Raw genomic sequence first — 56,821 nt, 5'->3', positions numbered from 1 at the left:
CACTGACAGTGCATACCAGAGACTGAAGAAGGGAAGTGCTAGGATTGAGTGCGCTCAAGGAACTCGATCAACTGACCATCCAGGAAATGTCAATGGTCGATCTTGTTTACCATCTCCTTAAAGAAGCCAAAGAGCCCAAACCTTTTGATACTTTGTTTAAAGAAGTGATGGACCTGAAGGGCATTGCAGATGAGCAAAGAAAAACCTTGATCGCCCGGCTGTATACGGAGATTAATGTAGATGGCCGCTTCATGCCCGTGGGGGACAACCTGTGGGGCTTGCGCAGCTGGTATCCCGTCGAACAGACGGATGAACCTGTGGTGGCCGAGTCTAAGAAGAAAAAGAAAAAGCATGATCCGGACGATGATTACTATGATGATGACCTGGCTGACGAATTAGAGGATGACGTACTGGACGACGAAGAACTTTACGATGAAGACCTGGAAGACGGTTTGGACACCGATCTGGATGAACCGCTGGATGATGAACTGGATGATGAGTTTCCCCCGTTTGATGACCTGGATGATGACAATATTAAATGAGATCTTCAATAAGATTCTCAAGGCCTGCCGGTAAGCATGCGGTAGAAGAAGCCTATTTCAAAACTTGACATCTTTGTGCTGAAGGAGTAACATATGTGCTGGGCCAAAACTTGAACAGACCATGTTCGCCTTCATGCTTAAGAGCATGAAGGAAGCCAATAGCTCAGAGCTTAAGGCGCCCCTACAAAGGGGTGCCTTTTTCTTATACACAAGAGGTTGAAGACAAGAGGTTTAAGACTCCCCACATCAGTTACACTAGGAAAGAGAAAAAGGAGGATCACGCATGACAAAATACATCTTTGTCACAGGCGGAGTTGTGTCATCGTTGGGGAAGGGGATTACGGCAGCCTCTTTGGGCCGCTTATTGAAAAACCGGGGGCTCAAAGTGACCATTCAAAAGTTTGATCCTTACATTAATGTCGACCCGGGGACGATGAGTCCTTACCAGCATGGGGAAGTGTTTGTCACCCAGGATGGGGCTGAAACGGATCTGGATTTAGGGCATTATGAGCGCTTTATTGATATTAATTTGAACGCTAACAGCAATGTGACGACGGGTAAAATTTATTCTTCGGTCATCACCAAAGAGCGCCGGGGAGATTATCTGGGTGCCACGGTGCAGGTGATTCCCCACATCACCAACGAAATCAAGGACCGGGTCTTTAAGGCCGGAAAAGTGGACAATCCTGATGTGGTCATTACGGAGATCGGGGGAACGGTGGGCGATATTGAAAGTTTGCCTTTCCTGGAGGCCATCCGGCAGATTAAGAACGATATCGGCCGCGAAAACGTGCTGTACATTCATTGCACGCTGATTCCTTACTTAAAAGCGTCTGGTGAGTTGAAAACCAAGCCCACCCAGCACAGCGTGAAAGAGTTGCGCAGCATAGGCATCCAGCCGGATATTATTGTGTGCCGCACGGAACATAAGCTGTCCGAAGAAATGAAAGAAAAACTGGCCCTGTTTTGTGACATCGAAAAAGAAGCCGTCATTGAAGCGCAGGATGTGGACACTTTATATGAGGTCCCCCTTTTATTGCAAGAGCAGCATTTTGACGATTACGTGCTTCAAAAATTAGGGCTTCATGCACCAGAAGCCGATATGACCGAATGGAAAGAAATGGTGGCCAAAATTAAGAACTTAAGCCGCGTTACCGAGATCGCCCTGGTCGGTAAATATGTGACCCTGCCTGATGCCTACCTGTCTGTGGCCGAGGCTTTAAATCATGCGGGGATTGCCAATGATACCGAAGTGAACATTCGCTGGGTCAATTCAGAGGAAGTGACGGCCGAAAACGTAGCAGAAATACTGCAAAGTGTGGATGGTATTCTGGTTCCCGGCGGGTTTGGGGACCGGGGCATTGACGGCAAAATTGCCGCCATCCGCTATGCCAGGGAAAAGCGCATCCCGTTTTTGGGCATCTGCTTAGGGATGCAGCTGGCCTGTGTGGAATTTGCCCGCCACGTGCTTGGATTAGAGGGGGCCCACAGCTCTGAAATCAATCCGGATACCCCCTATCCTGTCATTGATCTTCTGCCTGAGCAGAAAGAGATTCAGGATTTGGGCGGAACGATGCGCCTGGGGCTTTATCCGTGCAAGTTGCATAAAAACAGCAAAGCTTATCAAGCCTACCAGGAGGAGCTGGTTTACGAGCGTCATCGCCACCGTTACGAATTTAACAATGAATTCCGCTCCCTGTTTGAACAGCACGGATTTAAATTTTCTGGCACATCGCCGGACGGGCGTTTGGTGGAAGTGATTGAGCTGGTGGATCATCCTTGGTTTGTGGCCAGCCAATATCATCCCGAGTTTACTTCCCGTCCCAACCGGTCCCAGCCATTGTTCAGAGAATTTATCAAACACGCCCTGGAGCACCAGGCTTAAGCTGGCCAAAGGTCTTTCAACGGAATGCTGCCGGAGGGATTAAAGAACAGGCCTTAAGAACTGCTTTGATTAGGACTTTTGATCCACGATTAAGATCACCGCTCCCCCTTCCCCCTGCTTTTTCTCACAAATGGGCGAAAAAAAAAAGGATTATGACGGTTTAAACGAGAATGTTACAATAAACGAACAGTTGGGAAAAGGTGGGGATCCATATGGCGCAAGCCAAGATCTTAATCGTGGATGATCAATACGGCATTCGGATGTTATTATCTGAGGTGTTTCAAAGTGAAGGTTACCTGACATTTGAAGCGGCCAATGGCCAACAGGCCCTGGAGATTACCAGGAAAGAGCGGCCGAACCTTGTGCTTTTAGATATGAAAATCCCGGGGATGAACGGCTTGGATATTTTGAAACACCTTAAAGAATATGACAGCACGATTCAGGTCATTATGATGACCGCCTACGGCGAGCTGGACATGATCAAGGAAGCTATGCAATTAGGCGTCTTGACCCATTTTGCCAAGCCTTTTGATATTAACGAGTTGCGCAAAAAAGTGGGAGAGTACTTGCTGTCCTTGACCTCGTAAAGATTCATTTGCTGGGAACCAAACAGGCTAGTATAATTAAAAAGGAATAAGATCAGTTAAGGAGGATACATACACCATGCCTTTGGTATCAATGACAGAAATGTTAAACAAGGCGGTTGAGGGGAAATATGCGGTTGGACAGTTTAATCTGAATAATCTTGAATTTACCCAGGCTATTTTGCAAGCGGCTGAGGAAGAGCGCTCTCCCGTCATTTTAGGTGTCAGTGAAGGTGCTGCCCGTTACATGGGAGGATTTAAGCTGGTTGTTAACATGGTCAAGGCTTTAATGGAGGAGTATAACGTAACTGTTCCAGTGGCCATTCACCTCGATCACGGGTCTTCGTTTGAAAATTGTGTGAAAGCCATTCACGCCGGTTTTACTTCAGTGATGATTGACGGTTCACACCTGCCCTTGGAAGAGAATATCGCCTTGACGAAAAAAGTAGTGGATGTGGCTCATGTCTTAGGCGTCTCCGTTGAGGCAGAATTAGGACGCATCGGCGGTCAGGAAGATGATTTGGTCGTAGACGATGCTGAAGCGATGTATGCCGTTCCTGAAGAATGTGAACGACTGGTGCGCGAAACGAAGGTGGACTGTTTGGCACCCGCTCTTGGGTCCGTGCACGGTCCATACAAAGGGGAGCCCAAATTGGGTTTTGACCGCATGGAAGTGATCCAAAAGCTGACAGGCGTTCCCCTTGTGCTGCACGGTGGAACCGGCATTCCGCTGAAAGATATTCAAAAAGCGATTTCATTGGGAACGGCCAAAATTAATGTCAATACGGAAAATCAAATGGCATCAGCCAAGACCGTGCGCCGTGTGCTGGAGGAAAACCCGTCCTTGTATGATCCGCGCAAATACCTTGGCCCGGCCAGGGAAACGATTAAAGAAACGGTCAAAGGAAAGATGCGGGAATTCGGCTCCAGTCAAAAAGCAGAATAACAGGAGGGGCAAAGTGATGAAATTCTTTATTGACAGCGCCAACTTGGACGAAATAAAGGAAGCTCATGCCTTAGGGATTTTGGCCGGGGTGACCACCAACCCCACACTGGTGGCTAAGGAAGGGGTTGATTTTCACACCCGCTTAAAGGAAATATGTGCAGTGGTGAAAGGGTCAGTCAGTGCCGAAGTGGTTAGCGAGAAAGCGGAGGACATGATTGCCGAAGGGGAAGAACTGGCCCGGATTGCCCCCCAAATTACCATTAAGGTGCCCATGACGGCTGAAGGATTAAAAGCGGTGCACGCCTTTCAGGAAAAAGGGATTAAAACCAATGTGACGCTTATTTTCTCTGCCAACCAGGCCCTGTTAGCTGCCCGGGCCGGTGCCACCTATGTCTCCCCGTTTTTGGGCCGCTTAGATGACATTGGCCATGATGGAATGGAACTCATTAGCGATATTGCTGAGATTTTTAGTCTCCATGATATCCAGACTGAAATTATCGCTGCTTCGATCCGCCATCCCCAGCATGTGCGGGAGGCGGCCTTGCGTGGCGCCCACATTGCCACGATTCCCTATAAGGTGCTTAAGCAACTGATCCAACATCCTTTAACTGATATTGGCATTGAAAAGTTTTTAAGAGACTGGGAAAAAACCCAGCAGTGACCGGATCACCCTGTTAAACCGGGTTCATTTGGTAAATACTATAGTTATAGTCTCAGACAGTGCACAGGAAGGAGACCATTCTTCATGGAAAACATCGTGATAGAAGGGGGTACTCCCTTAAAAGGCAGAGTTCAAATCAGCGGAGCCAAAAACAGCGCGGTTGCACTGATTCCAGCCACTATCCTGGCCGAATCGGAAACAGTGATTGACAACGTGCCCAATATTCGAGATGTACACATGCTGATTAAGCTATTAAAAGAGATTGGCGGACAAGTCCGTTTACAAGACGGTGAATTAACTGTTGACACCAGCCGGATCAAAGCTGTTCCGTTAACCAACGGACGGGTTAAACAATTGCGCGCTTCCTATTATCTGATGGGTGCCATGCTGGGAAGGTTCAAGCGGGCCACAATCGGCCTGCCTGGGGGATGCAATCTGGGTCCCCGGCCTATTGACCAGCATATTAAGGGCTTTGAAGCTTTGGGGGCCAGGGTGCGCACTGAAAAAGGCGCCATTTATTTGGAAGCTGAACGTTTGCGCGGGGCCCGCATCTATTTGGATGTGGTCAGTGTAGGTGCTACCATCAACATCATGCTGGCAGCTGTCAAAGCGGAAGGACAAACGATTATAGAGAATGCGGCCAAGGAGCCGGAGATCGTTGATGTGGCCACCTTGCTGTCTTCTATGGGAGCTAAAATTAAAGGGGCCGGAACTGATGTGATCCGCATCGAAGGGGTCAAACGGCTGTATGGCTGCCGTCACAGCATTATTCCCGACCGGATTGAGACGGGCACGTTCATGATTGCAGCCGCTGCCAGCCGCGGGCAAGTGATGGTGGATCAGGTGATCCCCAAACATGTGGAAGCCCTCTCTTCAAAGTTGCGTGAAATGGGTGTCAAAGTGATTGAAGCAGACGAACACATTATCGTCGATGCCACCCAAAGCACGCTTAAGGCTGTAGATATTAAAACCTTGGTTCATCCTGGCTTCCCGACCGACCTGCAGCAGCCGATGACCACGTTGCTGACACAGGCAGAGGGAACGAGCATTGTCACGGACACCATTTATAGTTCCCGTTTCAAGCAAGTGGATGAACTCAGGCGCATGGGCGCCAATATCAAAGTGGAAGGCCGTTCAGCCATTATTAACGGCCCGACACCGTTGACTGGTGCCAAAGTCACCGCCACTGACCTCCGAGCTGGCGCTGCCTTGGTGATTGCCGGCATTATTGCTTCCGGATTGACCGAGATCAGCGGTGTGGAGCATATTGAACGGGGCTATGAGCAGTTGGAAGCCAAATTCAAAGGCTTGGGGGCACACATTTGGCGTCAGTCAAGAGAAGGACAGGTTCCCCTGTACCGTGTTAAATAACCCATTCCTCTTCATCCTTACACCTCTCATCAATTTTTCCCGGATGGTTTGTGAGTGAAGACTTTGACTTTGATTGACAACGAGTGCTTGACAGTCAGCGTGAATCATTGTGTTGGCCATGATCTCTTCACAGGGAGATCATGGGTGCTGTTGTAAAAGCCTTTTCATGGGCAGGTTCAGGCGACACAGGGAAAGGAGATAACCAAGGGGGGGAACGACATGGAGAGAAGCTTGACCATGGAACTGGTCCGCGTCACTGAAGCAGCTGCCTTGGCTTCAGCCCGCTGGATGGGGCGCGGACGCAAGGAGGAGGCAGATGATGCGGCCACCACAGCCATGCGTAAAGTGTTTGATACCATTCCCATGCGGGGCACAGTGGTGATTGGTGAGGGGGAAATGGATGAAGCGCCCATGCTCTATATTGGTGAAAAATTAGGGACAGGTCAGGGGCCCGAGGTCGATGTGGCTGTTGACCCTCTGGAAGGCACCAACATTGTGGCCAAAGGCACATGGAATGCCTTGTCCGTGATTGCCATTGCCGACAAGGGCAATTTGCTCCATGCTCCGGACATGTATATGGAGAAAATTGCCGTGGGGCCTGCTGCCGTCGGCCAGATTGACCTGAACGCGTCAGTGACAGATAATTTAAAAGCCGTGGCGAAAGCAACCAATAAAGATATTTCCGATTTGGTTGCAGTCATTTTGGACAGGGAAAGACACCAGAAAATTATAGAGGAGATACGCCAAGCGGGCGCCCGCATCAAGCTGATTTCTGATGGGGATGTGGCCGCAGCCATTAATACGGCTTTTGAAAACACGGGCGTGGATATCTTGTTCGGCATCGGCGGTGCGCCTGAAGGGGTGATCGCCGCTGTTGCCTTAAAGTGTCTGGGTGGCGAAATTCAGGGACGTCTTGTCCCTCAAACGGAGGAAGAGTGGGAACGGTGCAAACGGATGGGCATCACCAACCCCAATCAGGTCTTGCGTATGGATGACCTGGTCTCAGGGGACGATGCCATTTTCGCTGCCACCGGTGTCACTGATGGAGAGCTGTTAAGGGGTGTGCGTTTCCAGGGGAATACAGCGGAAACCACATCGGTGGTCATGAGGGCCAAATCGGGAACGGTGCGCTTTATTCACGCCAAGCACCGGCTGGAACGGAAACCTCACATGGTGATTGAAGAGGATCAAGATGACCGTTAACAAATAAATTCAGCTACAGACACAGCACCAAAAAGGGATTAAATCTATGAAAAGTGGTGGGAGAAGACGATGACAACACATTTAGAGTTAGCCAGTTTGGAAGAAAAGAAATTAAGCGAACTATATAAACTGGCTAGGGAGTATAAAATCTCCTATTACTCGCAACTGAAAAAGAAAGAGTTGATTTTTGCCATTCTTAAAGCTCAAGCTGAGAAAGACGGTTATTTGTTTATGGAAGGCGTTCTTGAGATTTTAAGCGAAGGTTACGGCTTTTTGCGCCCGATCAATTATTCGCCTTCCTCTGAAGATATTTATATTTCTGCCTCCCAGATCCGCCGTTTTGAACTGAGGAACGGAGACAAAGTATCGGGAAAAGTGAGACCGCCCAAGGAAAACGAACGTTATTTCGGCTTGTTGCATGTGGACGCGGTGAACGGCCAGGATCCCGAACTGGCTAAGGAACGGGTGCACTTTCCCGGACTCACCCCTGTCTACCCGGATAAAAAACTGGTCCTGGAGACCACCCCGGATAAGCTGGCTCCCCGCATCATTGACTTGATTGCCCCGGTCGGGTTGGGACAACGGGGATTGATTGTGGCCCCTCCCAAGGCGGGGAAAACCATGCTGCTGAAGGAAATCGCCAACAGCATTACCACCAATTATCCAGAAATTGAGCTGATTGTCCTTTTAATCGACGAGCGTCCCGAAGAAGTGACTGATATGCAACGCTCTGTGAAAGGTGAAGTGGTCAGTTCCACATTTGATGAGATGCCTGAAAATCACATCCGTGTGGCGGAATTGGTTTTGGAACGGGCCATGCGTTTGGTGGAACATAAAAAAGATGTGGTCATTCTATTAGACAGCATTACCCGCCTGGCACGGGCCTACAACCTCGTGATTCCCCCGAGCGGGCGCACCTTGTCCGGCGGGATAGATCCGGCTGCTTTTCACCGCCCCAAGCGTTTCTTTGGTGCAGCACGGAATATTGAAGAGGGGGGCAGTTTGACCATTTTGGCAACCGCCTTAATTGATACAGGATCACGCATGGATGATGTGATTTACGAAGAATTTAAGGGGACCGGCAATATGGAACTGCATCTGGACCGCCGTCTCGCTGAACGGCGGATTTATCCGGCTATTGACATCCGGCGCTCAGGCACGCGCCGGGAAGAACTGTTGCTGGATCCCGATGACCTGGAAAAATTGTGGGCGATTCGACAAAAGATGAGTGAAAACCCTGATTTTACCGAGCAATTTATCCGCAAATTAAAAGCCACCAAATCAAATGCGGAGTTTATGGCCTTATTCGAATCAACCAAATCTCCTTCGGCTTCATAGCATCACCCATTTGACTTTGCGGCTATGTCACCACCTGACCGCCTTCAAGAGAGTACAGGTGGTGATATTTTTTTGCCTGGAAGCATAGGATTGTAAATAATGCTGCCTGAAGGAGGGACGTTTTTTGGGCTCAGTGAAAAAAGTGGTGGCGACAACCCTGGTTTTAACGGGCGGTGCTGCCTGGCAGGCCATGGATGGAGAAGCCTCTGAGCTGCGGGAAGGCGGCTATCTGGACGAGGACTTAGAAGAGCTGGAAGCGGAGTTGCTTGAAAAAGCGCTGCGTCACTATACCAATCCTCTCAACCGGTTTCACTTGGAAGTGGAAGAAGAGGACAGGGAGGAGTACGTCACTTATATTGTCCAAGCGGGGGACACCTTGTCGGGCATTGCCCAAACGTTTGGCATCCCCGTGAAGGAAATTGTGGAGCAGAACGGGATAGCCAATAAAAATTTTATCCGGGAAGGGCAAGAATTGAAGATTCGGTTGAAAGAAATAGAATACGTGGTCCGGCATGGAGATACCTTAGAGACCATTGCCAAACGGCATGGTGTCAGTTTGGAGGAGTTATTCGCCCACAACGCCCAGTTACGTTTCAATAACAGGACGGTGTTTCCCGGCCAGATGATCAACATTCCGACTGTTCCCCCGGAGCCGGTTCACCAACCTGTGCTGACACCCCCGCAGCACAAAGCGCCTGTCACTGTCACCAGCCGCACGGCCAACCGCACAACAGAAGGCAATGAGCAGGAGAGAACAGTAAACTCAGCTTCTCCCGAGAGTTCAGCGGCCTCAACAGGTGCTGTTTCGGCAAGCGAAATCGGCCTTTTCTCCTGGCCGCTAAAAGGGCAGATCACCAGTCCCTTTGGCATGAGGTGGGGGCGCATGCACAATGGGCTGGACATTGCCAACCCTGAAAAAGAGGCAGCGGTGCGTGCCGCACGGGGCGGGGTGGTGAAGCAAGCCTATTACCATAGGGGAGGTTACGGCCACATGGTCATTATCGATCATGGCCAGGGTGTGGAAACCTACTATGCCCACCTCAGCCAAATCATGGTCAGCAAGGGGCAGTCCATTGCCGAAGGGGAGGTGCTGGGCTACCAAGGTATGACGGGAAATGCCACCGGTTACCATCTTCACTTTGAAGTGCGCCTGAACAATAAGCCCCTGAATCCCATTCACTATCTTCCCCAGTTTTGATCGTCCGTCGTTCTTACTCCTGTCAGCCCTGCCCCCTGATGTCTATTTTCCATCATCTTCTCTCCTGGTCCGGTTGCCAAAAAGAATTGAACCATGCTATAATATGATATGTTTTGAAGGAACTCTGTTTCGGTTGATTCAGGGCAAAAAGGAGTGAGAGAAGATGAAACAAGGCATTCACCCTAATTATCATATAACCAAAGTGGTTTGTCAGTGCGGACATGAGTTTGAAACGGGTTCCACCAAGGCCGAAGTCCTGCGCGTGGAGATCTGCTCCAATTGCCATCCGTTCTTTACCGGAAAGCAAAAATATGTTGATGCAGGCGGGCGTGTGGACCGTTTCAAAAGAAAATACAACCTGCAGTAAACAGCGGCACAACCGTGTGTTTGCGAGCAGCGGCACAACCGTGTGTTGGCGATGGAAAACAGGCAAGAATGCTTGCCTGTTTTTTACTACCCATGTGGCTTGTTCATGTTGATTATGAAGCTTGGGGGCGCTTTGATTGATGTATGTAAACAAGCGAGACGGATGGATTGAAGTGATTTGCGGCAGCATGTTTTCGGGCAAGAGCGAAGAATTAATCCGCAGGGTGCGTCTGGCCCGTTATGCTAAACAACCCACCCAAGTGTTTAAACCGGTCATTGATAACCGTTACAGCGAGGTGGCTGTGGTTTCCCATAATGGGGTCTCCATCCCCGCTACTTGCGTGGAACAGGCCAGCCACATTGCGGAACAGGTACGCAACGAGACGGCATGTGTGGCCATCGACGAGGTCCAGTTTTTTGATGAGACGGTGGTGGAGGTGGCCCAGTATTTGGCCGATCAAGGGAAACGGGTCATCTGTGCCGGTCTGGATCAGGATTTCCGTGGACAACCTTTCGGCCCCACCCCGCTTTTATTGGCTTGTGCCGAATATGTGACCAAATTGCAGGCCGTGTGTGCCTGTTGCGGGGCACCCGCCAGCCGGACCCAGCGGCTGATCAACGGAGAGCCGGCCCATGTGGACGATCCGGTTATTTTGGTGGGGGCCAAGGAAAGCTATGAACCGCGCTGCCGCCATTGCCATGAAGTGAAGGGAGTGAAGGCTTCATGTTTGACCGGTTACGAGCATTGGAAAATCGTTACGAAGAATTGAACCGCTTGCTGTCGGATCCGGCCGTGGCCAGTGATCCGAAGAAATTGCGCGACTACTCCAAGGAGCAGTCGGAACTGGAAGAAACGGTAACGTGTTACCGTGAGTATAAAGATGTGGTCCAGCAATTAACGGATGCCAAATCGATGCTGGAAGAGAAACTGGATGATGAACTGCGGGAGATGGTCAAAGAGGAAATTGCCGTCCTGAGTGAAAAAAAAGAAGCATTGGAAGAAAGGTTAAAAATTCTCCTGCTCCCCAAAGATCCCAATGATGAGAAAAACGTCATTGTGGAGATCCGCGGGGCAGCGGGCGGTGATGAAGCGTGCCTGTTTGCCGGGGATCTGTACAAAATGTATACCCGCTATGCGGAAGATAAGGGTTGGAAGATTGAAGTGATCGAAGCCCACCCCAATGATCTGGGCGGTTACAAAGAGATTATTTTTTCCATTAATGGTAAAGGCGCTTACAGCCGCTTAAAATATGAAAGTGGAGCCCACCGTGTCCAGCGCGTTCCTGTGACGGAGTCCGGCGGGCGCATCCATACCTCCACGGCCACTGTAGCGGTCCTGCCCGAGGCGGAGGAAATTGATGTGGAGATTGATGAGAAGGATATTCGCGTGGATGTATTCTGTTCCAGCGGTCCCGGCGGGCAAAGTGTCAACACCACTCAGTCGGCCGTACGCTTGACCCACATCCCGACCGGAATCGTTGTCTCTTGTCAAGATGAGAAATCCCAGCATAAAAATAAAGAGAAAGCGATGAAAATCTTGCGTGCCCGCGTTTATGACAAGTATCTGCAAGAGGCCCAGAACGAGTATGCCAGCATCCGCAAGTCTGCCGTAGGAACGGGGGACCGCAGTGAGCGCATCCGCACCTATAATTTCCCGCAAAGCCGTGTCACCGACCACCGCATCGGCCTTACGCTGCACAAACTGGACCAAGTGTTAAACGGCGAGCTGGATGAAATCATTGATGCGCTCATTGTGCACGAACAGACGGCCCTTCTGGAGCGTCAGGAAGCCTGATGGATCAACCGAAAACGATGCGCACTTGCCGAGAAGCCCTGGTCTGGGCTTCTTCTTTATTGCAGCAAGCGGGCCTCAACCCCAAAGTGGCAGAATGGGTTTTAACCCATGTGCTGGCTGCAGGGCGGGCCGAATTTTTGAACATGCTGGATCAACCGCTGCCTGAGGAGCAGAAAGAAACATTTGTCGCGTATCTGGAGCGTATCCTGCAGGGAGAACCTTATCAGTATGTGCTGGGGTCCGCCGAGTTTTACGGCCGTGAGTTTGTGGTGAACCGGAACGTGCTGATTCCCCGCCCGGAGACAGAGTTATTGGTTGAAGCGGTGTTAAAGCTGTGGCAGAGTAACTGGTGGGAGCGGAAGAACCGCGGAGAAAGAAGGATGGCCTCCCCTGGACAGCCCGTTAGAGCTGGCAGCCAGCCCCCTAAAGGACGGCCCCTTAAAGCGGTCGATGTGGGCACTGGCAGCGGGGCAATCGCTGTTACCCTTGCGCTGGAAACGGCTGGTGGCCGCCAGGGTGAGGGGAATGGAGGTCAGGGACAACCCGCTCAAGACGGACCAATGGCTTCTCCGCTGGAGATGCTGGCCGTAGATATTTCTCCTGCTGCCTTGAAGGTAGCTAAAATCAATGCCGAGCGCTGGCAGGCCAAAGTGGAATTGATGCACAGCAACTGGCTGCAAGCCTTAATTGAAACGGGGCACAAGGTAGACGTGATTGTCTCCAATCCTCCCTATGTCTCCCTTGAGGAACGGTATGTTTTGGACCGGACAGTGGTGGACTATGAGCCCCACCTGGCCCTTTTCGCTGGGGACGGCGGGCTCTTGGGTTACAAGCAGATTGTCCGCCAGTCTCCCGCCGTGTTAAACCGGCCGGGTGTTTTGGCCTTTGAGGTCGGCCGGGGGCAGGCGGAAGAGGTGATCGCCATCATACAGGCCGTGTATCCTGAAGCACAGTGTTCAGTCATCCCTGACTGGCAGGGCATCGGGCGGGTCGTGGTGGCTAAAATAGAAGCTTGACGAGATTTGTCGGACAAAACTTCCCTTCTCCAAGGTTTAAATTCCGGCGCTTTAGTCCAAGCTGAGACTAACGAGAGAACAGGTAAAGGACCATAGAGCAACAAAGCGCAAAGCATGGCCTTGGAGAGGGGAAACCAAGATGAACAAACGCTTTTACCAGCTGTATATGTATGTGCTGACCGGACTGGTGATTGTGGTGATGAGCTGGGAATACCAGCGGGCGACAGCTGCTTCGCTGGTGGTAGAGACAGAGATTCCAGAAGAGTCGCTCCGCTTGCGTATCTTGGCCAACAGTGACAGCCCCAGGGATCAGTGGCTGAAAGAGGAAGTGATGGGCGAAGTGGTGGAGCTGGTGAGCCAGTGGGCAGGTGACATGGAGGACATTGCTGAAGCCCGGGAGGTCATAGCCGGTTCCCTGGACGAGCTGGAACAGGTGGTCGGTCAAACGATTCAGTCGCGGGGTTTTAACTATTCCTACAGTGTCCGCTATGGACAGATTCCCTTTCCGACTAAGTTGTATGGCAGCCGTCTGTATCCAGCAGGGGAATATGAAGGCGTGCTGATTACGATCGGAGCCGGGCAGGGAGAAAATTGGTGGTGTGTCCTCTTTCCCCCCCTCTGTTTTGTAGACTTTGGGACCGGAGATGTTTTGGAGACTGAAACCGTTGCGGATCAACGGGCAGATGACCGGGAGGGTTTCCGGGATGGTGCCGGGCAAAAGAAAGACACCGGGCTCGCTGGGGCAACAGATGATAGAGCAGATGATGGAGCAGATGATGGAGAGCAAGAGCTTGAGATCCGCTTTTTCTTGGTGGAACTGTTGGCTAAGGTGAAAAGTCTGTTTGTTTAGCCCCAAAGGGATAAGGATTCGTAGCGGTGTTTTCCCGTACTGTGGTTAGGCAACCTGAGGGAAAGCACCGCTTTTTGATTTGGACAGGTTTGCTTGTTTTAATCTTGTTTAAACAGGTGCGAGGAGGTGCCTGGAAAGGGTATAATAAACTTTAACTTACCTCCGACAGAAGTCTCCCACTTCTAAGCGTTAGCGCAGGTGGTGGGAGTATGTCGCGGCCAAAGCTGGGAGACACACCAGGTTTCAGGCAAAGGAGTTTGGGCGCTCATGGAACACCAATGGCAGACCAAATATTGGGATATCCACAACATTGTGGATAAAGATGTTGACAACTTAATCACTCATCCACATATTCAAGAAGCGGCCAGCTGGATCAACAGGGATGAACCGGTCGCTTTTCCCACTGAGACGGTTTATGGATTAGGCGCCAATGCTTTATCGGACAAGGCTGTGCAAAAAATTTTTGCCGCTAAAGGAAGACCGGCGGATAACCCCTTAATTGTCCACATCTCCTGTGTGGATAAGTTGGCAGGGATTGTGGATAAAGTACCGGACAAAGCCCGGATCTTAATGGAAAAGTTTTGGCCAGGACCGTTAACCTTGGTTCTGCCCTGCGGCAGTCAAGTTTCCCGGATCGTCACAGCTGGTTTGGACACGGTGGCCGTACGCATGCCAGCACATCCTGTCGCGCTGGCACTGATTGAGGCCTGCGGCAAACCACTGGCAGCACCTAGTGCCAACCGTTCTGGAAAACCCAGTCCCACCCGGGCAGAGCATGTGTGGCATGATTTGGCCGGCCGGATTGTGGGTGTCTTGGACGGAGGAGAAACGGGGATCGGCCTGGAGTCAACCGTTGTGGATGTCACAGGAGAAGTTCCGGTTCTCTTGCGTCCGGGCGGGGTGACCAAAGGGGAGCTGGAAGCGGTGATTGGCCCCGTTGACGTGGACCCTGCCCTCAAGCACAGCATGGAACTGGCCCACAGCCCCCAAACCTTCCGCCCCCGTTCACCGGGGATGAAATATAAACATTATGCGCCGGACGGAGAGGTTTTTCTTGTCTCTTTGGCTAAGGGCATTCAAGAGATGCGCCGCTTCATTCAGGACTGTGTCAACCGGGACCGGCAACAGGGCTATACAGTGGCTGTGTTAACAACAGATGATGGCCTGTCATGCTATTCAGCTGATTTGGTGCTCTCCCTTGGTGACAGGGAAGAGCTCCAAACCGTGGCTCAGCGGATCTATGATGCCTTGCGCCAGGTGGATCAGGCGCGCATGCAAAAAATATACATTGAATCTTTTCCGCCTGAAGCTGTGGGCGAGGCTATTATGAACCGTTTGCACAAGGCGGCCCAGGGACGCATGCTGGAACCAAGGCCGCTGTCAAACTCTTCAAGCACACATTGAAGCCTGCGGATGAACTTTATCAAGCAGTAAAAAGCGTCTGGCTTGTACTGATTTCCTTCCCCCTCGCATATGTTGAAAGAGACAAGGGGGGAGGATTGGTGCTGGACGCTGTTCACGCTGGAGAGCTGATCACGTTAGGCCTGATGGCCGTTGCCCTGGGTCTGGATGCCTTTTCCATGTGTTTAGGTATCGGCATGATGCGGCTGGGCTTCAGACAAATGGCAGCCATTGGTTTATGTAATGGCCTGTTCCATATTCTCATGCCTTTGACCGGTATCATGCTTGGACAGGTGATCGGAGATATCGTTGGGCATTTGGTGCTCTCGATCGGGGGGATATTGCTGATCTTGTTTGGGATTCACATGGTCTATTCCTCCCTGTTTAGCGCCGCTGCGCCGTCCCAGTGGCTGAAGACAACAGGAGTGGGCTTGCTCCTGTGTTCCATTAGTGTGAGTATGGACAGCTTTTCCGTTGGATTGTCCCTCGGTTTGTTTTCTGTTAATACCTGGCTGGCTATTGTCCTGTTCGGTGTTTCCGGTCTGGTGCTGACCGTGCTGGGGTTAATTTTGGGCCGGTATGTGGGAGACTGGATCGGGCAATATAGCGAGGCCGTTGGCGGCGTGATATTGTTAACTATTGGCTTGAAGTTCCTGTTCTGAACCGTTCAAAACTGATACATAGCGGGAACAACTGAGGCGCATAGAATAATGGGTAAGGAGGGATCTGTTTGAAACATATTTTATTTGTGTGTACAGGCAATACCTGCCGCAGTCCCATGGCGGAATATTTGTTGCGGCACAAAGCAGGTGAACAGTATGAGGTGAAATCGGCCGGCCTGGCTGCCTTACCTGGCCAGGATGCGTCCGGCCATGTTAAACAATTACTCAGTGAACAGGGCATTACGGTTGAACATCAGTCCCAGATGGTGACGCCTGAGCTGATGGAGTGGGCCGATTTGGTGCTGACTATGACGGAGGCCCACACGCACAGGTTGAAAGAGCAGTTTCCAGATAAGAGAGACATCATCTTTACGCTGAAAGCCTATGTAGATCCGGATCATGAAGATCCCAATATCTCTGATCCGTTTGGCGGAGACAAGGACGTGTACGCGGCAACGTTGAAGGAAATTGATGAGTGGCTGGACCGTTTTGTCCAGAAAGATGGCCGCTCAGATTAATCTCGTTTTATACAACTCATTCTCCAAATTGTCACAAATTTGATATCCTTAAAGAAGGGACTCTGCTTACGGTTGGGGAATGTAAATAGAAAAGAGTCCCTTTTAGCATTGAGGAGGATGGGTTGTGAACAACAAAGTAAAGCAGCGCTATAAGTTCAGTTTGCAGAAAAAGATGGTTGCCGGGGTTGTGACGCTGGCGCTGATCACTTATGGTTGCAGTGCCTTTTTCATTTTTGTGGTCAGTGAGTATTTTCCCGGGGTGAGCGATGTGTCTTTCACACTGCTCACTTTCAGCCTGGGCGTCATTTGGTCAGGTATTCTGGGCTATGTTGCCGCCAAGCGGATCTCTAAACCCATTCAGCGTTTGGCCCAAGCGATGCACACTGCCGCGACCGGAGATTTGCGGGTCAAGTTTGAGGGGTATCGTTCCGACGACGAGGTCAAGGCCTTGGGCCACGCTTTTAACCAAATGGTAGATCAATTGCAGGGCATGGTGAAAGATATTTCCCATCATTTTGAGCAAACCAACCGGCAGGTGGAGGAGCTGTCACAAGCTTCCGATTCGGCGGCGGAGCAGGCGGAAACAATCAGCCGCACCATTGAAGAAATTGCCTCCGGCGCTGAACGGTCTGCGGCCAGTGTCCAGGCTGCGGTGGAATCGGTGGAATCAGCGTCGGACATGGCTGAAGAGGTGAACCGTTACGCCCAGGAATCACAGCAACTGGCAAAAGAAATGGTCAAGGCCTTGAACCAGAGCAGTGAGTCGGTCCGTTCCCTGATCGAAGGGATGGACCATTTAGCCGCCCTTAATCAAGACTCATTGCAAGTGGTTTCCCGTCTGGAGAAGCAAGCGCAGGAAATTAATGAAATTACGGAAATGGTGGGGGATATTGCCGAGCAAACCAATATGCTGGCCCTTAATGCTTCCATTGAGGCGGCCCGGGCCGGTGAACATGGGCGGGGGTTTGCAGTGGTGGCCCAGGAAGTGCGCCAGCTGGCGGATGAAAGCCGGCAGGCCGTAGGGCGCATTACAGCGTTGATCAACCACATTCACCAGGGTGTGGATCAAGTGGTGAAGCAGATTGAAGCCCAGGTGGCCCGGGCTGAGACGGAGTCGGCTAAAGGAGCAGCCGCCCGGGAAGCCCTGGAAGCCATCAGCCGTTCCATTCACAAAGTGGTGGATGCCATCTCCCATATTACCCGGCTGGCTGAAGAACAAACACAGGCCATGAAACGGACCCTGGATGAAGCGCAAGGGGTGGCCGCCGTCTCCCAACAAACATCAGCCGGAGCCCAGCAAGTGGCCGCCTCTGTTGAAGAGCAGACGGCGGTGATGGAAGAGATTGCTGCCACTGCGCAAGTATTGGAACATGAGGCGAAAAACTTGCATGAAAAAATTAGTCGCTTTACTTTTTGAGGGTATAATAGCAACGAAAACAGGTTCACGTTCAAGGGGGATAAACCGTGAAAATTGCCATTGGCTCAGATCATGGAGGCTATCGTTTGAAGGAAGAGATCAAAAGCATGTTGGTGGAATTAGGTCATGAGGTGGAAGATTTCGGCTGTCACTCTTGCCAATCTGTGGATTACCCCGATTATGCTTCTCCTGTGGCCCAGAAGGTGGCTGAGGGCGAATTTGAGCGGGGTATTCTGATTTGTGGAACGGGGATCGGCATGTCTATTACAGCCAATAAAATTAAGGGCATCCGCTGTGCCCTCGTGCATGATACCTTTAGCGCCAGGATGACCCGTTTGCATAATGACAGCAATGTATTGGCCATGGGAGAGCGGGTGATTGGTCCCGGATTGGCCAAAGAGATTGTGAAAGTGTGGCTGGAGACCGAGTTTGAAGGGGGACGCCACGCCCGCCGCGTGGAGAAGATCACTGCGCTGGAGGAAACAAGGGGGTGAGCAGATGAAGTTAACCTCCATCTATGCCCAAACCCGGCAGGTGCTCCAGGACCTTTTGGCCCAATATCCCCTGGGACCGAAGCAGATTTTGGTGCTGGGGGTCAGCACCAGCGAAGTGCTGGGGCAAAAGATCGGCACCCATGGCAGCGAAGCTGTGGCGGAGGCGATCTTCAATGCCGTGGAAGAGACGCGCCAGGCCCATGGGTTTCATGTGGCCTATCAATGCTGTGAACATCTGAATCGGGCCCTGGTGGTGGAACGGAACACGGCTGAGCTGTTTCAACTGGAAGAAGTGACGGTCATCCCGGCCCCCAAAGCAGGGGGAGCGATGGCAGCCTATGCTTACCGCCACTTGGCTGATCCGGTCATGGTGGAACATATCCAGGCCCATGCAGGGATCGATATTGGCGATACCTTGATCGGCATGCACCTTAAACATGTGGCAGTGCCAGTCAGGGGCACGCTCAAACAAGTGGGGGAGGCCCATGTGACCATGGCCAAGACACGTCCCAAACTGATCGGGGGATCAAGGGCCATTTACGAACTGGAGAAAAGGGATTGATTTACTGTGTTGATTTGCTATAGTAGTTAAAAGTACATATTCATTGTGCTGAACTTGATCTGTACCGAATGGATAAAAGGGGGAAGCAAGGGATGGACATCCTGCATAAGCAAGATCCGGAAATTTATGCGGCGATTCAGGCGGAACTGGGCCGCCAGCGCAGCAAAATTGAGCTGATTGCCTCCGAGAACTTTGTCAGCCGGGCTGTTTTGGAAGCCATGGGCAGCGTGCTGACCAATAAATATGCGGAAGGTTATCCGGGCCGCCGCTATTACGGTGGTTGTGAACACGTGGATGTGGCTGAGGAACTGGCCAGAGAACGGGTGAAGAAACTGTTTGGCGCTGAACATGCCAATGTTCAGCCCCATTCGGGCGCCCAAGCCAACATGGCCGTTTATTTTACCGTTCTACAACCGGGTGACACGGTATTGGGCATGAATCTCTCCCACGGGGGCCACTTGACCCACGGCAGTCCGGTCAACTTTTCCGGAACCCTGTACAACTTTGTTGATTACGGTGTAGACCCGGACACGCACCGGATAGACTATGACCAGGTATTGGAGAAGGCCAAGCAACACAAGCCCAAGCTGATCGTGGCTGGCGCAAGCGCCTACCCGCGCGTGATCGATTTTGCCCGCTTAAAAGAGATTGCCGATGAAGTGGGGGCCTTACTGATGGTGGATATGGCCCACATCGCTGGACTGGTGGCTACCGGCCATCATCCTTCACCGGTTCCTTATGCCGATTTCGTCACCTCTACCACGCACAAAACATTGCGCGGACCCCGGGGCGGTTTAATTTTATGTAAAGCTGAATACGCCAAACAGATCGATAAAGCTGTCTTCCCTGGTATGCAGGGCGGGCCGTTGATGCACATCATTGCGGCCAAAGCGGTCGCGTTCAAGGAAGCGCTCAGTCCTGAATTTAAAGCATACTCCCAGGCTATAATTGACAACGCCAAACAATTGGCCGAAAGTCTGATTGAGCGCGGATTCAAGCTGGTGTCCGGCGGAACGGACAACCACTTGATCCTGATCGATGTGCGCAACTTCAATCTGACGGGTAAACAGGCCGAACACCTGCTGGATGAGGTGGGCATTACCTGCAATAAAAACACGATTCCGTTTGACCCGGAAAGCCCGTTTGTCACGAGCGGCATCCGTATTGGCACGGCAGCGGTCACAACCAGAGGATTTGATACACAAGCAATGGAAGAAATTGCCGACCTCATGGCCCTGACGCTCAAACATCCTGAGGACGAAAGGAAACAGCAAGAAGCGAGAGAACGGGTCCGGCAGCTGACGGAACGCTTCCCGCTCTATCCCGAACTGTGATCAACTGTTCAATAATCTGTCATCATAAAGTTTGATTATCACCGCAACAAGCCCAGCAGAATTAAGAGAAGGGAGTTGCCATGAGCAAAGTTTACGTTTTCGACCACCCATTGATTCAGCATAAATTAACCTATATCCGTAGCAAGGAAACGGGAACCAAGGAGTTCCGCGAATTAGTGGATGAAGTGGCCGCATTAATGGCTTATGAAATCACCAGAGATTTGCCTTTACAGGAAGTGGAAGTAGAAACGCCTCTGGCCAAGTGCAAGTCATATCTTTTAGCAGGCAAGAAAATCGGTCTGGTGCCTATTTTGCGTGCGGGACTGGGTATGGTGGACGGCATTTTGAAGCTCATTCCGGCGGCCAAAGTGGGACATATCGGCTTGTACCGGGATCCCGACACGCTGGAGCCTGTGGAGTATTACGTGAAGCTGCCCAGCGACATTGAGGAGCGCGATTTTATCGTGATTGACCCCATGCTGGCCACGGGAGGCTCAGCCGTGGCGGCCATCCACTCGCTGAAAAAACGGGGGGCGTCCAATATCAAACTGATGTGCCTGATCGCTGCCCCGGAGGGCATTGAACGGATGCAGAGGGAACATCCAGACGTGGATATCTATGTTGCCAGCGTGGATGAGAAACTGAATGAAAAAGGGTATATCATTCCCGGCCTGGGTGATGCCGGCGACCGGCTGTTTGGCACCAAATAAGGAGATGTGTTGGCCGGTGACGGCGCCGGTCAACCTTCCCCCCAGGTGTTGTTCCGGTTAAATAGTGTTCAACAGTATAAGGAGAGAATCGGTATGGGTAAAATCAAGGTAATGTCCATTTTTGGGACACGCCCTGAAGCAATCAAAATGGCACCGCTCGTCCACGAACTCAACAAACATGAGCAAGAGATTGAATCCCTCGTGACCGTGACGGCCCAGCATCGGGAAATGCTGGATCAGGTGTTGCGCCTGTTTAATATTGCTCCAGACTATGACCTCAATATCATGCAGGCCCGCCAAACCTTGACCCAGGTGACGGTCAGGGCATTGGAAGGACTGGAAGCCGTTATTCAAGAGGCTAAGCCTGACATGATTCTGGTCCACGGGGATACGACCACCACCTTTGTGGCCAGCCTGGCTGCTTTTTATCATCAGGTGGCCGTGGGGCACGTCGAAGCCGGCTTGAGGACCTACCGGAAGGACTCCCCTTACCCCGAAGAAATGAACCGTCAACTGACAGGGGTGCTGGCCGATTTGCACTTTGCCCCGACCCAGCGGGCGGCAGAACACTTGTTGCAGGAACACAAGCCTGCCGAGGCGATTTATATCACCGGTAATACAGCCATTGACGCCTTAAAAACGACGGTGCGGGACAATTACACCCACCCGATCTTGGAGCAGCTGGAGGGCTCCCGGATGGTGCTCATGACCGCCCACCGGAGGGAAAATCTGGGTGACCCCATGCGCCGCATCTTCAGAGCGGTCCGGAGACTGGTGGAGGATCATCCAGATATTCAGGTGGTTTATCCGGTCCATCTCAACCCTGCGGTGCGGGAGCCAGCCGCTGAGATCTTGGGCGGGCACCAGCGCATTCACCTCATTGAGCCCCTTGATGTCTTAGATTTTCACAATTTTGCATCCCGCGCCCATTTGATCCTGACCGACTCCGGCGGCATTCAGGAAGAAGCACCGTCCCTTGGCGTTCCAGTGCTCGTTCTCCGTGACACCACTGAACGGCCGGAAGGGGTTCAGGCCGGCACGCTCAAACTGGCCGGCACCCAAGAAGAGGATGTTTACCAGCTGGCCCATCAATTATTAACCGACGACCGGTTGTATGAACAAATGGCCAAGGCGTCCAATCCTTACGGGGATGGGCAGGCATCAAGGCGGATCGTGGAGGCCATTCTCCATTATTTCGGCCGCCGGGCGGAGCGTCCGGCCCCTTTTCAGGGTCTTCCTGTGACCAGCTAGTGACTGAACCCAAACACGCCTTGATGTAATCCTGCAGGCAGAATACGATACAAGGCAAATGCCATACACAAGGCAACATAAGGGCCCACTTCCTGTTCACAGGCAGGAATGGAGCCCTTTTTTACGAATAATAATGATTGAAAGCGCTAAAAAGGAGGGTCTCCCAGGATGAGAGAAGTCGTGATTGTCAGTGCTGCGCGGACAGCGATCGGCAATTTTGGAGGTACTTTAAGCCAGGTGCCGGCCACCACATTGGGAGCGGTGGTGATTAAAGAAGTCTTGAAGCGGGCCGGTGTTGAAGCTGGACAGGTGGATGAAGTGATTATGGGCAATGTTTTGCAAGCCGGACTGGGCCAAGGGCCGGCCAGACAAGCAGCGGTCCAAGCCGGGCTTCCCCACCAAGTCCCGTCGATGACCATCAACAAATTATGCGGCTCCGGATTGAAAGCGGTTCACTTGGCTGCCCAGGCCATTCAAGTGGGAGAGGCGGATATCGTCGTGGCCGGAGGCATGGAAAATATGAGCATGGCTCCCTACCTGTTGCCCAAAGCACGCCAAGGTTACCGCATGGGGGATCAAGAGGTTGTGGACAGCATGTTGCGGGACGGACTGGTCTGTGCCATGAACAACTACCACATGGGCATTACGGCTGAAAACCTGGCCGAAAAATACGGCATCAGCCGGGAGGAACAGGATCAATTTGCCGCTTTAAGCCAGCAAAAAGCCGAACGCGCCCTGGCCGAGGGCCGGTTTAAAGAAGAGATTGTGCCTGTGGAGGTGCCGCAGAAGAAAGGGGAACCGCTTTTGTTTGACACCGACGAGTTTCCCAGAAAGGGTGTGACGGCCGAGTCACTGGCCAAACTGCGCCCAGCCTTTAAGCAAGATGGTACGGTGACGGCAGGCAATGCGTCAGGCATCAATGACGGCGCTGCGGCGGTGCTGGTCATGTCAGGCGACAAAGCGGCGGAATTGGGACTTGAGCCTCTGGCTGTGATCCGGGCTAACGGGCATGCCGGCGTCGATCCAGCCATCATGGGCATCGGTCCTGTCCCTGCCACGCAGAAGGCCTTGGCCAAGCTGGGCCTGTCCCTGGAAGACATAGATTTAATTGAGGCCAATGAAGCGTTCGCCGCCCAGTCTCTTGCTGTGGGCAAAGAACTGGGCTGGAACCCGGATATTGTTAATGTGAATGGCGGCGCCATTGCGCTGGGTCATCCCATCGGAGCCAGCGGCGCCCGCATCCTGGTCACGCTCTTGTATGAAATGAAGCGCAGAAAGGCCAAACGGGGCTTGGCCACGTTGTGCATAGGAGGCGGCCAAGGGGTGGCCACCATTGTGGAGCGGCCGTAACATTGCGGCCGGAAGCGTACACGGGAAAACCCACACAGGTCCGCAAAATTTAGTAACAGGAGGTTAGGACATGCAAACCATCACAAGCGTCGAAGCCTATGATCAAGCCATCAAAGACGGGGTCACGGTGATGCTGTTTAGCGCAGAATGGTGCCCGGACTGCCGCTTTATTGAGCCGTTTATGCCTGAAGTGGAAGAAGCCTTCAAACCCTATCTGACCATGTACAAAGTGGATCGGGACCAGCTGCTTGAATTGTGCCAGGAACTGAATGTATTCGGCATCCCCAGTTTTATCGCTTACCGGAAGGGGAAGGAAATTATGCGTTTCGTCAGCAAGGAGCGCAAAACCCGGGAACAGATTGAAACTTTTCTCAACCGGGTGGTGCAGGTGTCCCAAGCTTTGGAGCAGTACAGCCAAGATTAATCATGCCTGTTTTGCCCTGTCTGGTTGTGCCTGGATAATTTTATAATTTTGGTAAGTTAAAATGATGCCCCTTACATTGACAAAAATAAGTCAATATTATACGATATAACAGGTATTAGTTCGTTGTCCCATATTTTGTGCTGTAAACGATTGAATAGTTCAACATATCTGCCCAAAAAAGGGGGCTTCTGAGTGGTGGCTTCCAAACCCCCGTGGCAAGCCTTGTCTGTTGTCAGCTTAATCGGCATAGATCTGGCTGCGTGTACGGTTATCGGCTATTGGTTAGGGCGTCAAGCTGACCAGTGGCTGGGCACGGAACCATTGGGACTCATTATTGGCGTTTTAGCGGGACTGGGAGCCGGCATTTTAAGTATTATTCCCGTGGTTAAAAAGTTTCTGTAAAAGTGGAGTGCACCATGCTGGAAAATTTGACAGGACGTATCACGCGTTTAACCCGCTTTTTCTTTTTTACCCTGGCCGTCATAGTCCTGGGCTGGGGATTTGGCGGCGCCCCTCCTTTCTTGGCTGGAATGGCATTGGGACTCGGCATCGGTTATATCGGTGTCGTGCACCTGGCCAAGCGTGTTCATCGTTTTGGACAAGCTGTGGCACAAGGTGACAGACTGCCCAGTTTGGGGACCTTTACCCGGCTGGCATTGGTTGCGCTTGCTACCGTGACGGTTATGACCTACCCCCAGCATTTCGAATACACCGGCCTGGTGTTGGGCCTGGTTCTGCCGACAGTATTCGCCATAGGCGATGCTATATATACTCAACTGAAACAAGGGAAGTAGGGGAAAGGGGTGAATACTGGTTGAAATATAAAGATCCGACATTTACCTTTTTAGGCCTGGAGTTTAGTTTGACGGTTGTCCTCATGGTGACCATCACTGCCGCGTTAACCTTTGCCATTGCTTATGCAGGTGCCCGGCAGGCCCAGACAGGCAAACCGTCAGGCATGCAAAACTTTATGGAATGGATGGTGGAATTTATCCGCGGTCTTATGGCCAGCACCATGCATGTTCACCAGCGTAACAACCAGTTGGTGATGCTGGCTTTGGCGTTTATCATGTTTATTTTCATTGGTAACTTCCTCAGCATACCGTTCAAGATCACCACAACCAATGATTACATTCTATGGAAAGCGCCAACTTCCGACCCGCATGTCACTTTGACACTGGCGACCGCGGTCATTGTTCTGTCCAATATATTGGGCATCCGCATGCTAGGATTTAAAGATTACTTCTTCCATTATTTTAAGCCACAGGCTTGGCAATTTCCGCTACATATAATTGAAGAGTTCACCAAGACATTAACCCTAGGCTTGCGACTGTTTGGTAATATTTTTGCCAAAGAAACATTGGCCGGGATGCTGGCCGGAGCAGGAGTGGCCAGTGTGGTCGCCGTCGTTATCTTTGCTTTGCCAATGATTGTGTGGCAAGCTTTCGGTATCTTCATGGGTGGGATTCAGGCCTTCGTTTTTACCATCTTAATGCTGGTGTATATTGCACAGAAAGTGGAGCCTGATCATTAAACGGATGCCGTGTGGCCAGAGTGTACAGTTTATCTTTTTCTGTCTGTCTTTCCAAATATGGGAGTGTGTACAGTTGTGTGACCTCATCTCAACTTTCTTTTGAGGTTGACTATATATTTGCTTGCATCAAGTTGTCGATTATGTGAAAGGAGGAATTATAATGGGAGTCTTAGCTGCAGCCATTGCTGTGGGTTTAGCCGCTCTCGGCGCCAGCTTTGGTGTATCCAACATTGTAAGCCGTACGATTGAAGGGATTGCACGTCAGCCTGAATCACGTGGTGTGCTGCAAACCACAATGTTCATTGGTATCGGTCTGGTTGAGGCAATTCCGATATTCGCGGTTGTGATTGCCTTCATTGCCTTAGGACAATAACTCAAAAGAAAATGGAAGCATGGCGAGGCCAGTGAACGGCCTTCGCCTTTCCTTTGCACCTTGATGTGCACCTAAGGCTTACGCCCGCACTCCAACTTGGCGCAAGCCAAGTTTTCTTTTTAGGGTAAAAGGTATGGTAATAGATGTGAAGGGAGTGAACAAGATGTTGGAGTTGGGTTCCGTCCGCTGGGGCGATATGCTGTTTTCTTTGCTCATGTTCATCATTCTTTTTCTTTTGCTCCGCAAATACGCTTTTGGCCCGTTGATGAATGTTATGGAAAAACGGGCCAATCAAATTGAAAAAGATTTGGAAGAGGCCAAGCGCAACCGGGCCGAAGCGGAAAAGTTGCTGGCCGAACAACGCGCCAACCTGGAGCAAGCGAAAAAAGATGCCAAAACCATATTGGAAAATGCACGTAACACCAGCGAGAAACAGGCTGAGGAGATCATCCGTGCAGCCAAAGCTGAAGTGGATCAGTATAAAAGTGTGGCCCGCAAGGAAATTGAGCGTGAGAAAGAAAAAGCGGTTGAGGCTTTGCGAAAGGAAATGGGACAGCTTTCGGTTCTTTTAGCCAGTAAAGTGATTGAAAAGGAACTGGATCCAAAGCAACAGCAGCAATTGATTGATGATTTCCTGAAAGAGGTAGGGACCAAAAAATGGGTGCAGTAGCCAAACGGTATGCCAAAGCTTTGTTTGAAGTGGCCAAAGAGCGGGAGGAACTGGATAAAATTGAGCAAGATTTGCAATATACAGATCAGGTGCTCCGGGAAAATCCAGACCTGGTCAGGTTCCTCACCCATCCATTGGTGAAAAAGGAAACCAAGAAAGAGCTTATCGGCACGGTGTTTGCGGACCAGCTGTCCCCAACCACCCTCTCCCTGTTGCGGTTGTTGGTGGACCGTGAACGTGAAAATGAACTGAGCGCGATTGCCACCTATTTTGTCAGACTGGCCAATGAAGTGCGAGGTCTGGTTGATGTGGTGGTGACTACAGCTACCCCTCTGTTACCGGAAAAGCAGGAGGTCTTGCGCCAACAATTAGCCCGCATGACAGGCAAAAAAGTCCGTTTGCATTTTGTTGTGGACAAGGGTGTGCTGGGCGGTATCACCGTCAAAATCGGGGATCTAATCTACGATGGAACTGTCCGCGGCAAACTCTCCCGCTTTGAACGTTTAATCGCAACAACCAAAAGCTAGAGGATTGGGGTGAACGAGATGAGCATCAGACCTGAAGAAATCAGTGCGCTAATCAAAAAGCAGATTGAGAACTATGAAGCAGATCTTGAAGTGGTGGAAGTGGGCACCGTTATCCAGGTTGGTGACGGCATTGCCCGCGTGCATGGCCTGGAAAAGGTTATGGCCGGGGAACTTTTAGAATTTGAGAACGGGGTCATGGGGATGGCCCAAAACTTGGAAGAAGACAACGTGGGTGTCGTCATTCTCGGGCCTTACACGGAAATCCGGGAAGGCACGCAAGTGAAGCGTACAGGACGCATTATGGAGGTGCCTGTAGGCGAAGCCTTGCTTGGCCGCGTAGTCAATCCCCTTGGTCAGCCCCTTGACGGACGTGGCCCGATTGAAACGGCCGAGTACCGTCCCATTGAATCACCTGCACCCGGCGTCATGGATCGTAAATCAGTCCATGAGCCGCTCCAAACCGGGATTAAAGCCATTGACTCCATGATTCCGATTGGGCGCGGTCAGCGTGAACTGATCATCGGTGACCGCCAGACCGGTAAAACCACCATTGCCATTGACACCATCATTAATCAAAAGGGACAAGACGTCATTTGTATTTACGTTGCCATCGGCCAGAAGCAATCCACAGTCGCCGGTGTCGTGGAAACACTGCGCCAGCACGACGCACTGGATTACACTATTGTGGTGACAGCCTCTGCTTCTGAACCCGCACCGCTGCTTTATCTGGCGCCTTATGCGGGATGCGCCATGGGCGAATACTTTATGTATAAAGGCAAGCATGCCCTTGTGGTTTACGATGACTTGTCCAAGCAGGCGGCAGCATACCGTGAGCTGTCCTTGCTGTTAAGACGTCCGCCTGGACGGGAAGCTTACCCTGGCGATGTATTCTATTTACACTCCCGCCTTTTAGAGCGTGCCGCTAAACTGAGCGATGAAAAAGGCGGCGGTTCTTTGACAGCCCTGCCCTTTATCGAAACCCAGGCTGGCGACGTCTCTGCCTACATCCCAACCAACGTGATCTCTATTACGGACGGGCAAATCTTCCTGGAGTCCGATCTGTTCTACTCCGGTGTGCGTCCGGCTGTTAACGTCGGTATCTCTGTTTCCCGTGTAGGAGGTGCCGCCCAAATTAAAGCGATGAAAAAAGTGGCCGGTACCTTGCGTTTGGACCTGGCCCAGTACCGTGAACTGCAAGCTTTTGCCCAGTTTGGCTCAGACCTGGACAAAGCCACCCAGGCCAAATTAAACCGTGGTGAGCGCACCGTCGAAATCCTTAAGCAAGATGAACACAAACCGATGCCGGTTGAAGAACAAGTGATCAGCATCTATGCGGTGACCAACGGATTTATGGACGACATTCCGGTGGAGGATGTACGCCGTTTTGAAGAAGAACTGTTAAGCTTTATGCGGGCGAATAAAGATTCCTTGCTCGACCATATCCGCCAGACAGGCGAACTGCCGGACACCAAAGAACTGGATGCAGCGATTGAGGAATTTAAGAAAGGCTTTACCCCGTCTGCCTAAGCCCCTTGTTAATCAGAGGAAAAAGGTGGTGAATGCGTCATGCAAGGAATGAGAGAGATTAAACGGCGTATCCGCTCGGTTAAAAATACACGCCAAATCACCAAAGCGATGAAGATGGTGGCTGCAGCCAAACTGCGCCGTGCGCAGGAAACGGCTGAGAATGCCCGTCCCTACGCGGATAAAATTAAAGAAGTGATCTCCAGCATTGCTGCAGGCACCAAAGATTTTAGCCATCCCATGCTGGAAGCCCGTCCGGTGAAGAAGACGGGCTACATGGTGATCACCTCAGACCGGGGATTGGCTGGACCGTATAACGCCAATATTTTACGCCTGGTGTCCAAAACGATCGAGGAGCGCCATCAGTCCAAAGACGAGTATGTGATCTTTGCCGTTGGACGCAAAGGGCGGGATTTCTTTAAGAAGCGGGGCTATCCGGTTGTGGAAGAGGTGACGGGCATTTCGGACACCCCGTCTTTGGTAGAGATTCAGGACATAGCCCAGAGCGCCATTAGCATGTTCGCCGATGAAACATTTGACAAGCTGACCATCTTTTATAATGAATTTGTCAGCCCGATCGTGCAGCGCCCCGTGGAGAAGCAACTGCTTCCCCTGACCTCTGAAGAGGTGCTCAATGGGCCGGTCAGTGTCTATGAATACGAACCGGACAGTGAATCGGTCTTGGAAGTGTTGCTGCCCAAGTATGCAGAAACGCTGATTTACAGCGCCCTTTTAGATGCCAAAGCAAGTGAGTTTGGCGCACGGATGACCGCGATGGGCAATGCAACCGACAACGCCTCGGAAATGATTGAAACCTTGACCCTGCAATTTAACCGTGCCCGCCAGGCTGCCATTACGCAAGAGATCGCCGAAATTGTCGCAGGAGCCAATGCTTTAAGATAGGTAAAGCGAGGAGGGAAAACGCGTGAATAAAGGACGTATCATCCAGGTTATGGGTCCTGTTGTTGACATCCAATTTGAAAGTGGACAACTGCCCGATATTTACAATGCGATTACCATCGAGCGGCCGCAAGGTGGCACTTTAACCGTTGAAGCTGCCGTCCATCTTGGAGATAACGTTGTCCGTTGCGTGGCCATGGCTTCCACGGATGGACTGGTTCGGGGATTGGAAGCGGTAGATACCGGTGCCCCCATTTCTGTGCCGGTCGGCAAAGCCACCTTGGGGCGTGTGTTTAACGTGCTGGGTGAACCGATTGATGAGCAAGGAGAGGTCAATGCAGAGGAGAGACACCCGATCCACCGTCCTGCTCCAGAATTTGAAGAGCTCTCCACGGCCGATGAAATTTTGGAAACAGGGATTAAAGTGATTGACCTTTTGGCTCCATATGCCAAAGGGGGTAAGATCGGCCTGTTCGGCGGTGCGGGTGTCGGCAAAACGGTTTTGATCCAAGAGCTGATCAACAACGTGGCCCAAGAGCACGGCGGCTTGTCCGTATTCGCCGGTGTCGGTGAGCGTACCCGTGAGGGTAACGACCTGTATCACGAGATGAAAGACAGCGGCGTTATCTCCAAAACATCCATGGTGTTCGGCCAGATGAACGAGCCGCCGGGAGCCCGTCTGCGCGTGGCTTTGACCGGCTTGACCATGGCTGAGTATTTCCGTGACAGAGAAGGCCAGGATGTTTTGCTCTTTATTGATAACATTTTCCGCTTTACCCAGGCCGGTTCAGAGGTATCTGCCTTGCTGGGACGCATGCCCTCTGCGGTAGGTTACCAGCCCACGCTGGCCACTGAGATGGGTCAATTGCAAGAGCGGATCACATCCACCAAGAAAGGGTCCATCACTTCCATCCAGGCCATCTATGTTCCGGCTGACGACTATACAGACCCTGCTCCGGCCACCACGTTTGCGCACCTGGACGCTACAACCAACCTGGAGCGTAAACTGGCCGAGATGGGGATCTATCCTGCTGTGGATCCGCTGGCTTCCACATCCCGGATTCTCTCTCCTGCCGTCGTAGGAGAGGAACATTACCGGGTAGCTCGCGGTGTACAACAAGTGTTGCAGCGCTATAACGATTTGCAAGACATTATTGCCATCTTAGGTATGGATGAATTAAGCGACGAGGACAAGCTGATCGTCGCCCGTGCCCGCAAAATCCAGCGTTTCCTCTCTCAACCGTTCCACGTGGCCGAACAGTTTACCGGCATGCCCGGTAAATATGTACCGGTAAAGGAAACGGTCCGCGGGTTTAAAGAGATCCTGGAAGGTAAACATGACAATTTGCCTGAAGAGGCCTTCTACATGGTGGGTACCATTGACGAAGCGGTTGAGAAAGCAAAGAAACTGTAATGCCCTGGGATAGGGGAGGATAAACAATGGCAACTGTTCAAGTTGATATCGTCACACCTGAACGGAAAGTGTTTCAAGGAGAGGCGGATATCGTCATTGCCCGCGGTGTGGAGGGTGAACTGGGGGTTATGGCTGGCCATATCCCCCTTGTGACTCCGCTCAAAACGGCACCTGTCCGCATTAAGCAAGGGGATAAAGAAACGCTGATTGCCGTAAGCGGCGGGTTTTTGGAAGTGCGTCCCGATAAGGTTAACATCTTGGCCGATACAGCCGAATTGCCGGAAGAAATCGATGTCGAGCGCGCAAAAAAGGCAAAGGCGCGCCATGAAACCATTTTGAAGCGTCTGGACAAGTCAGATAAAGATTACCTGCGGCACAAGCGTGCCCTGGAACGGGCCGAAGTTCGCCTGCAGGTGGCAAACAGCAAATCATGACCCGGTTCTCAAACGCCCAGAAGGCATAAAAAAACCTCCTTGTCCATCAAAGGGCAAGGAGGTTTTTTTCTAGCTGCCCAAAGCTTTATCCAAATAGGCGATGGCTGCTTCACGGCTGGCCAGGACCTTGGCTTCCCGCTCCAAATCTTTTTGCACCTTTTCCTGGGCTTTGGCCAACACGGCTTCCGCCTTTTCCTGGGGAATAACCACTACTCCATCGGCATCTCCCACAATAAGATCCCCCGGGTGAACAACAGCCCCCGCGCAGGAGATGGGCACATTCACTTCGCCGCTGCCTGCTTTATCGCTTGCCGCTACCGTTATGCCCCGGCAAAATACCGGCAGGTCCACTGCCTTGATGCCCTGCACATCGCGTACCGCACCGTCGATGACCAGTCCTGCAATACCCAGTACTTTGGCCAGCTCCACCATAAAATCGCCGCAAATGGCATTATACGTATAACCGCGGGCATCAATGACCAGGACATCTCCTTCTTCTGCTTCCCGCATGGCTTGCAGCAACATTTTGTTGTCAGCCGCCCTCAATTTGACAGTGCAGGCTTTGCCGGCCACTTTCCATTCTTCTTTCAAAGGCTTGATGGCCTGATCAAGATGACAGAGACCGCCCAACGCATCTGAAATGGCCGTTGTTGGCAGGTTTTTCAGTTTCTCAATAACATCGATCATCATGCCCCACTCCCCTGTTCCATTTCCTTAAGTTTAACTGGTCAGTCTTACCAGGTTCTCAGACTCTGCAGGTAATTGTAGATATAGAAATTATACAAAACTGGGAGTATTTTGACCAATCATATGCCAGGTGCTATAAAATGTGAAAAGAAATGCTTCGGAAGCCCATTACCTGAAAGCCTCCCGTTGGGCCACAGTTCTGTGGGTTCCAAAACAGCTGCGGGCCACAGGATTTTTTGCAGAGTACTTTGTTAGACAGTATTTAGTACATCTGATATAATGTTAGGTAGGATTAAGCTCTATGTTTCTAGCGATTTGTCGCAAATACCAAATCCATATGTTCAAAATGTTCAAAGATTAGCGCGCTGGATAAAGGGGTTTTGCCTTGTTTCCACCGAACGATGGGGGGAAAAGAAGTTCATGGATTTTTTTAATGTGTACCAGAACAACTATCTTGTGGTGACCGCTTTTATCTTGATTGGTATACTTTTACCAGTGATAGCGCTTACAGTAGGCCGCCTGCTCAGGCCGCACAATCCGTATGAGGCGAAGCGCATCACTTATGAAAGCGGTAATGACCCGGTTGGCGACAGCTGGGTGCGTTTTAATGTGCGCTATTATGTCATCGCCTTGCTCTTTGTTTTGTTCGATGTGGAAGCGGTATTTATTATTCCATGGGCTGTGGCTTATGAGAAGCTGGGCTTTTTTGCTTTGATTGAAATGCTGATCTTTGTCATCTTCTTGTTGCTGGGATTAGTTTATGCTTGGAAGAAGAAGGTGTTAAAATGGATCTGAAACTGGAAAATATTACACCGGAGGAAGAAGCAGAGCTTAAGCGCAATGTGTTTTTAACCACTTTAGATCAGATCAAAGCCTGGGCCCGCAGCAACTCCATGTGGCCCTTAACCTTTGGCCTGGCTTGTTGCGCCATTGAAATGATGGGCACAGGGGCCTCCCATTACGATTTGGACCGTTACGGATCAGGTGTTTTCCGTCCCTCGCCGCGTCATGCAGACGTGATGATTGTCGCTGGCACAGTAACCAAGAAAATGGCACCTGTTCTGCGCCGTTTGTATGACCAGATGCCAGATCCTAAATGGGTCATTGCGATGGGGGTCTGTGCCACGGCGGGCGGGCCCTATGTCAAGTCCTACTCCGTGGTCAAGGGTGTGGATCAAATTGTGCCGGTTGATGTCTATATTCCCGGTTGCCCGCCCAACCCGGCGGCATTGATTTACGGCATTAACAAGCTGCAGGAAAAAATCCGTTATGAAGCCAAAACCGGAAAGCGGGTGACCAACCGATGAGCGACGAACAAAAGAAGCCCACCCCTGAGGAAAAACGCCTGGCAGCTGAACAAACGGGACAGGAAAAAAATGACCAGCCTATGGATGAAGAAGCGCTGAGAAAGGCCAAGGCTGCTGCGGCAGCCAAGGCCAAGGCAGCGGCTAAAGCTAAAGCGGCAGCAGCGGCTAAAGCTAAAGCAGCGGCAGCGGCCAAAGCGAAAGCGGCGGCAGCTGCTAAGGCTAAGCGGGAAGCGGCTGGCGGGGATGATGACGAGGCCAAGGCCAAAGCGAAGGCGGCGGCCATAGCCAAGGCTAAAGCCGCAGCGGCAGCACGGAAAAAAATGGCCTTGGAAGGCAAAGAAGAAGCGGCTAAGCCTAAAGAGCCGTCCAAGAACCAGCCGCTGTTAGACAAATATGTCAAAGTGATCAAGGATCATTTTGGGGAAGACGTGATTGAAGAGGCGTATATCAATGAACTGGCCAAAGAGGTTCCGACGCTGGTGATCAAAAAAGAGCGCTGGTTTGAAGTGGCGCAGTTCATGAAGGAGAATGAACAGCTGGCCTTTGACTACATGTCTCACCTGGCCGGGATTGACCACGAGACCCATATGGAAGTCTATTATCATTTTTATTCCTACAAGGAAAACCAGTCTGTGGCCGTAAGGGTCAAGACGGACCGGGACGAAGCCCGTGTTCCGTCCATTACGCCTATCTGGGCAGGAGCCAACTGGCCTGAACGGGAAGCCTATGATCTTTTGGGCATTCACTTTGAGGGCCATCCCAACTTGAAACGGATTTTGCTCACCGACGATTGGGTGGGCCATCCGCTGCGCAAAGATTATGTGCCATATGATGAAGAGATTTAGGATGAAGAGACTTAAACAATGAACTGGTCCGATCAGCACATGTTACGAGGGTTATAAGAGATTATGAGGTTATAAGAGATTTTACGAGTCATGAGGAGTTGTCGAGGGCAATGATCCGAACAGAAGAGTTGCTGCTAAACGTTGGTCCCCAACATCCAAGTACCCATGGGGTGTTTCGCGTTGTCCTTAAAATTGATGGGGAGATTATTAAAGAGGCGACGCCGGTCATTGGCTACCTGCACAGAGGAACGGAAAAACTGGCTGAAGATTTAAATTACACCCAAATCATACCTTACACAGACCGCATGGACTACCTGGCTGCCATGACGAACAACTATGTCATCTGCCATGCTGTGGAGACCATGATGGGCATTGAGGTTCCCGAACGGGCCGAATATTTGCGGGTCATCACCATGGAACTGGGCCGCATCGCCAGCCATCTGGTTTGGTTCGGCACCTATCTGTTGGATATTGGTGCCATGAGTCCGTTTTTGTATGCCTTCCGAGACCGGGAAATGATCATTAACCTGCTCAATGAAATCTGCGGCGGAAGGTTGACCTTCAACTATATGCGCGTCGGGGGCGTCAAATGGGATGCACCCGAGGGATGGATCGACAAGGTGAAAGCGTTTATTCCCTACATGCGGGAACAGCTGGAAGGCTATCATGAACTGGTCACGGGCAACGAAATTTTCCTGAACCGGGTGAAAGGCGTGGGCAAATACGACGCCCAAACCGCTATCCAATACTCCCTGAGCGGAGCCAATCTGCGCTGTACGGGGGTCAAGTGGGATCTGCGCAAGAATGAACCGTATTCCATCTACGACCGCTTTGAGTTTGACGTGCCGACGCAAACGGAAGGGGACTGTTACGCCCGCTATCTGGTGCGCATGGCCGAGATCGGCGAATCCCTCCGCATTCTGGAGCAGGCCGTGGAGCAATTTCCCAAGGGAGGCGCCATTATGGCCAAAGTGCCGCGCATCATTAAGCCGCCGGAAGGGGAAACTTACGTGCGCATTGAATCACCGCGGGGGGAAATCGGCTGTTATATTTACAGCAAAAAGAAACCTCAGCCTTACCGGTTGAAGTTTCGCCGTCCGTCCTTTTACAACCTGCAAATTTTGCCCAAATTGTTAGAAGGGGAGAACATTGCCAACCTGATTGCCATCTTGGGAGGCATTGATATTGTGCTCGGGGAGGTGGATGGCTGATGATTGAAGGGTTGTTAAGCTCACCTCCGTCCTGGCTTAATTTGGCCACGTTTATGGCCCTTGGGGCAGGACTCCTGTCCATTGCTTTGGGATTTGTCACTTTTGCCATCTTGGCTGAGCGGAAAGTGCTCGGTTTTATGCAGATGCGTCTCGGCCCCAACCAGGTGGGGGGGCGCTTCGGCCTGTTGCAAACCGTGGCGGATGTGCTGAAGCTCTTGCTGAAGGAGGACATTATCCCCAAAAAAGCGGATAAACCGTTATTCGTGCTGGCCCCGGTGCTGGCCTTTGTCCCGGCCTTTGCCGTATTGGCTGCCATTCCCTTCAGTGAACGCTTGTACTTTACCGATCTGGCCGTTGGATTATTGTATTATATCGCCGTGGCCGGGATCACCACATTGGGGGTGCTGGCTGGCGGTTGGGCCTCCAACAACAAGTATTCCTTGTTGGGGGGCATGCGGGCCGCTGCCCAGATGATCTCCTATGAGATACCGCTGATCATGTCGGTGATCGGGGTGGTCATGCTTTCCGGCAGCCTGAACCTGATCACCATCGTGGACGGGCAAGAGACCGTGTGGTATATCTTTGTGCAACCGCTGGCTTTCATTATCTTCCTGATCGCCGCGGTGGCCGAGCTGAACCGTGTGCCTTTTGACTTGCCTGAGGCAGAGTCGGAGCTGGTGGCCGGTTATCATACGGAATACAGCGGTTTTCGCTGGGCGTTCTTCATGCTGGCTGAGTATGTTTACTTGTTTGGCACGGCCGCGTTAACCACGGTGCTGTTTTTGGGGGGCTGGCATCCTCCGTTGCAATTTATCCCAGGGTTGGCCTTCCTGAATGTCATCCCAGGGGTGGTTTGGTTTGCCTTAAAGTTTATGGCTGTGGTCTTCTTCATGATTTGGCTCAGAGCCACATTTCCCCGTGTCCGTGCCGACCAATTAATGGAATTCGGTTGGAAAGTGTTGCTGCCATTGGCGTTGGTCAATATTTTTGTTACGGCTATTATGGTTGAAATCTTCATCAAATAAGGGTGTGATCGCATGTTAGGCTTAACCAAAGGATTGGCCTATACCTTAAAGCAAATGGGGAAAAAGCCAGTCACCTATGACTATCCCCAAGAACCGCTGGATGTGCCTGACCGCTTCCGGGGCATCCAAACCTTCTATCCTGAAAAATGCATTGTCTGTAACCAGTGTGCGGCCATTTGTCCAACCGACTGTATCCAATTAACTGGCAAGCCGCATCCGGATCCCAACAACAAGAAAAAGATTATTGATACCTATGATATTAACTTTGAGATCTGTATTTTGTGTGATCTGTGTACGGAAGTGTGCCCCACTGAAGCGATCGTGATGTCCAACAACTTTGAACTGGCCGAATACAGCCGTGACGAATTGTTTAAAGATTTGAACTGGCTCAATGAAAACAGAAAGAACGTGAGAGAGGTGAACAAGCCGTGAGCGGAGAGGTGGTTGCCTTTCTCATCCTGTCCCTGATCGCCATCAGCGGCGCCGTGTTCATGCTTAACTTGCGCAAAGTGGTGCATATGGTGATGGCGCTGGCTTTTACTTTCATCAGCATTGCCGGCTTGTTCGTCCTCCTCGAGGCTGAGTTTATCGCAGCTGCTCAGGTTTTGATTTATGCGGGAGCTGTGACGATCGTGATGCTGTTCGGCATTATGCTGACCCGGCACGATGATCATGATGAAACGCGCCGCCCGGCCCATAAGTGGCTGGCCGGGCTGGCCGTGGCCGTTTTTTTTGTGGTGACAATGGCCGTGATCAACACCATGGACTGGGTTCCCGCCGAAGTTCAGCTGTTTGAAAGCAATGTGGAACAAATCGGGCTGCAGTTGTTTGCCAAATATGTGATTCCCTTTGAGCTGACTTCCATCGTGCTGCTTGTAGCCCTGGTGGGTGCCATTATTCTGGCCAGAAAAGATGAGCAGCATGCGGGGAAAGAAGGTGAGCAACATGAGTAGTATTCCCGTCACCTGGTATCTGGGTGTGGCACTCATCCTGTTTTGCCTGGGTTTATACGGGGCGCTGACCAAGCGGAATACGGTGATCGTCCTGGTCTGTATTGAGCTGATGTTAAATGCTGTCAATATCAACTTGATTGCTTTCAGCCGGCTGGGTTTGCACCCGGACATTGCCGGACAGGTGTTTACCGTCTTTACCATCACGGTTGCTGCGGCTGAAGTGGCTGTCGGTATCGCCATCCTGATTGCCCTCTACCGCAACCGCCGGACGGTTAATATTGATGAAGTGAACGTGCTGAAGCGCTAGGGGGGAGATGCTTGTGATCGACAATGTGTGGTTAATCCCGCTCTTTCCGCTCGCCGCCTTTGTGCTAAACCTCTTTTGTGGACGGTGGCTGAAGGAGGGATCGGCCTGGGTGGGCGTGGTCTTGATGCTGGGTTCGTTTATCCTGGCCACCATGACCCTGTTAGAGCGGTTGAGGCTGGATGAAGTGGAACCGGTCGTCTTTGAGTGGTTGGCCATCGGGGACCGCATCATCACCATGGGCTATGATGTCACCCCGCTCAATGCCCTGATGCTGTTTATTGTCACCTTGGTGAGTCTGTTGGTACATATTTACGCCCGCGGATATATGGCAGGGGATGACCGCATCGCTGTTTTTTACGCTTATCTGGCCTTGTTCACCTTCTCCATGCTGGGGCTGGTGCTGTCGCCCAATCTGCTGCAGGTGTATATCTTTTGGGAATTGGTTGGTGTCTGCTCCTTCTTGCTGATCGGTTTTTATTATTATAAACCGGAAGCCCGGGCTGCCGCTAAAAAGGCCTTCATTATGACGCGGATTGGGGATGTGGGCCTGTTTGTGGCCATTATTTTGCTGTTCTGGCATGTGGGCAGCTTTGAATACCGGGCGATTTTCGATGCTGTGCAAAACAACGAACTGTCCTCCGGCATGATCACCTTGGCGGCTGTTTTGATTTTTATCGCCGCCATCGGCAAATCGGGCCAGTTTCCCTTGCACTCCTGGCTGCCTGATGCCATGGAAGGTCCCACGCCAGTCAGCGCGTTGATTCACGCCGCAACCATGGTGGCTGCCGGCGTCTATTTGGTTGCTGCTTTGTTTCCTTTGTTCAGCGCGTCACCGCTGGCCATGGACGTGGTCGCTTATGTGGGAGCCTTTACCGCCATCTTTGCTGCATCCATCGGCCTGGTGCAAAACGACATTAAACGGGTCCTGGCCTATTCCACGGTCAGCCAGCTGGGCTATATGATGCTGGCCTTGGGGGCGGCCGGCTATGTGGCCGGGGTGTTCCACCTGATGACCCACGCCTTCTTCAAAGCCTTGCTTTTCCTGGCAGCGGGAAGCGTCATACACGCCGTGCATACCCAGGATATCCGCCACATGGGCGGACTGTTCGGCCGGATGAAACTCACCGGCACGCTCTTTTTCATCGGGTGCCTGGCGATTGCCGGAATTCCGCCGCTGTCCGGTTTCTTCTCCAAAGAAGAAATTTTGCTCACCGCCTGGGCAGACGGGCGCATCGGCGTCTTTTGGGTGGCTGTGGTGACCGCCTTTATGACCGCTTTTTATATGTTCCGCCTGTTCTTTATGGTCTTTACCGGGGCGCCGCGGGATATGGCATTGAGCAAAGCCCATGAATCACCCGTGGTGATGACCCTGCCCATGATCGTGCTGGGCGTGCTGTCCGTCTTTGGCGGCTTTGTCCATACCCATTGGACCGGCACCTATTTAGGAGAGTGGCTCACCAGCGGCCCGGCCTTTACCTACGGGATTGTGCCGCACAGCGCACCGTGGATTTTGGCCGTCGCTTTATTGGTTTCCTTGGCGGGAATCGGTTTGGCTTACCTGATGTATGTCAAACAATCCGTCTCAGCGGAAAGGCTGGCGGAGCGTTACCCGGGCGTATACCGCACCTTGCTGAACAAGTATTATGTGGATGAAGCGTACCAAGCCACCTTTGTCAATGGTTTGAAGGGTTTGAGCCGCCTGCTCACTTATTTTGACCGTTATGTGGTCGAAGGCGGTGTGCGTCTGGCTGCCTGGACGGCGAGAGCGGTTGGTGCGCTGGGCGCATATATGCAGAACGGACAGGTGCAAACGTACGGCTTGACGGTGATTGCCGGCCTCGTGGTGATCATTCTCGCATTTCTGTTGACAGGGGGGTATCTGGGATGATAGAAAACATGATCACGTGGCTTGTCTTCTCCCCTCTGTTAGGGATTCTGCTCTTGTTGTTTGTTCACAGGGAAAATGAACGGCTGATAAAAGCCATCGGCATTGTGGCCACCCTGATTCCGCTGGCTTTGTCCCTTATGCTGCTCAGATTCTTTGATTTTAACCAAGAGGGCTATCAGCTGACCCATACCGTGCCTTGGATTCAGTTTACTTTGCCTGGCACAGGCCAAGCGCTGGAGATTAATTATGAGCTGGGCGCAGACGGCATGTCCATGGCCTTCCTGGTGCTGACCACGGTCATCAGCACTCTGGCCGCCGTTGCTTCTTTGTACATTAAACAGCGCCTGAAAGCATACTTTATCCTCTTTTTCTTGCTGATGACCGGCATGCTGGGCGTGTTCGCCTCCATGAATCTGTTTTTGTTCTTTATCTTTTTCGAGCTGACCATTATCCCCATGTTTTTCCTGATTGGCATTTGGGGCTATGTGGAACGGGAGCGGGCCGCCTATCACTTTTTGCTGTATAACGGCATCGGCTCAGCAGTGATGCTGGTAGCCTTTGTGACCATGTTCATGAATTTGGGCACTTTGCACATTCCCACTTTAACGGAATGGCTGGCCCAACCCTTTGTGCCACAGGGCTTAGCCGCCGGATTGTTTCTGGCCTTGCTGTTTGCCTTTGGAGTTAAGTTGCCGGTCTTCCCGCTCCATTCCTGGATGCTGAAGGTGCACGTGCAGGCTCCGCCGGCCATTGTCATGATCCACTCCGGGGTACTTCTAAAACTGGGCGCCTACGGGTTGATCCGCCTGAACATGGGCATGTTGCCGGCCCAGATGGAGCAGTTTGCCTACCTCATTGCCCTGTTAGGCGTGGTCAACATCTTGTATGGGGCCGTGCTCGCTTTCCGTCAACGGGACCTGAAGCTGGTTCTGGCCTACTCCAGTGTGTCCCACATGGGTATCGTGCTGTTAGGGATGGGGGCCATGAACTACAGCGGTTTGCAAGGGGCCATTTTCCAATCGGTTTCCCACGGCCTGATTTCAGCCCTCTTGTTCTTCCTGATTGCGGCCATTTACGAGCGGACCAACACGTCCATGATCCCAGAGCTGGGCGGCTTGGCCAAAAACATGCCGGTGATCTGCGGCGCCTTGCTGGCTGCGGGCCTGGCCAATCTGGGCTTGCCGGGCATGAGCGGATTTATCAGTGAATTTCTGGCCTTCTTGGGCATCTTCAACACCTATCCGGCCTTGGCCGCCGTTGGGGTGCTGGGCATCATCCTGACCGCCGTCTATGTGCTCAGGGCCGTGCTGTTGACCACCTTCGGCCCGGCCAAAGAACAATGGGCTGGCCTGAAAGATGTCCGCGGCTTTGAATATGTCCCCATTACCGTCTTACTGGGCTTGATCATTTTAATCGGCGCGTACCCGAGTGTGCTGGGAGAGACCATTCATCTCTCTGTGGAAACCATCGTGCACGGCCTGTTGGCTAGGATAGGAGGGTAAAACAAGATGGATCTGGAAACCTTATTAAGTTACCCATGGCGGATCATGCTGCCCGAGTTCACTATCCTAGGAGTGGCAACCCTTATCTCCATACTGGATTTGTTTATGAAGGAAAAAGTGGAGCGCAAAGTGCTGGCCTGGATCGCCCTGGGGGGCATCGGGCTGGCGCTGGTATTCCTGTTGTTTAACACCGGTCAGCCTGTGCAGGAAATCTTGTACGAAACCTACCGTCTGGATGGTTTTGCCAATGCCTTTAAGTTTATCTTTCTGGTTGGCGCAGCTTTAATCTTTCTCACCTCGTTGGACTATGTCAACAAGAAGGATGTGCCCTATGAAGGGGAGTTCTATTACTTGATTCTCACGGCCGTGTTAGGGGCCATGATTGTGGCCTCGTCCGCCGATATGATCACCCTGTTCGTCGGGCTGGAACTGTTGTCCATTTCCTCGTACATTTTGGTGGCCGTCCGCAAACACAACCTGGCTGCCAACGAATCAGCCATGAAGTATGTCATTTCCGGCGGAATCGCCACCGCGGTTACGCTGTTCGGCTTATCCTACATCTACGGCCTGACGGGCACCACCAATTTGTTTGAGATTCAGGAACGCCTGGCTGCCGCTGCCCTGGACGGCTACTTGCCTGTCATCTACTTTGCCTTTTTTGTCACCTTTGTGGGCATGGCCTTTAAGCTGTCCGTGGTGCCGTTTCATATGTGGGCGCCGGATGTGTACCAGGGCGCGCCCACCCCGGTGACCGCCTTCTTGTCTGTGGTGTCCAAAGCAGCCGGTTTTGCCCTGGTCCTCCGTTTCTTCCTGGTCACCATGGCCGGGGTGATTGATGTGGAGCAAAGCCGGCAGGCTGGCATGTACATGATGGCGTTGGGCAATGTGGAACTGATGATTGCCCTGGTGGCTGCGGCCTCCATGATTATCGGCAACACAATGGCTTTGCGCCAGACCAATGTAAAACGTTTGTTTGCCTACTCCAGCATCGCCCAGGCTGGTTATATTCTGGTGCCCTTTGCCGTGGGGGCGCACCTCTTATATCAAACCGGGCCTCATCTGGTTATTGGCCCCGCCCTCTTTTACCTGGCTGCCTATCTGTTGATGAACCTGGGTGCCTTTGCCGTTATCCAGCTGGTGATTAAAGAAACAGGCACCGAAGATATCCGCGGTTTTGCCGGCTTGTATAAGCGGGCGCCGTTTAAAGCCGTGGCCATGACCATCTTTTTGGCCTCACTGGCCGGCATCCCTTTCACTGCTGGTTTTATCGGCAAGTACTATATCCTGATGGGAGCGGTAGGGGCCGGCTTAGTCTGGCTGGCAGCCGTGATGCTGGTGACCACCGTGATTTCCTATTACTATTACTTCGGTGTGGTCAGCCAAATGTACATGCGGGAGCCCGGAGAGCGCGCACCGCTCAAAACCCCTGCCGGCATTGGCGCCGTGTTGGTGGTCTGCATTGCCGGCACCATCCTGTTAGGCATCCTGCCTAACCTGGCTCTGGATCTGTTGGAGACCCACTTTAACCTTGTGGAAATCTTTTTGCCTGCCCGCGGATAGGAACCCCCCGGCGGGTTCTAAGCAGGCGGGCAGGTGTTGAAGGAGTGAACGCCATGCTGGAACCCCCGAGCTATTTGGGTGTACAAGCCTTAATTAATATGATCATCACCCTGGTTTTGATTGCGGTGAGCTGGTGGGTCCTGCAATGTGTGAAACTGGATTTGTTTGTGCGGGACATTAACGGGCCGCAAGCCAAACTGCTCCAAGTGGCTTTGGCCGTTGCCCTGGGTTATTTGCTGGCCAGTTTCTTTATTGATTACATACAATGGACCAACTGGCTGCCTTATCTGTTCTAAACCGGTTGACCGTTTTTGATGATAAAGGGGCATGATCAGCATGAAGCTGCCGCAAGAGGCGCGGCGGGCCCTTCATGTCGAAAAAAGACAGATTTTTTCACGTATCCCTCTCCCCAGACTGGACACACTGGTAATAAACCAAGCATGAAGGAGCGAAAAGGAAATGCGGTTGTCCTGGGGAGAGGGAATTTTAGGTTTTATGGCGTTGGTTTTACCGTTTGTATTCCTGCTTGTTTGGGGGCCCCATTCACACATTGAAGCCCTGACGCGTACAATACAGGGAAACGATCATTTGGTTGATACCATTGCCCGGCCGACACAAGAGATGGCTGACATGCTGGCCGGAAAACCGGTCACCATCACTCAGTGGACAGTGTATTGGAGAGGAACCCTCACTGCTCAGGAAGAGGAAGAGTGGCGCACCCGCCTCACCCAAACAGGGTTCTCACTGCAACAAAACCGTGCAGATGAAGTACATGGCCACCCCCTGCTTCGCGAACATTGGACCAAGTCCGAAAACGGCTCAATACACCGCCTGCAACTGATCAAAGACCCCCATGAAACACCCCAAGCTGCGAAATATATCTATGTGTGGTCAGGCACAGCCAACCTCGATCAATTGTGGCTCGATGAGTTGAGAGCCATCACCCAAACCTTTTTTATCCATTTGAAACATTTTCCTGAAAGTTTTTCTTGTTTGGAAGCTATCACTCATGGTAGACTGAAAGATGGCTTGTTAGGTCAACGTGAACTTAAACAGTGGTTAACCAATGATTTGCAAGCGGATCTTGTTCATGAACTGGTGGAAGACCGGTTTGTCAGCCTGAATGGTTATGTCCCGTCCTGGGACCATGTCCTGTATTCTGCCAACCAAGAGAAAATCAATGTTCACCTTTCTGCCCGATATAACGCCCTTCAAGACACCACGCGCATCACCATCGGGTACCCGCTTATTTTGAAAACTTATTAGCTTCAACACATCATTCCATCGGCAGTTGCAATTTCATCACGGGATTTGCGGAGGGAACGACAAGTGGAAAAAATTGTTATATATGGGGGTAAGTCTCTGTCAGGGCAAATCAGTGTCAGCGGCGCCAAAAACGCAGTGTTACCTGTTATTGCTGCCTCTATTCTCGGAGAAAAAGGCACCAGCGTGATCGACGATGTCCCAGCCCTGGACGATGTCTTTACCATTATCAATGTTTTGCAGCACCTCAATATTCAGGTTAAGTATAAAAAAGGGAAATTATACATTGATGCGACAAAGGAACTGGGGACCGAAGCCCCGTATGAATATGTGCGCAAGATGAGAGCATCTGTGTTGGTCATGGGCCCTTTACTGGCCCGCACTGGCCAAGCCAGAGTGGCCCTGCCGGGAGGTTGTGCCATCGGTTCCCGGCCTATTGACCAGCATCTTAAAGGCTTTGAAGCATTGGGAGCAACCATCAAGATTGGCAATGGCTATGTGGAAGCCTGTGTGGATGGGCGGTTAAAAGGCAATAACATTTACCTGGATATCCCCAGTGTGGGAGCCACAGAAAACATTATGATGGCAGCCACCCTGGCCGAAGGGGTCACCGTTATTGAGAATGCCGCTGAAGAACCGGAAATTGTGGACCTGGCCAAATATCTGAATGCCATGGGGGCCCGCATTGAGGGGGCTGGAACCGGAACCATCCGCATTGAAGGCGTAGAAGCCTTGCAAGGGGCAGCCCACAAGGTGATTCCTGACCGCATCGAAGCGGGCACGTATATGATCGCTGCGGCCATCACCCGCAGCAAACTGTTTGTCCAAGGGGCTGTTCCCCGCCACTTGAACCCCTTGATCTCCAAGTTATCGGATATGGGCGTTGATCTCACGATTATGGATGGTGGCATTCAAGTGGATGCCCGCCACAAAGAGTTAAAGGCCGTCGATGTAAAAACCATGCCCCATCCCGGCTTTCCCACCGACCTGCAGCCGCAAATGATGGCGCTGTTATTAACGGCCAAAGGCAACAGTATCGTCACCGAGTCCGTCTTTGAAAACCGCTTCATGCACGTGGAAGAGCTGAAACGGATGAATGCCAATATTAAAATCGAGGGCCGGTCCGCTTATCTGCAGGGAGAAGCTAAACTGCAGGGAGCCAAGGTGACCGCTTCCGACTTGCGGGCCGGAGCGGCGCTCATCCTGGCCGGCCTGGTGGCCGAGGGCCAGACAGAGGTTTTTGGCCTGCATCATATTGACCGGGGCTACGAAGACATTGTGGGCAAACTGGTGGCTTGCGGGGCAGACATCATCCGCTATAACGAAGCAGGGGAGGTCATCAGCCATCCCCACTCGGCCGCTGTCAAATGGAAAGCACAGGCTTCATATGCTTAAGTGGTGCCTAAATCCGTCATCTGCAGCCAGGATGACGGATTTTCTATTTTTATGATTTACCATGCTTTACATTAAAAAAGCAGTTGAGCGGTTATGCTTAACTGCTTTTTTGATTATGATAAAAAGGTATGTATGAGCTCCAAACATTCGCTGACAATTTCCTCGGGAGCCCGCCCTTTGATTTCAAACTGGCGGGCCCGCCAATCTAAACTCTTAACTTGGTCTGTTAAAATAACCCCTTGGATTGCTAAGTTGTCCGGCAAGGCTACCTCAAAGGGGTATCCTTTTTGTTGACGCGTAATCGGGCATACAACGGCGAATCCTGTGACTTGATTAAACTTTTTCGGCGATAAGACAATGCCAGGCCGTCTTCCTGCTTGTTCATGTCCTGCTTGAGGAGTGACATACTCCCACCACCTACGCTAACGCTTAGAGGTGGGGGCTTCTCGGGTAATCCCGTCTCATGATGGGAAGTTGACCGAGCGATCCCCGTGTGCCCCACGGTTCCAGCAAGAATTTAGGCAATCCCTAACTGTTTCAGGCCTTCTTTTTTGATATTGATGGCGGCGTTGGTGTCTCTATCTGCCACAAAACCACATTCACAACGAAATAGACGTTCGGAAAGCGATAGAGACACCTTCACCCGGCCACAACATGAACACGTTTTGGATGAGGGGAACCATTTGTCAATTTTGATTAGCTGCTTTCCCTGTTCTTCTAACTTGTACTGAAGGAAAGTAGTGAACAGGCCCCAGCCGTTGTCGTGGACGCTTTGACCGAAATGGAGGGCTTGAGCCATCCCTTTCATGTTGAGGTCTTCAATCACCACCCCATCATACCGGTTGGCCAATTGCCGTGAAGCCTTATGCAGAAAATCCTGGCGTTGGTTGGCGATCTTTTCGTGCAATTGGGCTACTTTCCGCCGCTGTTTGTGCCAACGGTTGGAACCTTTCCTGCGGCGTGACAGCACCCGTTGGGCTCGGGCCAGTTTTTCTAAGGCTTGCCGATAGAATCGAGGATAATTGGCTCTCTTACCCTCGCTATCGACATACAGCGTATTCATGGAAAAATCGAGCCCAACAACGTTTTCTATTTCTTTTGGCACCGGTTGGTGTTCGTATTCTGTCAGGATGGAGATAAAATATTTTCCTGTTTTCGTTTTCGTGATCGTACAGGACTTGATCATGTGGTGAACAGGAATCTGCCGATGTTGCTTCAATTTGATCCATTTCAGTTTGGGTAACTTGATGTAGCCATCTGCAAGCTTAATGTTGCCGTTGACCACATTCGTTNTGTTTCAAAGCTTCTTTGTCGTCTTTGAACTTTTCATAAATTTGTATGCGTTCCTCAAGCATTTTGTTGTAGACGAAACGGACGCAACCGAACGTTTTGGCGAGCAGTTGTTCTTGTTCTTGTGTTGGATACAAACGGAATTTGTAGGCTTTGTTGGCCATATCCGCATCACCTGCCCACAACACGAACGTTTGTTTGATTTTATTTTACCACAATCATCATATTGAGGCTACATCAAACCGACATTCATCTCCCACTTTCGCTTCGCTTAGAAGTGGGAGACTTCTGTCGGAGGTAAGTTAAAATTCAAATAAACAAGATCGCCTCGTTCAGGTATGTGCATTAAATGAGCTCATTCCCTTCTACACCTAAATCAATTTCGTTGTGGCGGTTTTCCGGCGTGACTTTCGCCAAAAGTTCATCTAATGCTGGTTTTTTCTTTTTCGGCCTGAAAGTGATCGCTCCGTTGGCCACAACGATCTCCATCTCAGACCCTTGGCGAATCTGCAGCTGTTCCGCTATCTGACTAGGGATACGAACGGCAAGGCTGTTCCCCCATTTTTGTACTTTGGTGGTCATGACAACCTCTCCTTTTTCTTGCTTTGTGCCCTCTCCTGATTTCATTCTAACACCTCCATTTCGAATTGTATATACATAGTTTATACATTTGTCTACAAAATGATTCACAAAAATAGAAAAAGTCTTTGGCTTAGAAGGCATAATCCACCCGCCGTGCCCATAAGATGTATTGTACGCAAAGAAGTGGACAAGACCGACAACCAAACAGGCGGGAGTGAAACCAAGCATGCGATCCGTGTTGATCATCACCATTGGATTACTGATTGTGCTCTTAATCGTCCCCAGTGTTGTGGTTCAATTTTTGCCGCACGGGGCCGGACAAGCTGCCGGAGAAGTGGTGCAGCTTAAACGGCCTGATCCCGGGGAAGCCCCTGTCCCCGACATTATGGTGCGCGTCTACCGTACCAACACCAAAACTATTGAAAAGGTGCCTCTGGAAGAATATGTGCGCGGGGTGGTGGCCTCGGAGATGCCCCATGACTTTGAGCTGGAAGCGTTAAAAGCCCAGGCCATGGCCGCCCGCACCTATATTATCCGCCGCTTGATAGAAAAGGATTTCAACGATGCGCCGGAGGGAGCGGACGTCCGTGACGATACAGGCCATCAGGTGTACCAAAACGAAGCGGAATTAAGGCGGCGGTGGGGAAAAGCTTATGCCCACAAAATCAGCCGCATCAACCAGGCTGTCAATGAGACCAGGGGCAAAGTGATCACCTATCAAGGCAAGCCTATTGACGCCACCTTTTTCTCCACCAGCAATGGCTACACGGAGAACTCGGAGGATTACTGGGGCAAACAGATCCCCTACCTGCGCAGTGTGGAAAGCCCTTGGGACAAGGAATCCCCCCGCTTTGAGCAACAGATGCGCTTCAGTCTGGACGAGTTTCAGCAAAAACTGGGGGTTCAGCTGTCTCTGCCCGCCTCCAGCGGCCAGCCCTTTGCCGAAATAGTGTCCCGCACCGAAGGGCAGCGGGTCAAAGAAGTACAGGTGGGTGACCGCACCTTTACAGGCAGAGAGATCCGGGAGCTGTTGGGGTTGCCTTCCTCCGATTTTCAGTGGACCATAGCAGGCAACGAAGTGGTGATTACCACCGCTGGTTACGGCCACGGGGTAGGCCTGAGCCAGTACGGCGCCAACGGCATGGCCAAAGAAGGCTATACAGCCGATGACATTGTCCGGTATTATTATCAGGATGTAGCCATTGAAGATTACCGCCAGTGGATTGTGAAAAAATAAATATAACCATAAGCCGGGGGAATAATAAAAAAATTTTGCCTCAGCAACGTATAAAGCGGTTAAAAATGGCAATAATGGTTGCTGAGGTGATGAACAATGAAAGAAGACCAAAACAAACTGTCTTCTCAACGTGAAGAAGAGACTCCCATTCCTTCTTCACTCTGGAAAAAACTAATCAAAAAGAAATGGTTTTTTCCGGCCGTCTACTTAGCGGCAGCAGCCCTCATCCTTGCGCTTATCACCTGGTATCAGAACAACAACTTAGATTACGCCCTTGACTCAGATGAACTGTATGAATCCATCGGCTATGAAAGTGAAGGGGAGACGCAAGAGGGCCTGACCGATGAAGAAGGTTACCTTGATCCTGATGCACTGCCTGTCACTGGTCCGTCAGAAGAAATGATCTGGCCTGTGGCCGTTGGTGACGACATCCAGGTCGTCCTGGGCTTCTTTGACGATGAGGCCAGTGAAGAGGAGCAACTGAACGCCATGGTGCAGTATGAGCGTTCTTTCCACCCCAACCAGGGCCTCGATTTCGCCCACAAAGGCGGGGAAACCTTTGATGTGGTAGCCGCTCTGTCCGGCACCGTGACAAAAGCCGATAAAGATCCTCTGGTCGGCTACTTTGTGGAACTGGAGCATGAGAACGGGCTGGTTACCGTTTATCAAGGGTTGGAGGACGTACAAGTGGCTGAAGGTGACCAGGTGAAGCAGGGTGAGCTCTTAGGACGCGCCGGGCGCAGCATCTTCAAGCAAGACTTAGGTGTACACGTCCACTTCCAGGTTAAAGAAAACGGGGTTCCGGTTAATCCCTACAACTTCTTGTCTGATATGACCGACACGGAAGAGACGGAGAAGGAAGAAACGCCTCAAGCGGAAGATGCCGCCCGCGAACAAGATGATGAACAAGATGATGCTGCCTCTCGGCAAACCGATGCCCAAGACGGAGAATAACAGCGGCACGACAAACAGCTTCAAACCGTAATTCCCCCCTTTTACCATATAAAGCCTGAAAAAGCATCCCTTTGCATTGGGACAAGCTTTTTCAGGCCTTTTAATTTTAAGAGAAAATCATGTTTTTGGCTTGTCAGGCTTGGATTTAAAGCATATCTGACTTTTTTGGCAAATATAATGTATCAGATTAAACGTACAGGAGGCGAGGGGAGTGCAGGATTACATCAAGGAGCGAACCTTAAAAATCGGTCTGCACATCGTGGAAACCAGGGACACGGTTCGCCAAATTGCCAAAGCATTTGGTGTATCCAAAAGCACAGTGCACAAAGATCTGACCGAACGGCTGCCCGAAATCAATCCCGAACTGGCTAACGAGGTGAAAAAGATACTGGAATATCACAAATCCGTGCGCCATTTACGGGGAGGGGAAGCAACCAAAATCAAGTATAAGCGTGAGAAAAAGCAGCAGACTAAAGGACAAACGGCTGTCGTCAACGCCCAGGAAAACGAAAAAGCACGTTCGTACACAAATTAAAAAATTCGACGCAAAATGGCAAATTTTTAACGTCAGAAAAAAGGAATTCCCTGAACGGATTGCGAAATATATATTCATACATATTTAAGCCAAGATATGACAACGGGAGAACCAAGGTTAGTGGATATACAGGGAGGGCAATAAAGATGTTCAGTCGAGACATTGGCATCGATCTGGGAACGGCCAACGTGTTGATTCATATTAAGGGCAAAGGGATTGTGCTGAATGAACCCAGTGTTGTGGCTGTTGACAAAAACACAGGGAAAGTGCTGGCTGTTGGGGAAGGAGCCCGACGGATGGTCGGACGGACACCAGGAAATATAGTAGCCATTCGCCCCTTGAAAGACGGCGTCATCGCTGATTTTGACATAACGGAAGACATGCTGAAACATTTCTTGCAAAAAATCGGGGTCAGGGGCTTTTTCAGCTCTCCGCGCATATTGATCTGTTGTCCAACCAACATTACCTCCGTGGAACAAAAAGCGATTCGTGAAGCAGCCGAAAAAAGCGGCGCCAAACGCGTCTTTTTAGAAGAGGAACCGAAAGTGGCAGCCATTGGTGCGGGCATGGACATTTTCCAACCTAGTGGAAATATGGTTGTCGATATTGGCGGTGGTACAACGGATATTGCCGTGCTCTCCATGGGAGACATTGTCACCGCCTCTTCTATCAAGGTGGCAGGGGACAAGTTCGATCAAGCCATACAGCACTTTATTAAACGGAAGTACAAGCTGTTGGTCGGGGAGCGCACCGCAGAAGACGTGAAGCATAAGATCGCTACTGTATTTCCTGATGCCCGTCAGGAAGAGATGGACATCCGCGGGCGGGATCTGGTCTCCGGTTTGCCCAAAACGGTGACGGTGACATCGGGTGAGATTTATGAGGCCTTAAATGAACCGGTCGAGCAGGTCATTACGGCGGCCAGAGGCGTACTGGAGCGGACGCCGCCGGAATTGGCGGCCGATATTATTGACAGAGGCATCATGCTCACCGGCGGGGGCGCCTTGCTGTACGGCATGGACATGCTGTTGGCTGACGTCCTGCAAGTGCCTGTGCTGGTGGCAGACGACCCGATGACCTGCGTCGCCAAGGGGACAGGCCTCATGTTAGAAAACTTAGACCGCATCCCCAAAAAAGCACTGGTTTAAGCTCTAAGCCATGAGACTGAAAGGGAGAGGAGAGCATGTTTAAAGGAATCTACAGCGCTGCATCTGGCATGATTGCCGCTGAACGGGTGCAGGAGATATTGAGCCACAACTTGGCTAATGCCCAGACACCCGGCTTTAAACAGGACCGGGCAGCGGTACGTTCGTTTCCAGAAATGCTGCTTCAGCGCTTGGAGGCTTCCCCTTCGTCCCGGGCCGGCCGCAGTCAGCCGGGAAGGGGAGGGCGTCTGGAAACACCCATTGGCACGTTACATACCGGGGTGTACATGCAGGAAAGCATCCCCCGCTTTGGACAGGGGCCGCTCCAGGAAACAGGGCGGGCTCTGGATGTGGCTATTGTGGACCAATACTTGCCCCCCAATCCTGAGACGGGACGCCGGGGACACCTTTTCTTCGCTGTACAAGCGGGAGACGGTGAGATCCGCTATACCCGCAACGGTCAATTTGTACTGGACCAGGACGGTTATCTGGTCACACCCGAAGGTTATTATGTGCTGGATGAGACGCTCAATCCCATCTATGCCGGCCATGACCGGCTGGTGATCTCAGAAGACGGGCGGGTGCTCCTTGATCCCCAGGCCGCTGGTGGTGCCCCGGCGGATGTGAATCCTGAGCCCCGGTTGTGGCTGGGGTACACGGAACACCCTGAACGCTTGATCCGGGAGAGGCATGGCCTGTGGCGCTGGCCGGGAGGAGAAGGAGAGGAACCCTTTGCCGAACCGCAATTGGCCGCCAATGTTCCCTTTTTAACTGACCCGGCCAATCCAGGAGGGATCCCGTTTGCCCTTAAACAGGGCTTCCTTGAGCAGTCCAACGTGGATGTGACCCAGACCATGACCCAGATGTTGATGCACTACCGCCTGTATGAAGCCAATCAAAAGGTGTTGCAAACGTATGACCGTAACATGGAGCTGGCGGCCAACCAGATTGGCAAGTTGTATTAATGACTGAAGGAGAGGGGGGAATCCTGTCATGAACCGCGTCATGCTGACCTCAGCAGCCACTTTGCGCCAATTACAGCTTAAAGTGGATACCCATGCCCACAATCTGGCCAATCTCAATACAGCCGGTTTTAAACGGAGAGAAGCGGCTTTTCAGGATCTGTTAACCCGCCAGCTCCACAACCAGCCCCATCTCCGGCAGGAAGCGGGCCGCCTGACGCCTTACGGGGTGCGTCTCGGACATGGGGGCCGCGTCAGCCAAACCCTCTTGCGCACCGAGCAAGGCGGCATGATCATCACAAACCGTCCGCTCGATTTTATGATTGAAGGTCCCCACGCCTGGTTCTGCCTGGCATCGATCAACAATGCTGAAGCGGGTGGCGGACAACAGGAAGTGGTCTATACCCGGGACGGACGTTTCCACCTGGCCCCCCATCCTGATCTGGCTGGCTTTGTGCGGCTGGTGGCGGCTGACGGTTCGCCGCTTTTGGCAGCAGACGGCGGGCAGATTACATTTCCGGCCCATTATGATACAATAGAGCTCAGGGAAGATGGAACACTTGCGGCCTATCAGGCCCAAACACCCGAGAACCGTGTGGAATATGTCCTGGGCTTGGCCTATATCGAGCGGCCTGATCAGCTCGTAGCCATGGGTGAGAACCGTTTCCGCTGGCCTGGGGAGGAAGCAGAGATTGAAGTGCTGAACCTGGCCCAACAGGATCCGGCGGAGCGCACCATCCGTTTGCGCCAGGGGGCACTGGAAACCTCAAACGTAGACCTGACCCAGGAGATGACCCAGGTGATGGCTGCCCAGCGCCTGATGCAACTTAAGGCCCGTTCCATCTCCATTGCCGATGAGATGCTGGGCTTGGCCAATTCGATTCGTGCATAAGCCCTTGATGAAGGGGAAATTCTAAATGGGGACTCAGCAGGAAGAGCGACAACAGCTAGAGAAGGAGAAAAAACAAGGAAAGGAAAAAAAGAAAAAGATCATGCTGGTGCGCAAGCGTCCGCTCCGGCAGCGTATCTTACTGTTTATGGCCAAGTGGCTGTTTATTTTCTTCTGCTTTTTTGCCACGCTTGTGGCCGGGCTGATCGTTGGCTTTGGGGTGCTCGGCAAGGAAGACTTGCGGCTGGTGATAAACATCGAGACCTGGAAACATATCTACAATCTTGTCTTTAAGGATTAAAACGACCGAGGTAGAACATATACATCACTTAACTGAAGGAACTTCGGTAGCACGGCCGAAGTTTTTCTGCTATGGCGCAGAGAGAGGAAGGACGCTATGAATGTACCCAATCTGATTACGGTTACCCGTTTTTTTTTCATACCGCTGTTTTGGATCGCTTTTTTCTCAGGTGTGGATTATGCCAATCTGCTGGCCTTTGCCGTACTGATTCTGGCCGGTGTGAGCGATATGCTGGACGGCTATCTGGCCCGCAGGACACAGCAGGTCACCGAGACGGGCAAACTGCTAGACCCGTTGGCGGATAAGCTGATGATGATTACCGTGATTCTGGCCTTTGTCATTGACGGACGCATCTCCTGGTTGGCGGCCGGTGTCTTTTTCAGCCGGGATCTGGGCATGATCTTAGTTTCCATGTTTGTTCATTTTCGGGGCAAAAGAAAAGTGCCGGCGGCCAACTGGCTGGGCAAGGCCACCACGGTCCTGTATTATATAGTCTTTTTGATGATTATGTTCCAGCTGCCTTACTACCGGGAAGGCTTGTGGGCGGCCATTGGGTTTTCCATCATTACCAGCTTGAATTACCTGTACACCTATCTGCGCATGGAGCCCAACGTGAAAAGAGCCCCCCAGTAACCAGCTGTTAGCTGGGAGACTCCTTTATGTGAACCCCAACTTCCCATGGAAAGCGGGGACATTTCATAGTCTGCACGCCTGATGAGGCTTTATACCTTAGGTTGGTCACCTGATTTTGGCCCAGGCTCAAATTTTATCCTGGTTCAGAGAGGAGACATGGACATGCTGGATATTGAACAGATTAAAGAGATCATCCCCCACCGTTATCCCTTTTTGCTGGTGGACCGTATCCTGGAGGTGGAAGAAGGAAAGCGGGCGGTCGGTCTTAAAAATGTGACGGCCAATGAACACTTTTTCAGCGGCCACTTTCCCGATTACCCCGTCATGCCCGGGGTGCTGATTGTGGAAGCGCTGGCCCAGGTGGGTGCCGTGGCCATCCTGAAAAAAGAAGAGAACCGGGGCCGGATTGCCTTCTTTGCCGGGATTGACAACTTCCGCTTCAAAGGGCAGGTGAAGCCGGGCGATACCTTGCACCTGGAAGTGGAGCTGACCCGGGTGCGGGGCTCTATCGGCAAAGGGCATGGCGTGGCCAAAGTAAACGACCAGATTGTGGCTGAGGGTGACCTGATGTTTGCCCTGGGAGAGAAGCAGAATTAACCGCGTTTTAAGACAATTTTTACCAGGTCTTTAAATAAATTTAATTGTTGTGGCCGCCGCCGGGCGGTTTTTATGTGCATCACGTCTGGTTTGCAATTCTCCATAAAACACTGGATACAGGGACATCCTAATCCATAGGACAAGCTTAAGAACGGATGATGACCATGACCCTTGTTCGCCTGGGCTATGTGGCCATGAGTGTCCACCTTGTCAATGCCTCGCCTTCCCATGATGAACTGAGTGATTGGCAGTGGATTCCGGCCATTCGGCCCCAGTTGGCCCAGTTAGGCCAGTTTGCAGCCGAAAAGCGCTAAACAATTTCGCCATCATGCCGATTATATTGATGTGGACATGTTTATGGACTTCTTGCAGGCCATTAAGGCAATTTGGGAAAAAAAGACTAGAAAATGCAGAGGAAGTTGTTTACAATGGACATGAGTCTTATAAAGGGAAACTGATCTAATGCTATGATTCTTCAAGAAATGAGAGATGGAGGCGTACTATGGAGAACCGGGAAGTGCAAGAGCTGGATTTAAGGGAATTGTTTGCTATTTTGAGAAAAAGATTATCCTTGATTACCCTCATAACCGCGGTGGCTGTTTTGGTGAGCGGCATTGTCAGCTACTTTATCATCACGCCCCAATACGAGGCCAAAGCGGAGATTCTGGTTAACCAGAGCCGCCCAGGCAATGAAATTAATCAGGGGGATATCCGCACTAACATTGAACTGATGAATACCTATCAAGTGGTCATTAAAAGTCCGCGCATCCTGGAGCTGGTGATTGAACGTTACAACCTGGACAAAACCTATACAGAACTGGATGAGCAAATTAACGTCAGTGCCGTACGGGATTCTCAAGTGATGGCCATTACGGTGACGGACCCCAGCCTGGAGCAGGCTGTCTATATTGCCAATGCCGTGGCTGAAACGTTTCAGCGGGAAATTGTCAACTTGATGAATGTCGATAACGTGCACATTATGGCCGAAGCGAAAGTGTCCGACAACCCAACACCGGTTAAACCCAAGCCGGTGCTGAACATGGCCATTGCCGGTGTGGTGGGTTTAATGACAGCCGTTGGCTTGGCTTTCTTGCTGGAGTACCTGGATAATACCATTAAAACCGAGCAAGATGTGGAGCGCGTTCTGGGACTGCCTGTCTTGGGCACCATTGGCCAGATGGAGGAACCTGCTGCCCAAACAGCCCGGGTGCGGCACAGCCGGCAAGTAGGAGGAGAACAAGTTGAAGTCTAGACAATCTGCACATAAACGACGCTCACTGATTACCCTGCAGGATCCCAAGTCACCGATTTCGGAAGCTTTTCGCACCTTAAGAACCAATATCCAATTTGCCAGCGTGGATAAGGAACTGCGCACCCTGATGGTGACCAGTAGCGGACCGGGAGAAGGAAAGTCCATCGTTTCAGCTAACTTGGCTATTACCCTGGCCCAAGCGGGCAAAGCTGTTCTGCTGGTGGATGCAGATATGCGCAAACCAACGGTGAACCATACCTTCCGCTTTCTGAATAATGAAGGTTTGACCAATGTCATCTCCGGCACTGCCACACTGGAGGATGTGATCAAGACTGATACGGATGTGGAAGGGCTGGATGTCTTGACCTCAGGGCCTATTCCGCCCAACCCGGCAGAGCTGTTGGGCTCTAAGCGGATGAAAGCGCTTATTGAAGAAGCCCAAACGAAATATGATGTGGTGCTGTTTGATACACCGCCGGTGATAGCCGTAACAGATGCACAGATTTTGGCCAGCCAAGTGGATGGTGTCATTCTGGTTGTCAGCTCAGGAAAAACCAATCAGGAATTGGCTGTAAAGGCTAAGAGTTTACTAGAAACAGTGCAAGCCAACATCATAGGCTGTGTCTTAAATAACCGCAAACTTTCCGGCAACAGCTATTATTATTACTATTACGGTGAACGATAAGGTATGGGAGCATGTTGCTGCAGCATCGAATTTTAGAACTCGCTACCATACACACCTTACGCAGCGGGCTAAAATTTCTTTTTTGAATAACTATAGGTTATTATTCTCAACTTTCGCACCTTGAAAAACACGAGAATCCCTTGATTTAACTGGGGAATTTGGCCAAAAAACGCGAAAAACACCCAATCCTTTGGTAAAATGAAGTTGCTATCACTAACACTTACCAAGGAAAGGATGTTTTTCATGTCTATCGTACCAAATTCCTCGGCTTCTGACCAGCAACTTCTTTCAAGAGTGGATCGTTTTTTCAAAGAACAGCGGATTGGCTCTCTACTCAAAAAGTCCAATTTTGTGAAAGATTGCGGATGGACTTGCCTGGCGCTTTTCAAATTCCTTTTTCTCCTGGTGTTTAGCAAGAAAAATCTGTAGCAAGCCCTTCAAAAGAAAGACGCACTGGATCTTCCCGGAAAAGATGCGGTCTATCGTTTTCTGAATTCCAGCCGCTATAACTGGCGCAAGTTTTTGCTGCTTTTGAGCAGCGGGCTGATCCGGAACAAACTGG

General features: G+C 51.5%; 64 protein-coding genes and 2 pseudogenes. 61 read left to right on the top strand and 5 right to left on the bottom strand.

Features of this window, described 5'->3' with window-relative positions:
* Nucleotides 1–44: 44 nt before the first annotated feature.
* From rpoE to IEW48_RS09100, 35 genes are all read left to right on the top strand, one after another.
* Nucleotides 45–542, top strand: a complete 498-nt coding sequence (rpoE, locus tag IEW48_RS09270; protein ID WP_229704003.1) for a DNA-directed RNA polymerase subunit delta — start codon at nt 45–47, stop codon at nt 540–542.
* A 283-nt stretch (nt 543–825) separates the two neighbouring features.
* A complete protein-coding gene (pyrG, locus tag IEW48_RS09265) occupies nt 826–2,427 on the top strand; it encodes a CTP synthase (protein WP_188623565.1) in 1,602 nt (533 codons plus the stop codon).
* A 212-nt stretch (nt 2,428–2,639) separates the two neighbouring features.
* Nucleotides 2,640–3,014, top strand: coding sequence for a response regulator (locus tag IEW48_RS09260; protein ID WP_188623564.1), 375 nt, complete (start codon nt 2,640–2,642; stop codon nt 3,012–3,014).
* 76 nt (nt 3,015–3,090) lie between these two features.
* Nucleotides 3,091–3,957, top strand: coding sequence for a class II fructose-1,6-bisphosphate aldolase (fba, locus tag IEW48_RS09255; RefSeq protein WP_007504629.1), 867 nt, complete (start codon nt 3,091–3,093; stop codon nt 3,955–3,957).
* A 16-nt stretch (nt 3,958–3,973) separates the two neighbouring features.
* Nucleotides 3,974–4,618, top strand: coding sequence for a fructose-6-phosphate aldolase (gene fsa / locus IEW48_RS09250; protein ID WP_188623563.1), 645 nt, complete (start codon nt 3,974–3,976; stop codon nt 4,616–4,618).
* Between the two features lie 84 nt (nt 4,619–4,702).
* Nucleotides 4,703–5,989 carry a UDP-N-acetylglucosamine 1-carboxyvinyltransferase gene (murA, locus tag IEW48_RS09245; protein WP_188623562.1) on the top strand — a complete coding sequence of 429 codons (1,287 nt, stop codon included), beginning with the start codon at nt 4,703–4,705 and terminating at the stop codon, nt 5,987–5,989.
* Nucleotides 5,990–6,208: 219 nt separating this feature from the next.
* Entirely contained in the window at nt 6,209–7,192 is a 984-nt protein-coding gene (gene glpX, locus IEW48_RS09240; protein WP_188623561.1) for a class II fructose-bisphosphatase, read from the top strand.
* A 69-nt stretch (nt 7,193–7,261) separates the two neighbouring features.
* Nucleotides 7,262–8,530 carry a transcription termination factor Rho gene (gene rho, locus IEW48_RS09235; RefSeq protein ID WP_188623560.1) on the top strand — a complete coding sequence of 423 codons (1,269 nt, stop codon included), beginning with the start codon at nt 7,262–7,264 and terminating at the stop codon, nt 8,528–8,530.
* A gap of 133 nt (nt 8,531–8,663) precedes the next feature.
* Nucleotides 8,664–9,728, top strand: a complete 1,065-nt coding sequence (locus tag IEW48_RS09230) for a M23 family metallopeptidase (protein WP_229704006.1) — start codon at nt 8,664–8,666, stop codon at nt 9,726–9,728.
* Between the two features lie 163 nt (nt 9,729–9,891).
* Entirely contained in the window at nt 9,892–10,095 is a 204-nt protein-coding gene (gene rpmE / locus IEW48_RS09225; protein ID WP_007506168.1) for a 50S ribosomal protein L31, read from the top strand.
* A gap of 139 nt (nt 10,096–10,234) precedes the next feature.
* Complete coding sequence (locus tag IEW48_RS09220) at nt 10,235–10,864, top strand: thymidine kinase (protein WP_188623567.1); 630 nt, start codon at nt 10,235–10,237, stop codon at nt 10,862–10,864.
* Entirely contained in the window at nt 10,819–11,889 is a 1,071-nt protein-coding gene (gene prfA, locus IEW48_RS09215) for a peptide chain release factor 1 (RefSeq protein ID WP_188623558.1), read from the top strand. The genes IEW48_RS09220 and prfA overlap by 46 nt, the downstream gene beginning before the upstream one ends.
* Nucleotides 11,889–12,905, top strand: coding sequence for a peptide chain release factor N(5)-glutamine methyltransferase (prmC, locus tag IEW48_RS09210; protein ID WP_188623557.1), 1,017 nt, complete (start codon nt 11,889–11,891; stop codon nt 12,903–12,905). Before prfA ends, prmC begins: the two co-directional genes overlap by 1 nt.
* A 139-nt stretch (nt 12,906–13,044) precedes the next feature.
* Nucleotides 13,045–13,755, top strand: a complete 711-nt coding sequence (spoIIR, locus tag IEW48_RS09205) for a stage II sporulation protein R (protein WP_188623556.1) — start codon at nt 13,045–13,047, stop codon at nt 13,753–13,755.
* A 267-nt stretch (nt 13,756–14,022) separates the two neighbouring features.
* A complete protein-coding gene (locus tag IEW48_RS09200; RefSeq protein WP_188623555.1) occupies nt 14,023–15,159 on the top strand; it encodes an L-threonylcarbamoyladenylate synthase in 1,137 nt (378 codons plus the stop codon).
* Nucleotides 15,160–15,302: 143 nt separating this feature from the next.
* Entirely contained in the window at nt 15,303–15,818 is a 516-nt protein-coding gene (locus tag IEW48_RS09195; protein WP_371874855.1) for a manganese efflux pump MntP, read from the top strand.
* 68 nt (nt 15,819–15,886) lie between these two features.
* Nucleotides 15,887–16,336, top strand: coding sequence for a low molecular weight protein arginine phosphatase (locus tag IEW48_RS09190; protein WP_188623553.1), 450 nt, complete (start codon nt 15,887–15,889; stop codon nt 16,334–16,336).
* A gap of 124 nt (nt 16,337–16,460) precedes the next feature.
* Nucleotides 16,461–17,753 (top strand): methyl-accepting chemotaxis protein, encoded by a 1,293-nt coding sequence (locus tag IEW48_RS09185; protein ID WP_188623552.1) that lies wholly within the window; start codon nt 16,461–16,463, stop codon nt 17,751–17,753.
* Nucleotides 17,754–17,800: 47 nt separating this feature from the next.
* Entirely contained in the window at nt 17,801–18,247 is a 447-nt protein-coding gene (gene rpiB / locus IEW48_RS09180) for a ribose 5-phosphate isomerase B (protein ID WP_007506157.1), read from the top strand.
* Between the two features lie 4 nt (nt 18,248–18,251).
* On the top strand, nt 18,252–18,809 hold the full coding sequence (locus tag IEW48_RS09175) for a TIGR01440 family protein (protein WP_007506156.1): 558 nt from the start codon (nt 18,252–18,254) through the stop codon (nt 18,807–18,809).
* A 92-nt stretch (nt 18,810–18,901) separates the two neighbouring features.
* Entirely contained in the window at nt 18,902–20,143 is a 1,242-nt protein-coding gene (gene glyA / locus IEW48_RS09170; RefSeq protein ID WP_188623551.1) for a serine hydroxymethyltransferase, read from the top strand.
* An 80-nt stretch (nt 20,144–20,223) separates the two neighbouring features.
* Nucleotides 20,224–20,853: a uracil phosphoribosyltransferase gene (upp, locus tag IEW48_RS09165; RefSeq protein WP_188623550.1), complete on the top strand. Its 630-nt coding sequence runs from the start codon at nt 20,224–20,226 to the stop codon at nt 20,851–20,853.
* Between the two features lie 93 nt (nt 20,854–20,946).
* Nucleotides 20,947–22,104, top strand: coding sequence for a non-hydrolyzing UDP-N-acetylglucosamine 2-epimerase (gene wecB, locus IEW48_RS09160; protein ID WP_188623549.1), 1,158 nt, complete (start codon nt 20,947–20,949; stop codon nt 22,102–22,104).
* Nucleotides 22,105–22,272: 168 nt separating this feature from the next.
* Nucleotides 22,273–23,454 carry an acetyl-CoA C-acetyltransferase gene (locus IEW48_RS09155; protein WP_188623548.1) on the top strand — a complete coding sequence of 394 codons (1,182 nt, stop codon included), beginning with the start codon at nt 22,273–22,275 and terminating at the stop codon, nt 23,452–23,454.
* Between the two features lie 70 nt (nt 23,455–23,524).
* A complete protein-coding gene (locus IEW48_RS09150; RefSeq protein ID WP_188623547.1) occupies nt 23,525–23,878 on the top strand; it encodes a thioredoxin family protein in 354 nt (117 codons plus the stop codon).
* A 192-nt stretch (nt 23,879–24,070) separates the two neighbouring features.
* Entirely contained in the window at nt 24,071–24,280 is a 210-nt protein-coding gene (locus tag IEW48_RS09145; protein WP_188623546.1) for an AtpZ/AtpI family protein, read from the top strand.
* 14 nt (nt 24,281–24,294) lie between these two features.
* A complete protein-coding gene (locus tag IEW48_RS09140) occupies nt 24,295–24,672 on the top strand; it encodes an ATP synthase subunit I (RefSeq protein WP_188623545.1) in 378 nt (125 codons plus the stop codon).
* Between the two features lie 20 nt (nt 24,673–24,692).
* The gene (atpB, locus tag IEW48_RS09135; RefSeq protein ID WP_188623544.1) at nt 24,693–25,412 is read left to right on the top strand and encodes a F0F1 ATP synthase subunit A; all 720 of its coding nucleotides are present in this window, start codon (nt 24,693–24,695) and stop codon (nt 25,410–25,412) included.
* 160 nt (nt 25,413–25,572) lie between these two features.
* Nucleotides 25,573–25,785 (top strand): F0F1 ATP synthase subunit C, encoded by a 213-nt coding sequence (gene atpE, locus IEW48_RS09130; RefSeq protein WP_188623543.1) that lies wholly within the window; start codon nt 25,573–25,575, stop codon nt 25,783–25,785.
* Between the two features lie 163 nt (nt 25,786–25,948).
* Complete coding sequence (gene atpF, locus IEW48_RS09125; protein WP_007506146.1) at nt 25,949–26,455, top strand: F0F1 ATP synthase subunit B; 507 nt, start codon at nt 25,949–25,951, stop codon at nt 26,453–26,455.
* Nucleotides 26,443–26,982 carry a F0F1 ATP synthase subunit delta gene (locus tag IEW48_RS09120; RefSeq protein WP_188623542.1) on the top strand — a complete coding sequence of 180 codons (540 nt, stop codon included), beginning with the start codon at nt 26,443–26,445 and terminating at the stop codon, nt 26,980–26,982. Before atpF ends, IEW48_RS09120 begins: the two co-directional genes overlap by 13 nt.
* A gap of 18 nt (nt 26,983–27,000) precedes the next feature.
* The gene (atpA, locus tag IEW48_RS09115; protein WP_042686057.1) at nt 27,001–28,509 is read left to right on the top strand and encodes a F0F1 ATP synthase subunit alpha; all 1,509 of its coding nucleotides are present in this window, start codon (nt 27,001–27,003) and stop codon (nt 28,507–28,509) included.
* 39 nt (nt 28,510–28,548) lie between these two features.
* Complete coding sequence (gene atpG / locus IEW48_RS09110; protein ID WP_188623541.1) at nt 28,549–29,409, top strand: ATP synthase F1 subunit gamma; 861 nt, start codon at nt 28,549–28,551, stop codon at nt 29,407–29,409.
* Between the two features lie 22 nt (nt 29,410–29,431).
* Nucleotides 29,432–30,820, top strand: a complete 1,389-nt coding sequence (gene atpD / locus IEW48_RS09105) for a F0F1 ATP synthase subunit beta (protein WP_007506142.1) — start codon at nt 29,432–29,434, stop codon at nt 30,818–30,820.
* A 26-nt stretch (nt 30,821–30,846) separates the two neighbouring features.
* Nucleotides 30,847–31,254 carry a F0F1 ATP synthase subunit epsilon gene (locus IEW48_RS09100; protein ID WP_188623540.1) on the top strand — a complete coding sequence of 136 codons (408 nt, stop codon included), beginning with the start codon at nt 30,847–30,849 and terminating at the stop codon, nt 31,252–31,254.
* Nucleotides 31,255–31,323: 69 nt separating this feature from the next.
* On the opposite strand, the gene IEW48_RS09095 is transcribed toward IEW48_RS09100, so the two are convergent.
* Nucleotides 31,324–31,944, bottom strand: a complete 621-nt coding sequence (locus IEW48_RS09095) for an RraA family protein (protein WP_188623539.1) — start codon at nt 31,942–31,944, stop codon at nt 31,324–31,326.
* A 417-nt stretch (nt 31,945–32,361) separates the two neighbouring features.
* Between IEW48_RS09095 and IEW48_RS09090 the strand changes: the two genes are divergently transcribed.
* The 14 genes from IEW48_RS09090 to murA (IEW48_RS09025) all read left to right on the top strand — a co-directional run bounded on the left by IEW48_RS09090 (nt 32,362) and on the right by murA (IEW48_RS09025) (nt 45,197).
* Nucleotides 32,362–32,736: an NADH-quinone oxidoreductase subunit A gene (locus IEW48_RS09090; RefSeq protein ID WP_188623538.1), complete on the top strand. Its 375-nt coding sequence runs from the start codon at nt 32,362–32,364 to the stop codon at nt 32,734–32,736.
* Entirely contained in the window at nt 32,727–33,248 is a 522-nt protein-coding gene (locus tag IEW48_RS09085) for a NuoB/complex I 20 kDa subunit family protein (protein ID WP_188623537.1), read from the top strand. Before IEW48_RS09090 ends, IEW48_RS09085 begins: the two co-directional genes overlap by 10 nt.
* Entirely contained in the window at nt 33,245–34,093 is an 849-nt protein-coding gene (locus IEW48_RS17425; RefSeq protein ID WP_188623536.1) for an NADH-quinone oxidoreductase subunit C, read from the top strand. The genes IEW48_RS09085 and IEW48_RS17425 overlap by 4 nt, the downstream gene beginning before the upstream one ends.
* Nucleotides 34,094–34,203: 110 nt before the next feature.
* Nucleotides 34,204–35,304, top strand: a complete 1,101-nt coding sequence (locus IEW48_RS09075; RefSeq protein ID WP_188623535.1) for an NADH-quinone oxidoreductase subunit D — start codon at nt 34,204–34,206, stop codon at nt 35,302–35,304.
* On the top strand, nt 35,304–36,329 hold the full coding sequence (gene nuoH, locus IEW48_RS09070; RefSeq protein WP_188623534.1) for an NADH-quinone oxidoreductase subunit NuoH: 1,026 nt from the start codon (nt 35,304–35,306) through the stop codon (nt 36,327–36,329). The genes IEW48_RS09075 and nuoH overlap by 1 nt, the downstream gene beginning before the upstream one ends.
* A gap of 12 nt (nt 36,330–36,341) precedes the next feature.
* Nucleotides 36,342–36,761 (top strand): NADH-quinone oxidoreductase subunit NuoI, encoded by a 420-nt coding sequence (gene nuoI, locus IEW48_RS09065; RefSeq protein WP_188623533.1) that lies wholly within the window; start codon nt 36,342–36,344, stop codon nt 36,759–36,761.
* Nucleotides 36,758–37,282 (top strand): NADH-quinone oxidoreductase subunit J, encoded by a 525-nt coding sequence (locus IEW48_RS09060; RefSeq protein WP_007506132.1) that lies wholly within the window; start codon nt 36,758–36,760, stop codon nt 37,280–37,282. Before nuoI ends, IEW48_RS09060 begins: the two co-directional genes overlap by 4 nt.
* Nucleotides 37,275–37,589, top strand: a complete 315-nt coding sequence (nuoK, locus tag IEW48_RS09055; RefSeq protein WP_188623532.1) for an NADH-quinone oxidoreductase subunit NuoK — start codon at nt 37,275–37,277, stop codon at nt 37,587–37,589. Before IEW48_RS09060 ends, nuoK begins: the two co-directional genes overlap by 8 nt.
* Nucleotides 37,590–37,602: 13 nt before the next feature.
* Nucleotides 37,603–39,477 carry an NADH-quinone oxidoreductase subunit L gene (gene nuoL / locus IEW48_RS09050; protein ID WP_188623531.1) on the top strand — a complete coding sequence of 625 codons (1,875 nt, stop codon included), beginning with the start codon at nt 37,603–37,605 and terminating at the stop codon, nt 39,475–39,477.
* On the top strand, nt 39,474–40,979 hold the full coding sequence (locus IEW48_RS09045) for a complex I subunit 4 family protein (protein ID WP_188623530.1): 1,506 nt from the start codon (nt 39,474–39,476) through the stop codon (nt 40,977–40,979). The genes nuoL and IEW48_RS09045 overlap by 4 nt, the downstream gene beginning before the upstream one ends.
* 6 nt (nt 40,980–40,985) lie before the next feature.
* On the top strand, nt 40,986–42,539 hold the full coding sequence (gene nuoN / locus IEW48_RS09040; RefSeq protein WP_188623529.1) for an NADH-quinone oxidoreductase subunit NuoN: 1,554 nt from the start codon (nt 40,986–40,988) through the stop codon (nt 42,537–42,539).
* Between the two features lie 53 nt (nt 42,540–42,592).
* Nucleotides 42,593–42,835, top strand: a complete 243-nt coding sequence (locus tag IEW48_RS09035; protein ID WP_007506125.1) for a DUF1146 family protein — start codon at nt 42,593–42,595, stop codon at nt 42,833–42,835.
* Between the two features lie 163 nt (nt 42,836–42,998).
* Nucleotides 42,999–43,805, top strand: a complete 807-nt coding sequence (locus tag IEW48_RS09030) for a YwmB family TATA-box binding protein (RefSeq protein WP_188623528.1) — start codon at nt 42,999–43,001, stop codon at nt 43,803–43,805.
* Nucleotides 43,806–43,868: 63 nt separating this feature from the next.
* Nucleotides 43,869–45,197, top strand: coding sequence for a UDP-N-acetylglucosamine 1-carboxyvinyltransferase (gene murA / locus IEW48_RS09025; protein ID WP_188623527.1), 1,329 nt, complete (start codon nt 43,869–43,871; stop codon nt 45,195–45,197).
* 113 nt (nt 45,198–45,310) lie between these two features.
* Here the strand turns inward: murA (IEW48_RS09025) and IEW48_RS09020 are convergent.
* The 3 genes and pseudogenes from IEW48_RS09020 to IEW48_RS09010 all read right to left on the bottom strand — a co-directional run.
* Nucleotides 45,311–45,595: pseudogene (locus tag IEW48_RS09020) on the bottom strand (type II toxin-antitoxin system PemK/MazF family toxin); the annotation flags it as partial.
* Nucleotides 45,596–45,714: 119 nt separating this feature from the next.
* Nucleotides 45,715–46,651: pseudogene (locus tag IEW48_RS09015) on the bottom strand (RNA-guided endonuclease InsQ/TnpB family protein).
* Nucleotides 46,652–46,832: 181 nt separating this feature from the next.
* A complete protein-coding gene (locus tag IEW48_RS09010; protein ID WP_188623526.1) occupies nt 46,833–47,114 on the bottom strand; it encodes an AbrB/MazE/SpoVT family DNA-binding domain-containing protein in 282 nt (93 codons plus the stop codon).
* A 181-nt stretch (nt 47,115–47,295) separates the two neighbouring features.
* On the opposite strand from IEW48_RS09010, the gene spoIID reads away from it, so the two are divergent.
* The 12 genes from spoIID (at nt 47,296) to IEW48_RS08950 (ending at nt 56,259) form a co-directional block, all read left to right on the top strand.
* The gene (spoIID, locus tag IEW48_RS09005; protein ID WP_007506120.1) at nt 47,296–48,306 is read left to right on the top strand and encodes a stage II sporulation protein D; all 1,011 of its coding nucleotides are present in this window, start codon (nt 47,296–47,298) and stop codon (nt 48,304–48,306) included.
* A 96-nt stretch (nt 48,307–48,402) separates the two neighbouring features.
* Nucleotides 48,403–49,260 (top strand): stage II sporulation protein SpoIIQ, encoded by an 858-nt coding sequence (gene spoIIQ, locus IEW48_RS09000; RefSeq protein ID WP_188623524.1) that lies wholly within the window; start codon nt 48,403–48,405, stop codon nt 49,258–49,260.
* A gap of 211 nt (nt 49,261–49,471) precedes the next feature.
* Nucleotides 49,472–49,795: a sporulation transcriptional regulator SpoIIID gene (spoIIID, locus tag IEW48_RS08995; protein ID WP_188623523.1), complete on the top strand. Its 324-nt coding sequence runs from the start codon at nt 49,472–49,474 to the stop codon at nt 49,793–49,795.
* A gap of 146 nt (nt 49,796–49,941) precedes the next feature.
* On the top strand, nt 49,942–50,943 hold the full coding sequence (locus IEW48_RS08990; RefSeq protein WP_188623522.1) for a rod shape-determining protein: 1,002 nt from the start codon (nt 49,942–49,944) through the stop codon (nt 50,941–50,943).
* A 35-nt stretch (nt 50,944–50,978) separates the two neighbouring features.
* Nucleotides 50,979–51,905, top strand: coding sequence for a flagellar hook-basal body protein (locus IEW48_RS08985; protein WP_188623521.1), 927 nt, complete (start codon nt 50,979–50,981; stop codon nt 51,903–51,905).
* A 28-nt stretch (nt 51,906–51,933) separates the two neighbouring features.
* Entirely contained in the window at nt 51,934–52,794 is an 861-nt protein-coding gene (locus IEW48_RS08980; protein ID WP_188623520.1) for a flagellar hook-basal body protein, read from the top strand.
* A gap of 25 nt (nt 52,795–52,819) precedes the next feature.
* On the top strand, nt 52,820–53,092 hold the full coding sequence (locus IEW48_RS08975; RefSeq protein WP_188623519.1) for a DNA-directed RNA polymerase subunit beta: 273 nt from the start codon (nt 52,820–52,822) through the stop codon (nt 53,090–53,092).
* A 96-nt stretch (nt 53,093–53,188) separates the two neighbouring features.
* Nucleotides 53,189–53,725, top strand: coding sequence for a CDP-diacylglycerol--glycerol-3-phosphate 3-phosphatidyltransferase (gene pgsA / locus IEW48_RS08970; protein WP_188623518.1), 537 nt, complete (start codon nt 53,189–53,191; stop codon nt 53,723–53,725).
* 162 nt (nt 53,726–53,887) lie between these two features.
* Nucleotides 53,888–54,322 carry a 3-hydroxyacyl-ACP dehydratase FabZ gene (gene fabZ, locus IEW48_RS08965; protein ID WP_188623517.1) on the top strand — a complete coding sequence of 145 codons (435 nt, stop codon included), beginning with the start codon at nt 53,888–53,890 and terminating at the stop codon, nt 54,320–54,322.
* Between the two features lie 164 nt (nt 54,323–54,486).
* Nucleotides 54,487–54,636: a hypothetical protein gene (locus IEW48_RS08960; protein ID WP_188623516.1), complete on the top strand. Its 150-nt coding sequence runs from the start codon at nt 54,487–54,489 to the stop codon at nt 54,634–54,636.
* A 188-nt stretch (nt 54,637–54,824) separates the two neighbouring features.
* Nucleotides 54,825–55,574: a YveK family protein gene (locus IEW48_RS08955; RefSeq protein WP_188623515.1), complete on the top strand. Its 750-nt coding sequence runs from the start codon at nt 54,825–54,827 to the stop codon at nt 55,572–55,574.
* The gene (locus IEW48_RS08950; protein ID WP_188623514.1) at nt 55,564–56,259 is read left to right on the top strand and encodes a CpsD/CapB family tyrosine-protein kinase; all 696 of its coding nucleotides are present in this window, start codon (nt 55,564–55,566) and stop codon (nt 56,257–56,259) included. The genes IEW48_RS08955 and IEW48_RS08950 overlap by 11 nt, the downstream gene beginning before the upstream one ends.
* Nucleotides 56,260–56,589: 330 nt before the next feature.
* Here the strand turns inward: IEW48_RS08950 and IEW48_RS08945 are convergent.
* Nucleotides 56,590–56,821, bottom strand: a 232-nt coding sequence (locus IEW48_RS08945; RefSeq protein ID WP_188623513.1) for a hypothetical protein, incomplete at its 5' end; no start/stop codon positions are given.

It is taken from the genome of Caldalkalibacillus thermarum, from assembly GCF_014644735.1.
Classification (GTDB): Bacteria; Bacillota; Bacilli; order Caldalkalibacillales; family Caldalkalibacillaceae; genus Caldalkalibacillus; species Caldalkalibacillus thermarum.
This window is presented reverse-complemented; position numbering and strand designations above follow the sequence as displayed.

Bases quoted from the DNA above. Each gene is read 5' to 3' on its own strand.
- IEW48_RS08955 (WP_188623515.1), top strand. From the start codon at position 54,825: ATGGAGAACCGGGAAGTGCAAGAGCTGGATTTAAGGGAATTGTTTGCT.
- atpE (WP_188623543.1), top strand. From the start codon at position 25,573: ATGGGAGTCTTAGCTGCAGCCATTGCTGTGGGTTTAGCCGCTCTCGGC.
- IEW48_RS09150 (WP_188623547.1), top strand. From the start codon at position 23,525: ATGCAAACCATCACAAGCGTCGAAGCCTATGATCAAGCCATCAAAGAC.
- nuoN (WP_188623529.1), top strand. From the start codon at position 40,986: ATGGATCTGGAAACCTTATTAAGTTACCCATGGCGGATCATGCTGCCC.
- IEW48_RS09035 (WP_007506125.1), top strand. From the start codon at position 42,593: ATGCTGGAACCCCCGAGCTATTTGGGTGTACAAGCCTTAATTAATATG.
- prmC (WP_188623557.1), top strand. From the start codon at position 11,889: ATGGATCAACCGAAAACGATGCGCACTTGCCGAGAAGCCCTGGTCTGG.
- IEW48_RS09200 (WP_188623555.1), top strand. From the start codon at position 14,023: ATGGAACACCAATGGCAGACCAAATATTGGGATATCCACAACATTGTG.
- IEW48_RS09220 (WP_188623567.1), top strand. From the start codon at position 10,235: ATGTATGTAAACAAGCGAGACGGATGGATTGAAGTGATTTGCGGCAGC.
- fsa (WP_188623563.1), top strand. From the start codon at position 3,974: ATGAAATTCTTTATTGACAGCGCCAACTTGGACGAAATAAAGGAAGCT.
- rpmE (WP_007506168.1), top strand. From the start codon at position 9,892: ATGAAACAAGGCATTCACCCTAATTATCATATAACCAAAGTGGTTTGT.
- spoIID (WP_007506120.1), top strand. From the start codon at position 47,296: ATGCGATCCGTGTTGATCATCACCATTGGATTACTGATTGTGCTCTTA.
- IEW48_RS09120 (WP_188623542.1), top strand. From the start codon at position 26,443: ATGGGTGCAGTAGCCAAACGGTATGCCAAAGCTTTGTTTGAAGTGGCC.
- IEW48_RS09175 (WP_007506156.1), top strand. From the start codon at position 18,252: ATGAAGTTAACCTCCATCTATGCCCAAACCCGGCAGGTGCTCCAGGAC.
- nuoK (WP_188623532.1), top strand. From the start codon at position 37,275: ATGAGTAGTATTCCCGTCACCTGGTATCTGGGTGTGGCACTCATCCTG.
- IEW48_RS09195 (WP_371874855.1), top strand. From the start codon at position 15,303: ATGGCCGTTGCCCTGGGTCTGGATGCCTTTTCCATGTGTTTAGGTATC.
- IEW48_RS09030 (WP_188623528.1), top strand. From the start codon at position 42,999: ATGCGGTTGTCCTGGGGAGAGGGAATTTTAGGTTTTATGGCGTTGGTT.
- IEW48_RS09260 (WP_188623564.1), top strand. From the start codon at position 2,640: ATGGCGCAAGCCAAGATCTTAATCGTGGATGATCAATACGGCATTCGG.
- IEW48_RS08990 (WP_188623522.1), top strand. From the start codon at position 49,942: ATGTTCAGTCGAGACATTGGCATCGATCTGGGAACGGCCAACGTGTTG.
- pyrG (WP_188623565.1), top strand. From the start codon at position 826: ATGACAAAATACATCTTTGTCACAGGCGGAGTTGTGTCATCGTTGGGG.
- IEW48_RS09010 (WP_188623526.1), bottom strand. From the start codon at position 47,114: ATGAAATCAGGAGAGGGCACAAAGCAAGAAAAAGGAGAGGTTGTCATG.
- upp (WP_188623550.1), top strand. From the start codon at position 20,224: ATGAGCAAAGTTTACGTTTTCGACCACCCATTGATTCAGCATAAATTA.
- spoIIQ (WP_188623524.1), top strand. From the start codon at position 48,403: ATGAAAGAAGACCAAAACAAACTGTCTTCTCAACGTGAAGAAGAGACT.
- IEW48_RS17425 (WP_188623536.1), top strand. From the start codon at position 33,245: ATGAGCGACGAACAAAAGAAGCCCACCCCTGAGGAAAAACGCCTGGCA.
- atpF (WP_007506146.1), top strand. From the start codon at position 25,949: ATGTTGGAGTTGGGTTCCGTCCGCTGGGGCGATATGCTGTTTTCTTTG.
- glpX (WP_188623561.1), top strand. From the start codon at position 6,209: ATGGAGAGAAGCTTGACCATGGAACTGGTCCGCGTCACTGAAGCAGCT.
- IEW48_RS09075 (WP_188623535.1), top strand. From the start codon at position 34,204: ATGATCCGAACAGAAGAGTTGCTGCTAAACGTTGGTCCCCAACATCCA.
- IEW48_RS09100 (WP_188623540.1), top strand. From the start codon at position 30,847: ATGGCAACTGTTCAAGTTGATATCGTCACACCTGAACGGAAAGTGTTT.
- IEW48_RS08975 (WP_188623519.1), top strand. From the start codon at position 52,820: ATGGGGACTCAGCAGGAAGAGCGACAACAGCTAGAGAAGGAGAAAAAA.
- IEW48_RS09045 (WP_188623530.1), top strand. From the start codon at position 39,474: ATGATAGAAAACATGATCACGTGGCTTGTCTTCTCCCCTCTGTTAGGG.
- fba (WP_007504629.1), top strand. From the start codon at position 3,091: ATGCCTTTGGTATCAATGACAGAAATGTTAAACAAGGCGGTTGAGGGG.
- fabZ (WP_188623517.1), top strand. From the start codon at position 53,888: ATGCTGGATATTGAACAGATTAAAGAGATCATCCCCCACCGTTATCCC.
- IEW48_RS08985 (WP_188623521.1), top strand. From the start codon at position 50,979: ATGTTTAAAGGAATCTACAGCGCTGCATCTGGCATGATTGCCGCTGAA.
- IEW48_RS09155 (WP_188623548.1), top strand. From the start codon at position 22,273: ATGAGAGAAGTCGTGATTGTCAGTGCTGCGCGGACAGCGATCGGCAAT.
- IEW48_RS09090 (WP_188623538.1), top strand. From the start codon at position 32,362: ATGGATTTTTTTAATGTGTACCAGAACAACTATCTTGTGGTGACCGCT.
- atpG (WP_188623541.1), top strand. From the start codon at position 28,549: ATGCAAGGAATGAGAGAGATTAAACGGCGTATCCGCTCGGTTAAAAAT.
- nuoH (WP_188623534.1), top strand. From the start codon at position 35,304: ATGATTGAAGGGTTGTTAAGCTCACCTCCGTCCTGGCTTAATTTGGCC.
- IEW48_RS09085 (WP_188623537.1), top strand. From the start codon at position 32,727: ATGGATCTGAAACTGGAAAATATTACACCGGAGGAAGAAGCAGAGCTT.
- IEW48_RS09095 (WP_188623539.1), bottom strand. From the start codon at position 31,944: ATGATGATCGATGTTATTGAGAAACTGAAAAACCTGCCAACAACGGCC.
- IEW48_RS08980 (WP_188623520.1), top strand. From the start codon at position 51,934: ATGAACCGCGTCATGCTGACCTCAGCAGCCACTTTGCGCCAATTACAG.
- nuoI (WP_188623533.1), top strand. From the start codon at position 36,342: ATGTTAGGCTTAACCAAAGGATTGGCCTATACCTTAAAGCAAATGGGG.
- atpA (WP_042686057.1), top strand. From the start codon at position 27,001: ATGAGCATCAGACCTGAAGAAATCAGTGCGCTAATCAAAAAGCAGATT.
- wecB (WP_188623549.1), top strand. From the start codon at position 20,947: ATGGGTAAAATCAAGGTAATGTCCATTTTTGGGACACGCCCTGAAGCA.
- spoIIR (WP_188623556.1), top strand. From the start codon at position 13,045: ATGAACAAACGCTTTTACCAGCTGTATATGTATGTGCTGACCGGACTG.
- rho (WP_188623560.1), top strand. From the start codon at position 7,262: ATGACAACACATTTAGAGTTAGCCAGTTTGGAAGAAAAGAAATTAAGC.
- prfA (WP_188623558.1), top strand. From the start codon at position 10,819: ATGTTTGACCGGTTACGAGCATTGGAAAATCGTTACGAAGAATTGAAC.
- murA (WP_188623562.1), top strand. From the start codon at position 4,703: ATGGAAAACATCGTGATAGAAGGGGGTACTCCCTTAAAAGGCAGAGTT.
- IEW48_RS08960 (WP_188623516.1), top strand. From the start codon at position 54,487: ATGACCCTTGTTCGCCTGGGCTATGTGGCCATGAGTGTCCACCTTGTC.
- glyA (WP_188623551.1), top strand. From the start codon at position 18,902: ATGGACATCCTGCATAAGCAAGATCCGGAAATTTATGCGGCGATTCAG.
- IEW48_RS09140 (WP_188623545.1), top strand. From the start codon at position 24,295: ATGCTGGAAAATTTGACAGGACGTATCACGCGTTTAACCCGCTTTTTC.
- pgsA (WP_188623518.1), top strand. From the start codon at position 53,189: ATGAATGTACCCAATCTGATTACGGTTACCCGTTTTTTTTTCATACCG.